This window comes from Vibrio aestuarianus, assembly GCF_012395185.1.
Lineage (GTDB): Bacteria > Pseudomonadota > Gammaproteobacteria > Enterobacterales > Vibrionaceae > Vibrio > Vibrio aestuarianus.
Genome location: NZ_JAAZTU010000003.1, coordinates 1 through 57,671 on the forward strand (window position 1 = coordinate 1; position 57,671 = coordinate 57,671).

At 43.9% G+C, this 57,671-nt stretch carries 53 protein-coding genes, 1 tRNA gene and 1 riboswitch (1 of these 55 running past the window's edge); of the genes, 32 read left to right on the plus strand and 22 right to left on the minus strand.

Translation table 11 applies throughout. The features are described from left to right. The 7 genes from HGG78_RS01650 to purF all read left to right on the plus strand — a co-directional run. On the plus strand, positions 1–1,762 hold a 1,762-nt coding region (locus tag HGG78_RS01650; RefSeq protein ID WP_277355106.1), incomplete at its 5' end, for a FimV/HubP family polar landmark protein. A 100-nt stretch (positions 1,763–1,862) separates the two neighbouring features. Next, positions 1,863–2,657: a tRNA pseudouridine(38-40) synthase TruA gene (gene truA, locus HGG78_RS01655; RefSeq protein ID WP_168522889.1), complete on the plus strand. Its 795-nt coding sequence runs from the start codon at positions 1,863–1,865 to the stop codon at positions 2,655–2,657. Positions 2,658–2,832: 175 nt separating this feature from the next. After that, the gene (accD, locus tag HGG78_RS01660; protein ID WP_053310228.1) at positions 2,833–3,759 is read left to right on the plus strand and encodes an acetyl-CoA carboxylase, carboxyltransferase subunit beta; all 927 of its coding nucleotides are present in this window, start codon (positions 2,833–2,835) and stop codon (positions 3,757–3,759) included. A gap of 44 nt (positions 3,760–3,803) precedes the next feature. Next, positions 3,804–5,069 carry a bifunctional tetrahydrofolate synthase/dihydrofolate synthase gene (folC, locus tag HGG78_RS01665; RefSeq protein WP_172531901.1) on the plus strand — a complete coding sequence of 422 codons (1,266 nt, stop codon included), beginning with the start codon at positions 3,804–3,806 and terminating at the stop codon, positions 5,067–5,069. Then, the gene (locus HGG78_RS01670; protein WP_053310226.1) at positions 5,070–5,603 is read left to right on the plus strand and encodes an SPOR domain-containing protein; all 534 of its coding nucleotides are present in this window, start codon (positions 5,070–5,072) and stop codon (positions 5,601–5,603) included. Between the two features lie 62 nt (positions 5,604–5,665). Next, on the plus strand, positions 5,666–6,157 hold the full coding sequence (locus HGG78_RS01675; RefSeq protein ID WP_053310225.1) for a CvpA family protein: 492 nt from the start codon (positions 5,666–5,668) through the stop codon (positions 6,155–6,157). A gap of 33 nt (positions 6,158–6,190) precedes the next feature. After that, positions 6,191–7,705, plus strand: coding sequence for an amidophosphoribosyltransferase (gene purF / locus HGG78_RS01680; protein ID WP_053310224.1), 1,515 nt, complete (start codon positions 6,191–6,193; stop codon positions 7,703–7,705). A gap of 73 nt (positions 7,706–7,778) precedes the next feature. Here the strand turns inward: purF and HGG78_RS01685 are convergent, their stop codons facing one another. Both HGG78_RS01685 and rnt read right to left on the minus strand, forming a co-directional pair. Then, positions 7,779–9,104: a Na+/H+ antiporter family protein gene (locus tag HGG78_RS01685; RefSeq protein ID WP_053310223.1), complete on the minus strand. Its 1,326-nt coding sequence runs from the start codon at positions 9,102–9,104 to the stop codon at positions 7,779–7,781. A gap of 21 nt (positions 9,105–9,125) precedes the next feature. Then, entirely contained in the window at positions 9,126–9,782 is a 657-nt protein-coding gene (rnt, locus tag HGG78_RS01690; RefSeq protein WP_053310222.1) for a ribonuclease T, read from the minus strand. A 245-nt stretch (positions 9,783–10,027) separates the two neighbouring features. Between rnt and motY the strand changes: the two genes are divergently transcribed. Then, positions 10,028–10,909, plus strand: a complete 882-nt coding sequence (gene motY, locus HGG78_RS01695) for a flagellar protein MotY (RefSeq protein WP_053310221.1) — start codon at positions 10,028–10,030, stop codon at positions 10,907–10,909. A 64-nt stretch (positions 10,910–10,973) separates the two neighbouring features. Here the strand turns inward: motY and gloA are convergent, their stop codons facing one another. The 9 genes from gloA to HGG78_RS01740 all read right to left on the minus strand — a co-directional run bounded on the left by gloA (position 10,974) and on the right by HGG78_RS01740 (position 18,842). Continuing rightward, positions 10,974–11,390, minus strand: coding sequence for a lactoylglutathione lyase (gene gloA / locus HGG78_RS01700; RefSeq protein WP_053310220.1), 417 nt, complete (start codon positions 11,388–11,390; stop codon positions 10,974–10,976). A gap of 28 nt (positions 11,391–11,418) precedes the next feature. Continuing rightward, a complete protein-coding gene (nth, locus tag HGG78_RS01705; RefSeq protein WP_171981097.1) occupies positions 11,419–12,054 on the minus strand; it encodes an endonuclease III in 636 nt (211 codons plus the stop codon). Positions 12,055–12,088: 34 nt separating this feature from the next. Continuing rightward, positions 12,089–12,781, minus strand: coding sequence for an electron transport complex subunit E (locus HGG78_RS01710; RefSeq protein ID WP_172531969.1), 693 nt, complete (start codon positions 12,779–12,781; stop codon positions 12,089–12,091). Beyond that, the gene (gene rsxG, locus HGG78_RS01715) at positions 12,774–13,412 is read right to left on the minus strand and encodes an electron transport complex subunit RsxG (RefSeq protein ID WP_172531902.1); all 639 of its coding nucleotides are present in this window, start codon (positions 13,410–13,412) and stop codon (positions 12,774–12,776) included. Before rsxG ends, HGG78_RS01710 begins: the two co-directional genes overlap by 8 nt. A gap of 8 nt (positions 13,413–13,420) precedes the next feature. After that, positions 13,421–14,467, minus strand: a complete 1,047-nt coding sequence (gene rsxD, locus HGG78_RS01720; protein ID WP_172531903.1) for an electron transport complex subunit RsxD — start codon at positions 14,465–14,467, stop codon at positions 13,421–13,423. Further along, positions 14,467–16,881, minus strand: coding sequence for an electron transport complex subunit RsxC (gene rsxC / locus HGG78_RS01725; protein WP_172531904.1), 2,415 nt, complete (start codon positions 16,879–16,881; stop codon positions 14,467–14,469). The genes rsxD and rsxC overlap by 1 nt, the downstream gene beginning before the upstream one ends. A gap of 8 nt (positions 16,882–16,889) precedes the next feature. Then, the gene (gene rsxB / locus HGG78_RS01730; RefSeq protein ID WP_053310214.1) at positions 16,890–17,477 is read right to left on the minus strand and encodes an electron transport complex subunit RsxB; all 588 of its coding nucleotides are present in this window, start codon (positions 17,475–17,477) and stop codon (positions 16,890–16,892) included. Position 17,478: 1 nt separating this feature from the next. After that, positions 17,479–18,060: an electron transport complex subunit RsxA gene (gene rsxA, locus HGG78_RS01735; RefSeq protein WP_053310213.1), complete on the minus strand. Its 582-nt coding sequence runs from the start codon at positions 18,058–18,060 to the stop codon at positions 17,479–17,481. Positions 18,061–18,766: 706 nt separating this feature from the next. Then, a tRNA-Asn gene (locus tag HGG78_RS01740) sits at positions 18,767–18,842 on the minus strand. 550 nt (positions 18,843–19,392) lie between these two features. Here HGG78_RS01740 and uvrB point away from each other — a divergent pair. The 3 genes from uvrB (at position 19,393) to luxU (ending at position 23,421) form a co-directional block, all read left to right on the plus strand. Further along, positions 19,393–21,423 (plus strand): excinuclease ABC subunit UvrB, encoded by a 2,031-nt coding sequence (uvrB, locus tag HGG78_RS01745; protein ID WP_168522836.1) that lies wholly within the window; start codon positions 19,393–19,395, stop codon positions 21,421–21,423. A gap of 244 nt (positions 21,424–21,667) precedes the next feature. Next, positions 21,668–23,071, plus strand: coding sequence for a quorum-sensing sigma-54 dependent transcriptional regulator LuxO (luxO, locus tag HGG78_RS01750; protein ID WP_172531905.1), 1,404 nt, complete (start codon positions 21,668–21,670; stop codon positions 23,069–23,071). Between the two features lie 5 nt (positions 23,072–23,076). Continuing rightward, a complete protein-coding gene (luxU, locus tag HGG78_RS01755) occupies positions 23,077–23,421 on the plus strand; it encodes a quorum-sensing phosphorelay protein LuxU (RefSeq protein ID WP_172531906.1) in 345 nt (114 codons plus the stop codon). A gap of 23 nt (positions 23,422–23,444) precedes the next feature. On the opposite strand, the gene HGG78_RS01760 is transcribed toward luxU, so the two are convergent. Continuing rightward, complete coding sequence (locus HGG78_RS01760) at positions 23,445–24,335, minus strand: YvcK family protein (protein ID WP_172531907.1); 891 nt, start codon at positions 24,333–24,335, stop codon at positions 23,445–23,447. Positions 24,336–24,516: 181 nt separating this feature from the next. After that, positions 24,517–24,659: riboswitch (molybdenum cofactor riboswitch) on the plus strand. Between HGG78_RS01760 and moaA the strand changes: the two genes are divergently transcribed. The 5 genes from moaA (at position 24,647) to moaE (ending at position 27,477) form a co-directional block, all read left to right on the plus strand. Next, on the plus strand, positions 24,647–25,636 hold the full coding sequence (gene moaA, locus HGG78_RS01765; protein WP_172531908.1) for a GTP 3',8-cyclase MoaA: 990 nt from the start codon (positions 24,647–24,649) through the stop codon (positions 25,634–25,636). Its footprint overlaps the riboswitch before it by 13 nt. 85 nt (positions 25,637–25,721) lie before the next feature. Further along, positions 25,722–26,234, plus strand: a complete 513-nt coding sequence (gene moaB / locus HGG78_RS01770; RefSeq protein ID WP_172531909.1) for a molybdenum cofactor biosynthesis protein B — start codon at positions 25,722–25,724, stop codon at positions 26,232–26,234. A 9-nt stretch (positions 26,235–26,243) separates the two neighbouring features. After that, a complete protein-coding gene (moaC, locus tag HGG78_RS01775; RefSeq protein WP_168522826.1) occupies positions 26,244–26,723 on the plus strand; it encodes a cyclic pyranopterin monophosphate synthase MoaC in 480 nt (159 codons plus the stop codon). 51 nt (positions 26,724–26,774) lie between these two features. Further along, positions 26,775–27,020, plus strand: coding sequence for a molybdopterin synthase sulfur carrier subunit (gene moaD / locus HGG78_RS01780; RefSeq protein ID WP_168522824.1), 246 nt, complete (start codon positions 26,775–26,777; stop codon positions 27,018–27,020). A gap of 1 nt (position 27,021) precedes the next feature. Then, positions 27,022–27,477, plus strand: coding sequence for a molybdopterin synthase catalytic subunit MoaE (gene moaE / locus HGG78_RS01785; protein WP_168522822.1), 456 nt, complete (start codon positions 27,022–27,024; stop codon positions 27,475–27,477). Positions 27,478–27,488: 11 nt separating this feature from the next. Here the strand turns inward: moaE and HGG78_RS01790 are convergent, their stop codons facing one another. Then, positions 27,489–28,454: a sensor domain-containing diguanylate cyclase gene (locus tag HGG78_RS01790; RefSeq protein WP_172531910.1), complete on the minus strand. Its 966-nt coding sequence runs from the start codon at positions 28,452–28,454 to the stop codon at positions 27,489–27,491. A gap of 277 nt (positions 28,455–28,731) precedes the next feature. On the opposite strand from HGG78_RS01790, the gene HGG78_RS01795 reads away from it, so the two are divergent. The 3 genes from HGG78_RS01795 to udp all read left to right on the plus strand — a co-directional run bounded on the left by HGG78_RS01795 (position 28,732) and on the right by udp (position 32,835). After that, entirely contained in the window at positions 28,732–29,148 is a 417-nt protein-coding gene (locus HGG78_RS01795; protein ID WP_172531911.1) for a CBS domain-containing protein, read from the plus strand. Between the two features lie 184 nt (positions 29,149–29,332). Beyond that, a complete protein-coding gene (locus tag HGG78_RS01800; protein ID WP_172531912.1) occupies positions 29,333–31,633 on the plus strand; it encodes a zinc/cadmium/mercury/lead-transporting ATPase in 2,301 nt (766 codons plus the stop codon). 443 nt (positions 31,634–32,076) lie between these two features. After that, positions 32,077–32,835, plus strand: coding sequence for a uridine phosphorylase (gene udp, locus HGG78_RS01805; RefSeq protein WP_172531913.1), 759 nt, complete (start codon positions 32,077–32,079; stop codon positions 32,833–32,835). A gap of 81 nt (positions 32,836–32,916) precedes the next feature. Here the strand turns inward: udp and HGG78_RS01810 are convergent, their stop codons facing one another. The 3 genes from HGG78_RS01810 to metG all read right to left on the minus strand — a co-directional run bounded on the left by HGG78_RS01810 (position 32,917) and on the right by metG (position 36,901). Beyond that, positions 32,917–33,666 (minus strand): substrate-binding periplasmic protein, encoded by a 750-nt coding sequence (locus HGG78_RS01810; protein WP_172531914.1) that lies wholly within the window; start codon positions 33,664–33,666, stop codon positions 32,917–32,919. Between the two features lie 130 nt (positions 33,667–33,796). Continuing rightward, positions 33,797–34,603 (minus strand): hypothetical protein, encoded by an 807-nt coding sequence (locus HGG78_RS01815; RefSeq protein WP_053310196.1) that lies wholly within the window; start codon positions 34,601–34,603, stop codon positions 33,797–33,799. A gap of 222 nt (positions 34,604–34,825) precedes the next feature. Next, positions 34,826–36,901 carry a methionine--tRNA ligase gene (gene metG, locus HGG78_RS01820; protein ID WP_172531915.1) on the minus strand — a complete coding sequence of 692 codons (2,076 nt, stop codon included), beginning with the start codon at positions 36,899–36,901 and terminating at the stop codon, positions 34,826–34,828. Between the two features lie 157 nt (positions 36,902–37,058). Here metG and apbC point away from each other — a divergent pair, with 157 nt between their 5' ends. The 3 genes from apbC (at position 37,059) to HGG78_RS01835 (ending at position 41,159) form a co-directional block, all read left to right on the plus strand. Next, on the plus strand, positions 37,059–38,135 hold the full coding sequence (gene apbC, locus HGG78_RS01825; RefSeq protein ID WP_053310454.1) for an iron-sulfur cluster carrier protein ApbC: 1,077 nt from the start codon (positions 37,059–37,061) through the stop codon (positions 38,133–38,135). A gap of 169 nt (positions 38,136–38,304) precedes the next feature. Further along, entirely contained in the window at positions 38,305–38,946 is a 642-nt protein-coding gene (gene udk, locus HGG78_RS01830; protein WP_053310194.1) for a uridine kinase, read from the plus strand. Positions 38,947–39,029: 83 nt separating this feature from the next. Continuing rightward, entirely contained in the window at positions 39,030–41,159 is a 2,130-nt protein-coding gene (locus HGG78_RS01835; RefSeq protein WP_172531916.1) for an AsmA family protein, read from the plus strand. A 52-nt stretch (positions 41,160–41,211) separates the two neighbouring features. Here the strand turns inward: HGG78_RS01835 and cobO are convergent, their stop codons facing one another. From cobO to HGG78_RS01860, 5 genes are all read right to left on the minus strand, one after another. Next, entirely contained in the window at positions 41,212–41,817 is a 606-nt protein-coding gene (cobO, locus tag HGG78_RS01840; protein ID WP_172531917.1) for a cob(I)yrinic acid a,c-diamide adenosyltransferase, read from the minus strand. 126 nt (positions 41,818–41,943) lie between these two features. Next, positions 41,944–43,263: an outer membrane protein transport protein gene (locus tag HGG78_RS01845; RefSeq protein ID WP_172531918.1), complete on the minus strand. Its 1,320-nt coding sequence runs from the start codon at positions 43,261–43,263 to the stop codon at positions 41,944–41,946. Positions 43,264–43,563: 300 nt separating this feature from the next. Continuing rightward, complete coding sequence (locus HGG78_RS01850; RefSeq protein ID WP_172531919.1) at positions 43,564–44,835, minus strand: outer membrane protein transport protein; 1,272 nt, start codon at positions 44,833–44,835, stop codon at positions 43,564–43,566. A 244-nt stretch (positions 44,836–45,079) separates the two neighbouring features. Next, complete coding sequence (locus HGG78_RS01855) at positions 45,080–45,805, minus strand: DUF3379 domain-containing protein (RefSeq protein ID WP_172531920.1); 726 nt, start codon at positions 45,803–45,805, stop codon at positions 45,080–45,082. Beyond that, complete coding sequence (locus HGG78_RS01860; RefSeq protein ID WP_080996332.1) at positions 45,798–46,373, minus strand: sigma-70 family RNA polymerase sigma factor; 576 nt, start codon at positions 46,371–46,373, stop codon at positions 45,798–45,800. The genes HGG78_RS01855 and HGG78_RS01860 overlap by 8 nt, the downstream gene beginning before the upstream one ends. 522 nt (positions 46,374–46,895) lie before the next feature. Here HGG78_RS01860 and fadI point away from each other — a divergent pair. From fadI to HGG78_RS01875, 3 genes are all read left to right on the plus strand, one after another. Further along, positions 46,896–48,203, plus strand: coding sequence for an acetyl-CoA C-acyltransferase FadI (gene fadI, locus HGG78_RS01865; protein WP_172531921.1), 1,308 nt, complete (start codon positions 46,896–46,898; stop codon positions 48,201–48,203). Continuing rightward, positions 48,203–50,326, plus strand: coding sequence for a fatty acid oxidation complex subunit alpha FadJ (fadJ, locus tag HGG78_RS01870; protein WP_172531922.1), 2,124 nt, complete (start codon positions 48,203–48,205; stop codon positions 50,324–50,326). Before fadI ends, fadJ begins: the two co-directional genes overlap by 1 nt. Positions 50,327–50,446: 120 nt before the next feature. Beyond that, entirely contained in the window at positions 50,447–50,995 is a 549-nt protein-coding gene (locus HGG78_RS01875; RefSeq protein ID WP_053310185.1) for an NAD(P)H nitroreductase, read from the plus strand. 58 nt (positions 50,996–51,053) lie between these two features. Here HGG78_RS01875 and HGG78_RS01880 read toward each other — a convergent pair whose 3' ends face one another. Next, complete coding sequence (locus HGG78_RS01880) at positions 51,054–51,929, minus strand: LysR family transcriptional regulator (RefSeq protein WP_172531923.1); 876 nt, start codon at positions 51,927–51,929, stop codon at positions 51,054–51,056. A 237-nt stretch (positions 51,930–52,166) separates the two neighbouring features. Between HGG78_RS01880 and HGG78_RS01885 the strand changes: the two genes are divergently transcribed. From HGG78_RS01885 to recR, 7 genes are all read left to right on the plus strand, one after another. Beyond that, positions 52,167–53,285 carry a response regulator gene (locus tag HGG78_RS01885; protein ID WP_172531924.1) on the plus strand — a complete coding sequence of 373 codons (1,119 nt, stop codon included), beginning with the start codon at positions 52,167–52,169 and terminating at the stop codon, positions 53,283–53,285. Positions 53,286–53,479: 194 nt separating this feature from the next. After that, positions 53,480–53,611 (plus strand): hypothetical protein, encoded by a 132-nt coding sequence (locus tag HGG78_RS19115; protein WP_255091196.1) that lies wholly within the window; start codon positions 53,480–53,482, stop codon positions 53,609–53,611. A gap of 45 nt (positions 53,612–53,656) precedes the next feature. Beyond that, positions 53,657–54,022, plus strand: coding sequence for a DUF454 family protein (locus tag HGG78_RS01890; RefSeq protein ID WP_172531970.1), 366 nt, complete (start codon positions 53,657–53,659; stop codon positions 54,020–54,022). A 153-nt stretch (positions 54,023–54,175) separates the two neighbouring features. Beyond that, a complete protein-coding gene (apt, locus tag HGG78_RS01895; protein WP_053310181.1) occupies positions 54,176–54,721 on the plus strand; it encodes an adenine phosphoribosyltransferase in 546 nt (181 codons plus the stop codon). Positions 54,722–54,742: 21 nt separating this feature from the next. After that, complete coding sequence (gene dnaX / locus HGG78_RS01900; RefSeq protein WP_172531925.1) at positions 54,743–56,884, plus strand: DNA polymerase III subunit gamma/tau; 2,142 nt, start codon at positions 54,743–54,745, stop codon at positions 56,882–56,884. An 84-nt stretch (positions 56,885–56,968) separates the two neighbouring features. Next, complete coding sequence (locus HGG78_RS01905) at positions 56,969–57,298, plus strand: YbaB/EbfC family nucleoid-associated protein (RefSeq protein WP_053310179.1); 330 nt, start codon at positions 56,969–56,971, stop codon at positions 57,296–57,298. Between the two features lie 18 nt (positions 57,299–57,316). Next, positions 57,317–57,671 carry the 5' portion of a recombination mediator RecR gene (gene recR, locus HGG78_RS01910; RefSeq protein ID WP_053310178.1) on the plus strand. 245 nt of this gene lie beyond the right edge of the window, so 355 of the gene's 600 nt are visible here — the first part of the coding sequence; the start codon lies at positions 57,317–57,319; its stop codon lies beyond the right edge, outside the window.

A 57,671-nucleotide genomic window follows, 5' to 3' on the forward strand; every position in this document is an offset into this window, starting at 1 on the left:
AGAGCAAGACGAAGCGCTTGATGAGCTGGAACTGCCGGAATACACCGAGCAAGACGCATTGGCTGACGCGAATGCCGAGCTGGCCGAAGAAAGCTCAGAGCCAGTGGCGCAAGAAACGTTTGAAGCGCTTGATGACGAGTCGCTGCCCGAGTTCAGCGAAGAAGAGGCGTTAGCCTCATTCGAACCAGAAAAGGTTAGTGAGCAAGAGTCGGTTGAAGAAGACGTGCTCGTTTCACTAGAAGCCGAATCGGTTGATGCCCCAATTCAAGAGCAAGACGAAGCGCTTGATGAGCTGGAACTGCCGGAATACACCGAGCAAGACGCATTGGCTGACGCGAATGCCGAGCTGGCCGAAGAAAGCTCAGAGCCAGTGGCGCAAGAAACGTTTGAAGCGATTGATGACGAGTCACTGCCCGAGTTCAGCGAAGAAGAGGCGTTAGCCTCATTCGAACCAGAAAAGGTTAGTGAGCAAGAGTCGGTTGAAGAAGACGTGCTCGCTTCACTAGAAGCTGAATCGGTTGATGCCCCAGTTCAAGATCAGGACGAAGCGCTTGATGAGCTGGAACTGCCGGAATACACCGAGCAAGACGCATTGGCTGACGCGAATGCCGAGCCGGCCGAAGAAAGCTCAGAGCCAGTGGCGCAAGAAACGTTTGAAGCGATTGATGATGAGTCACTGCCCGAGTCCAGCGAAGAAGAGGCGTTAGCCTCATTCGAACCAGAAAAGGTTAGTGAGCAAGAGTCGGTTGAAGAAGACGCGCTCGCTTCACTAGAAGCCGAATCGGTTGATGCCCCAGTTCAAGAGCAGGACGAAGCGCTTGATGAGCTGGAATTGCCGGAATACACCGAGCAAGACGCATTGGCTGACGCGAATGCCGAGCTGGCCGAAGAAAGCTCAGAGCCAGTGGCGCAAGAAACGTTTGAAGCGATTGATGACGAGTCGCTACCCGAGTTCAGCGAAGAAGAGGCGTTAGCCTCATTCGAACCAGAAAAGGTTAGTGAGCAAGAGTCGGTTGAAGAAGGCGCGCTCGCTTCACTAGAAGCCGAATCGGTTGATGCCCCAGTTCAAGCACCAGAAAATAATAACCGTCATCAAGAGGCGAGCAGTGAACAATCGCAGCTGATTGCCAAAGATGAGTTTGATGAACAGGCTTTAAACGATTGGTTAAATGAAGACGATTCCTCTCAAGCACCATTTTCATTTGAGAAACCACTAGACGCACTGACCATAGACAGTGCTGGTATGAATATCGATGCCATGCTTGAAATGGGTGGCGAAGATTGGAATGGTTTTAACTTAACGCCTGATCAGCAAGCCTCAATTCCTGATGACGTTCCAGAAGAAGAGCGTGAAGTTTGGAACCAGGATATTCAGACGGAAGAGCCCGAAATTCTTGAAGAGAATTGGGCAATGCAGGATGTGTTAGATGACTTTGATGCCAAGAAAAGTCAGTACATGACTATTGATGAGCTAATGGCACAAGTCGATGATGCCGAGCAAGGAGCGATTAGTCCAGAAGATGAAGCTCTCAAGCTTGATGTTGGCTTGAATGAATTCCCTGATGTGATTGGAGATATCGGTGATGTCGATGTCGATAGCGATTCCGAGGCGTCTGGAAAACTTGATTTAGCTAAAATATACATCGAAATGAATGATGAAAAAGGTGCAATAAAATTATTGGAAGAAGCGATTGTTGATGGTAATGACGTTATTCGCCGAGAAGCAAAGACCTTGATTGATATTATCAATGGTCGAGTATAGGTGAGTTTGGAGGCAGCTTGATGCTGCCTTTTGGCATCGATTAGAATTTTGTTGTCATTACTATTATACTGCCAACCCCATTTTTAAAGAGAATTGCATCATGAGAATCGCTTTAGGTGTCGAGTATAATGGTACTCAATACTTTGGTTGGCAGCGACAACGCGACGTTAAGAGTGTCCAAGAAGAGTTAGAAAAAGCACTTGCAGTTGTCGCAAATCACCCTATTGAAGTATTGTGCGCAGGTCGTACGGACGCTGGTGTTCATGGTACGGGACAAGTTGTTCATTTTGACACTAGCGCGAATCGAAAAATGGTGGCTTGGGTAATGGGCGTCAATGCTAATTTGCCAAAAGATATTGCCGTTCGGTGGTCTAAAGAGGTTTCTGAAGATTTCCATGCGAGGTTTACGGCCACGGCTCGCCGTTACCGTTATATCATCTATAACCATGCGTATCGTCCAGCAATATTATCTTCTGGTGTTAGTCACTACCACGGTGATTTAGATGTTGAGAAGATGCAGCAAGCGGGTCAGTTCTTGCTGGGGGAAAATGATTTTACATCTTTTAGGGCTGTTCATTGCCAGTCACGAAGCCCTTGGCGAAATATCATGCACTTAAATGTGACTCGTCATGGCCATTATGTGGTGATCGATATTAAGGCGAATGCTTTTGTGCATCACATGGTACGTAATATCACAGGCAGTTTGATCACTGTTGGGCGTGGTGAACAGGAACCTCAATGGATGAAGTGGTTGTTGGAAGCAAAAGATAGAAGACTGGCCGGAGCAACCGCAAAAGCTGCAGGTCTATATTTGGTAGATGTTGATTATCCAGAAGAATTTGACCTACCAAGAGAAACGATCGGCCCTCTATTTTTAGCCGATAATTTGAACTAATTAAGAGCAACTTACTCAAAAAATTCAGTGGCGTGTGTGAGATTAAGAGTCAGAAAATAGGTACAACCAGTTTTTTGTCTACACTCAGCATTTTATATGTTCTAATCCTCACGCATAAATCCCAATTTTGTATTTCCCGCAATAACGCGGGAGAGTTAAGAATAAAAGGTCTTCCATGAGTTGGCTTGAAAAGATTTTAGAAAAAAGCAACATTGTAACTTCACGTAAAGCATCGATTCCTGAAGGTGTTTGGACTAAATGTACTTCTTGTGAACAAGTCCTTTACCACGCAGAGCTTGAACGTAATTTAGAAGTTTGTCCTAAATGTGATCATCACATGCGGATGAAAGCGCGTCGTCGTTTGGAAACGTTTCTCGACGAAGGTAATCGTGTTGAGATCGGTGAGGAACTTGAGCCTCAAGATAAACTGAAATTTAAAGATTCAAAGCGTTACAAAGAGCGTATCTCTTCAGCACAAAAGAACAGTGGTGAAAAAGATGCACTTGTTGTGATGAAAGGTGAATTACTAGGTATGCCTTTAGTCGCTTGTGCGTTTGAGTTTTCTTTCATGGGTGGTTCCATGGGCTCTGTTGTCGGAGCGCGCTTTGTTCGTGCTGTCGATGCGGCGATTGAAAACAACTGCGGCTTGGTCTGTTTTTCTGCTAGTGGTGGCGCGCGCATGCAAGAAGCGTTGATGTCATTGATGCAAATGGCAAAAACAAGCGCAGCACTTGAGCGTCTCTCTGATAAAGGTTTACCGTTTATTTCGGTAATGACCGACCCAACGATGGGTGGCGTTTCAGCGAGCCTAGCAATGCTTGGTGATATCAATATTGGTGAACCTAAAGCTTTGATCGGTTTTGCAGGTCGTCGAGTTATCGAGCAAACGGTTCGCGAAGACTTACCAGAAGGCTTCCAACGCAGTGAGTTCTTACTTGAGCACGGTGCTATCGATATGATCGTTGACCGTCGTGAAATGCGTCAGCGTGTTGGTGGATTAATAGCGAAACTAACGAATCACAGTTCTCCGTTAGTGGTTTCTGTTAACGATTCTCCTGTTGAAGCTGATTACTCTGTACCAGAAGCGAACGAAAAAGGGTAAAGTAGGCACTAACAAACTAACTGCTTAATGGTTAAAAACGTTAGATGACTCAGAACCTTATTCCTCAAGCCACATCCTCCCTAGCGGTGTGGCTTGATTATTTAGCTAATATTCACACATCAGCTATCGACCTTGGGTTGGATCGCGTTCAAGCGGTTGCCCAAAAAGCAAACCTCACTAAACCTGCCCCAACTGTTATTACGGTTGCCGGAACCAACGGCAAAGGCTCGACATGTGCGATCATGGAAGCGATCTTGCTTGATGCAGGCTATCGTGTTGGCGTTTACAGCTCCCCACACCTTATCCGTTATAATGAAAGAGTACGTATTAACGGTCTTGAACTCAGTGACGAAAAACATGCCCAGAGCTTTTCCTTTATTGAAGAGCAGCGTGGTGAAATCAGCCTAAGTTTATTTGAATTTGGTACGTTAGCTGCGTTGCGTCTTTTCCAGACGGAAAAGGTGGATGTGGTTTTGCTGGAAGTAGGGCTTGGTGGGCGATTAGATGCCACGAATGTGGTTGATCACGATGTTTCTGTTATCACCAGCTTAGCAATTGATCATGTCGATTGGCTGGGCGACGATATTAATGTCATCGGTTATGAAAAAGCGGGCATCTACCGCAGTGGTAAGCCTGCTATTTGTGGTCAGCCAAAGCCACCAGCTACGGTTGCGGCACATGCCGATGATATTGGTGCACTGCTTCACCAAGTCGGGATTCAATTTAGTTATGAATTGGTGTCTGACACGACTTGGAATTGGCGTAGTGGTCGATTTGAATTAACGCAATTGCCTGTACCAAGTTTGCCTCTACCCAATGCGGCAACAGCACTCATGGCGCTAGGTTGTGCTGAGTTGGATCTTAGTGATATCAATATTGTCAACGGTTTGAAGAATGTAACATTAGCTGGGCGTATGCAGAAAATAAGCGATGCGCCAACCATTATTTTAGATGTGGCGCACAATCCTCATTCTGCACAATATCTGGCCGATCAACTTCAACAACAATATGCGCAACGTACTATCCATATGGTTGTGGGTATGCTGCATGATAAAGATGTAGAATCGACATTAAAACAGTTACAGCCTATCAGTAGTGCTTGGTATCCTGCCTCATTAAGTGGTCCTAGAGCAGCAAAAGCTGAAGAGCTATGTAGGCACCTTGAACAATACGTAGGGCAATTTACCAATCCTGTGAGTGCATTTGAAGCGGCAATGGCACAAGCCAAAGAGAATGATGTGATAGTGGTTGTCGGTTCATTTCATACCGTTGGTGAAGTATTAGAACACTGGCAGAACAAAGGAGTATAAATGGCAAGCAAGTTCCAAAGTCGGTTAGTGGGCACGATTATTTTAGTCGCAATCGGCGTGATTGTTCTTCCGGATGTATTGGATGGAAAGAAGACCCATTATAAAGAAGAGATTGCCAGCATTCCGATCAAGCCTGACTTAGATAGTGATATGGAAGAATTCCAGATTCTTGACCCCGTGGAAGATCAAATCGCGTTGCCTGACTCACCAGTTGAGGTTACTGAGCAGAGTACCACTTCGGAAAGCAAGCCTTTACCGATTAAGGTAAAAGAGCCAACCGAGAGAAACGACTATCAAGATAGTGCTTGGATCATTCAATTGATGGCTTTAAAGAATGCTGAAAACGCCAAAAATATGGTGATCGATCTGCAAAAACGCGGTTATCAAGCTCACACCAAACAAGAAAATGGTTTTACTCGGATCATTATTGGTCCAGATGTATCCAAAAGTAAGCTTGAGCGTCAACTCCTAGAACTGGAAAAAATTACCAGTACGAAAGGTCAAATGCTCAAATTTAAACCACTAAACCCATAAGAAAACGTTTGCGTCGCGTTTTTTTCTGTTAAAATGCGCGCCAACTTAAGATGTAAGAACTCATGAATTGGTTAGATATTGTCATTTTAAGTGTGATCGGCCTATCGGCATTGATCAGTTTAGTTCGTGGCTTTGCTAAAGAAGCTTTGTCATTAGTGATATGGTTTGGTGCTTTTTTTATCGCCAGCCAGTACTACGCAAAACTTGCGGTGTATTTTACTAATATTAATGATGACATGTTTCGTAATGGCACAGCCATTGCAGCATTGTTTGTTGCAACACTCGTTGTTGGCGCGATCATCAATTATGTGATTGCTCAACTAGTACAAAAAACTGGGTTATCTGGAACTGATCGCATATTAGGTATTGTCTTTGGGGCATTGCGTGGTGTGTTAATTGTTTCTGCAGCCTTGTTTTTTATGGATGCGTTTACCGCATTCCCGAGTTCAGAGTGGTGGAAAGGGTCGCAATTGGTGCCGGAATTTAGCCGCATTATTGCTCCGTTCTTTGAGCACTTACAAGCAACATCAAGTTTTCTATCTGGCGCGATTTAGCGCCAGTTATTGTCGCAAATCGAGGATTAGGACATGTGTGGTATTGTTGGAATCGTGGGTACAACGCCTGTAAACCAGTCTATTTATGACGCGTTAACGGTATTACAGCATCGTGGCCAAGATGCCGCTGGTATTTGTACCATAGAAAGCAATCGTTTTCGTCTGCGTAAGGCGAACGGTTTAGTAAAGGATGTCTTTGAAGCGAAACACATGCAGCGTCTTCAAGGAACGGTTGGAATAGGGCATGTACGTTATCCTACTGCGGGCAGCTCTAGCGCCTCTGAAGCTCAACCTTTCTACGTAAACTCTCCTTTCGGTATCACTCTTGCTCATAACGGTAACCTTACAAACGCTAATGAAGTTCGTCAAAAGCTGTTTGAAAAAGACCGCCGTCATATCAATACCACCTCTGACTCTGAAGTACTACTTAACGTACTAGCGCATGAAATTGACACCGTAAAAGGTAATGTTACGTCAGATGATGTATTCCGTGCCGTATCAAATGTACATCGCACCATTCGTGGAGCGTACGCAGTTGTGGCGATGATTATTGGTCATGGTTTGATTGCGTTTCGTGATCCGCATGGCATTCGTCCATTGTGCTTAGGTAAGCGTGAGCTTAATGGACGCACCGAATACATGGCTGCTTCTGAATCGGTAGCGCTTGATGCTGTTGGTTTCGATTTTGTGCGTGATATTGCTCCTGGTGAAGCGGTGTATGCGACGTTTGACGGTCAACTGTTTACTAAACAATGTGCCGATAATCCAGCACTTAACCCATGCATTTTTGAATTCGTTTACTTTGCTCGTCCTGACTCGTTTATTGATAAAATTTCGGTTTACAGTGCGCGCGTTGAAATGGGTAAAAAATTGGGTGAGCGTATCAAAAATGAATATTCAGACCTTGATATTGATGTAGTCATTCCTATTCCAGAAACGTCATGTGATATCGCACTTCAAATTGCTCAGGCTATTGATATTCCATATCGTCAAGGCTTTGTAAAGAACCGTTATGTAGGTCGAACCTTTATCATGCCAGGTCAGCAACAGCGCAAAAAATCAGTGCGCCGTAAACTTAATGCGATACGTTCTGAATTTAAAGGCAAGAATGTACTGCTAGTTGATGACTCTATTGTTCGTGGTACTACATCAGAACAAATCATTGAGATGGCTCGAGACTCGGGTGCAAACAAAGTCTATATGGTTTCAGCCGCACCTGAAATTCGTTTTCCAAATGTGTACGGAATCGATATGCCAAGTGCGAATGAGTTAATTGCTCATGGCCGTGATACCGACGAAATCTGTAAACAAATTGGGGCTGATGCGCTGATATTCCAAACCATTGAAGATCTTGTCGAAGCAGTGGGTCTTGGCAATCAAGATATCGCCAAGTTTGAAGCTTCAGTTTTTAATGGCGAATATGTAACCGGTGATATCGACCAGCAATACCTTGATTACCTTGAATCGATGCGTAACGATGATTCGAAAACCGTTCGAGAAATGCAGCAAGATCTTGCCAACTTGGAACTGCATAACGAAGGTGCGTAGTTTGGCGTTGTTAAAGGCTCAATAAAAAGGCTTCCGTGATGGAAGCCTTTTTTACATTCGTAGCTTATGCAGCTTATAAAACCATGGCGGCAAGCCAACCAAAAGCGATCAATGGAATATTGTAGTGAATAAAGGTCGGTACGACCGTTTCCCAAATATGCTCATGTTGGCCATCAGCATTTAAGCCTGATGTTGGACCTAACGTGGAGTCAGAGGCAGGAGATCCTGCATCACCTAGCGCAGCCGCAGTGCCGACTAGCGCAATGGTTGCCATTGGTGAAAAACCAAATGCGATCGCAAGCGGTACATAAATAGTTGCAATAATTGGAATGGTTGAGAACGAAGAGCCAATCCCCATGGTAACTAATAGGCCAACTACGAGCATGAGCAGCGCCGCGAGTGCCTTGTTGTCACCAATAGTGGTGGATAGTGCTTCAACTAATGACTCAACACCGCCTGTTTGCTTCATTACTGCTGCAAACCCGGCTGCGGAAATCATAATAAAGCCGATCATCGCCATCATATGCACACCCTTGGTAAACACATCATGGGTTTCTTTCCATGCAATTACACCACCAAAAGTGAACACCATAAAGCCTGCCAGTGCGCCGATGATCATCGAACCCGTCGACAGTTGCGCGGCAAGGGCGGTCACAATTCCTAAGCCTGCAATAAAAATGTGCTTTTTGTTGATCGCAGTTGGTTCTGTATGAACAGTGGTGAGTTCCGTTTCTTTATACTCACGCGGTTTACGGTAAGTAAAGAAAATTGCGACCAATAAGCCAAAAATCATGCCCATTGCTGGGAATATCATCGCAACAGGCACTTGACTTGCTGTGACGCCTTCAAGCCCATTATCGCGCAGATTTTTAAGTAAGATGTTATTGAGAAAAATACCGCCAAAGCCAACAGGCAGTACCATATAAGGGGTGATTAAACCAAACGTTAACACACAAGCGACTAAACGACGGTCAAGTTTTAGTTTTGCAAAAACGCCTAGTAGAGGTGGAATTAAAATCGGGATAAAGGCGATATGAACAGGAATTACGTTTTGAGAGGACATGGTCACCAACACTAACGCAATTAATACGGCATATTTCAAACCAGTGCTGGCTGCGCTGTTTTCTTTGCCGTGGATACGCTTGATAACGCTTTGAGCTAATAAATCAGTAATACCTGATTTGGAAATTGCCACTGCAAAAGTCCCTAACATAGCGTAGCTTAATGCGATGGTTGCACCACCACCTAAGCCACTTTCAAATGCAGAAACAGCGTCGTTTAAACTCATCCCTGCAACTAAACCACCGACTATCGCACTGAATGTCAGAGCAACCACGACATTCACACGCATCAGTGCTAATAGCAGCATGATACATACAGAAATTACTACAGGATTCATATTTTTCTCGGTTAGTTGTGTTTACTTATTATCATCTGATGGTTCAATAAGTGGCCAGCCTCCTAAGGCTTTCCATTTATTGACGATGCCACAAAAAAGTTCGGCTGTTTTTTGGGTATCGTAGAGCGCTGAATGCGCTTCTTTGTTGTCAAAATCCATCCCCGCAGATTTACACGCTTTGGCTAGCACGGTTTGGCCATATGCCAAACCACTGAGAGCGGCAGTATCAAACGTTGCAAAGGGGTGGAAAGGAACTCGTTTTAGCTTACAGCGTTCGCTGGCGGCCATGACAAAGTTAAGATCAAAAGTCGCGTTATGTGCCACCATAATGGCACGGCTACAATCATTATCTTTCTGTTCTTTGCGCACTAACTTATAAATTTCTTTGAGCGCTTCAGACTCACTCACAGCACCGCGTAAAGGGCTAAAAGGGTCTCGAATACCATTAAATTCGAGCGCTTCTTTTTCAAGGTTGGCACCTTCAAAAGGCTCTACATGAAAATGAATCGTCGATGCTGGGTGGAGGTCGCCATGTTCATCCATACGTAATGTAATGGCGCAGATCTCTAATAGTGCATCGGTTTTTGCATTGAAACCGGCCGTTTCTACATCAATAACGACGGGGAAATAACCACGAAAACGTTTTTTCAATGTCAATGCTTCATTTATGTCAGTCATGCTAGCTCTTGTTTGTGTGACAGGGCTGGCATTATTGCAGATTCTCTCTACGATAAAAACCGAACATGTGAATAAAAAGCCATTTATCTGAGGAGGATTTGCATACGTTACTGCCACACTGAACACTTCTAGTTGCTAGGGTGTAACAATTAGTGTGGCTAGATTTTTGCATAACTTGATACAATGGAAAACCAAGTGGCAATTGACCGCCACCATTGCAGTACCGCTCGGAGAATACAGCCATTATGAATAAATGGGTTATCGCTACTATTTTTACTACATTCGCTTTAAATTCTGTTGCGACATTTGCGATGGAAAAGCGTTATGTGGCAACGCCGCAGCAGTCTACGTGGCAAATGGTGGCTAATACACCACTGGAATGTCGCTTAGTACATCCTATCCCTAATTATGGTGATGCCGAGTTCTCTTCACGAGCAAACAAAAAGATAAATCTCGATTTTGAACTAAAAATGCGTCGCCCAATGGGTGAAACCCGTAATGTGAGTTTAGTTTCATTACCACCAAGTTGGCGTCCGGGAGAAAGTGCTGATCGTATTACGACATTGCAATTTTTTAAGCAGTTTGATGGCTATATTGGTGGGCAAACCGCGTGGAGTTTACTCAGTGAATTAGAGAAAGGACGTTACCCGACGTTTAGTTATCAAGATTGGCAAAGCAGAGATCAGCGCATCGAAGTAGCACTATCATCAGTGCTGTTCCAAGAGAAATACAATATATTTAGCGATTGTGTGAGCAATTTGCTGCCGTACAGCTTTGAAGACATTTCCTTTACGATTTTGCATTACGACCGTGATAACGTACAACTCAATAAAGCATCGCAAAAACGACTCGCGCAAATTGCAGAATATATCCGTTATAACCAAGACATCGACTTAGTTTTGGTTTCAACCTATACCGATTCAGTGGATGGTAAGAGCGTAAGCCAAGATCTCTCAGAACGTCGAGCTGAAGTCTTAAGGGATTATTTTAAATCATTAGGTTTACCTGAAGACCGCATTCAAGTGCAAGGTTATGGTAAGCGCAGACCAATCGCTGATAACGCATCACCAATCGGCAAAGATAAAAACCGAAGAGTGGTTATCTCATTGGGACGAACACTGATCTAATCCAGCTCAATAGATATAGAAAAAGCAGCGATGGCTGCTTTTTCTATATCTAGCTTATGCTTAATTAGCCTTCTAATCCCGCTGAAGCTTGCTTGTTTTGAATAAGTTCAATCATGTAGCCGTCAGGGTCTTTTATAAAAGCGATGTGGGTCGTACCGCCTTTTACTGGCCCTGCTTCACGAGTGACATTACCGCCAGCCGCTTTAATCGCGTCACAGGTTGTGTAGACATCTTCGACACCAATGGCTATGTGGCCAAATGCATTGCCAGGGTCATAGCTGGTGGTGCCCCAGTTATAGGTCAGTTCTATCACTGCGCCTTGTGACTCATCACCATAACCCAGGAACGCTAATGTGTACTTATACTCAGTGTTTTCATTGGTACGCAGTAACTGCATACCCATAACTTTGGTGTAAAACTCGATAGATTTATCTAAATCACCGACGCGTAGCATAGTGTGCAAAATACGACTATTTGACATGATGGGCTCCTAGCTTCTTGGCAAGTTTTTATAGTTCAGTTTTTTCTTTGTATTCACAAAGGTCTTCAATAATACAGCTACCGCAACGGGGCTTTCTTGCCACACAGGTGTAGCGACCATGAAGAATCAACCAATGGTGAACGTCAATTTTGAATTCTTTAGGGACGACTTTTAGCAGTTTTTGCTCGACGTCATCAACGTTTTTACCAACTGCAAATTTTGTACGATTCGAAACACGGAAAATATGTGTATCTACCGCGATAGTCGGCCAGCCGAAAGCGGTGTTGAGGACGACATTTGCCGTTTTCCGCCCGACACCGGGGAGCGATTCTAATGCTTCTCGATTCTCAGGAACCTCACCATGATAGTGGTCGAGTAAAATTCGACAGGTTTTAATCACATTCTCAGCTTTGGAGTTAAATAACCCAATGGTTTTTATATACTCTTTCAGTCCCTCAACACCCAAATCGAAAATAGCCTGTGGGGTGTTGGCAATCGGGTAGAGCTTGTCCGTTGCTTTGTTGACGCTGACATCCGTCGCTTGAGCGGAAAGCAATACTGAAATAAGCAGCTCAAAAGGTGTTGTCCATTTGAGTTCAGTTTCCGGTTTAGGGTTGTTTTCCCTTAAGCGTTCGAGAATCTCGACTCGTTTGCTATTGTTCATCGTGCTGGCTGCTTCCTTTGTATTTTGACTTATATTAGGCGTTGGTCACACGTGCTCGTTCTATGGCTGGCTTTTGTTCTTTTGGCTGGCGAGCAGCAATATTACTATCGATAATGTTTTTAGCCGCAATCAAAAAACCGACCCCAATAAACGCACCAGGTGGAAGCAGGGCAAGCAAGAAGCTGTTATCAAAATGGAATATTTCGATACGCAGCATGGTCGCCCAATCTCCTAGCAATAAATCGGCGCCATCAAACAGTGTGCCATTGCCAATCACTTCGCGCATTGCACCTAGAACCACTAAAATAGTGGTCATACCCATTCCCATCCAAAATCCATCTTGAGCAGAAGGTAATACTGCATTTTTTGATGCAAATGCTTCAGCGCGGCCAATGATGATGCAGTTGGTGACAATGAGAGGAATGAAGATCCCAAGCGAGAGATACAAGCCGTAAGCGTAAGCGTTCATCAACAATTGCACGCAGGTAACCAGTGCGGCGATGATCATCACAAAGACGGGGATACGAACTTCTTTTGGTACGTAATCTCTCACCAAAGATACAGTGACATTAGAGCACACCAGAACTAATAAGGTTGCGATGCCCAAACCTAAGGCATTGGTCACGGTTGACGATACGGCAAGCAATGGACATAACCCAAGTTGCTGTACTAACGCTGGGTTGTTGCTCCACATACCATTTTTAATTAGCGTTTTGTGGTCAGTCATCATTGGCTCCTTGGCAGTCAAAAGGTTGAGCTAATAACTGTTCACGGTTGTTGTTAACAAAAGCAACCGTATTTTTCACTGCTTTCACTACCGCTCTTGGTGTGATAGTTGCGCCAGTGAACTGGTCAAATTGTCCACCATCTTTGCGCACCTTCCAAGTATCCAGATTCTGTGCGGTCACTTGTTTGCCTGTGAAATTCAATATCCAGTCTGTGACACGCAGGTCGATTTTGTCACCCAGCCCCGGAGTTTCTTGATGCGCTAAAACTCGCGTGCCAGTGATCGTTCCATCTTGTTGGATACCTATAATGATTTTTATTGCACCGTTATAGCCATCAGGCGCGATTGCTTCAATCGCTAACGCGCTCGGCTGACCGTTGAGTGTTGCAATATAAGCATGCATCTGCTGCTCAGTTCCTAGTGCTGGGTCTTTAACCAGTGTACAGGATTTATATAGCTCATTATCATGTGCATCATGAGCAATGACTTGGTTGAGGATCGACTGCAACTGCGCTTGCTCTTGTCTGCTTATTTGCTCTTCAGTGAGATACTGAGTTAAGGCTACAACGCCTGTCGAAGCACAAGCAAAGATAGCAAGGATCAAACCGTTTTTACGAATGGCGGTTAACATAGTGCTCCTTAATGACCATAAGTACGAGGTTTAGTGTAGTAGTCGATCAACGGTACACACATGTTTGCTAGCAATACGGCAAAGGCAACGCCATCGGGAAAACCACCCCAACTGCGAATAACAAAGACCATCATGCCAATGAATGCACCGTAAATAAGACGACCTTTTACTGTGGTCGAGGCGGTGACAGGATCGGTGGCGATAAAGAATGCCCCCAACATTGTTGCACCAGAAAGTAAATGAATCAGCGGTGATGCTGTTGTTCCTGGAGCAATGAGTTGAGTGATAAGGCTGGCACACAGCAAACCACCCAGCACAGCAACAGGAATATGCCAATTAATGACGCGCAGCTTTATTAGCAGTAGTCCACCGGCTAGATAGGCGAGGTTGACCCATTCCCAACCAATACCCGCTAAGCCACTAAATTGTGGATGCGTCATGGCTTCAGACACAGTTTGACCTGCGCGCAGTGATGTTTTTACCGAATCTAATGGTGTTGCCATAGTAACGCCATCAATGCCGGTTCGAATTTGTTGTAGTGAAAGCCCTTCAATATTAAAGCCGCTAAAAATGAGTAAAAATGCATCACTAAATGAAATGGGCTCTGGTGCCAATGCGTTCGGTGCTATCCAACTGGTCATCTGTACTGGAAATGAGATCAGCAAAACCACATAAGCAACCATTGCTGGGTTGAAGGGGTTTTGTCCGATTCCGCCATATAGATGCTTTGCGATCACAATGGCAAAAAGCAGACCAATAAACAGCACCCACCAAGGTGACATCGGAGGAATGGCAATAGCTAACAACCATGCGGTGACCAATGCGCTGTAATCACTCAGTGAGCGAGTTGGGTTGCGTTTGCGCAGCAGCATTACTCCGGCTTCAAGTGATAAAGCAATCACAATGGCCAATATGAGCTGAATAATAGTGCCCCAACCGAAGAAATAACTTTGTGCAATCAGTCCAGGGATAGCGCATAAAGCTACCCACTTCATCAAGTCTGAGGTGCTGCGCTTACTGTGCGCGTGGGGGGAGCTGGCAATAAAAAAGGCCACTACTCATTCTCCTCATTGTTTTCATTAACTTGTTTTTTTTGTTGGGCTTTACGTGCTTTAGCACGCGCAATGGCCGCCGCTACCGCGGCTTTTTTCGGGTCGTCTTGCTCAGTTGGTTCCACTGGTGTTTGAGTGTGTGACGGCTCTGTTTGTTGCTCTGCTTTACGTGCTTTAGCTCGGGCAATGGCCGCCGCTACCGCGGCTTTTTTCGGGTCGTCTTGCTCAGCCGGTTCCACTGGTGTTTGAGTGTGTGACAGCTCTGTTTGTTGCTCTGCTTTGCGCGCTTTAGCTCGTGCAATGGCCGCTGCTATCGCGGCTTTTTTCGGGTCGTCTTGCTCAGCCGGTTCCACTGGTGTTTGAGTGTGTGACAGCTCTGTTTGTTGCTCTGCTTTGCGTGCTTTAGCTCGTGCAATGGCCGCTGCTACCGCGGCTTTTTTCGGGTCGTCTTGCTCAGTTGGTTCCACTGGTGTTTGAGTGTGTGACGGCTCTGTTTGTTGCTCGGCTTTACGCGCTTTAGCACGCGCAATGGCCGCCGCTACCGCGACTTTTTTCGGGTCGTCTTGCTCAGTCGGTTCCACTGGTGTTTGAGTTTGTGACAGCTCTGTTTGTTGCTCGGTTTTGCGTGCTTTAGCCCGTGCAATGGCCGCAGCCACTGCCGATTTTTTATCCGTAGTGTCAGTAACCACAGGCTCTTCGGCACCGCTCGATTGCGCTTTTCGCTCTCTTGCTTGGCGTTTTCGCTCTTCTCGGAGCTTTATCATTTCAGAATTGTCAGGTTGCGTTTCGCCTGCTTGAAGTGCTTGCGCCTGTTTAGCTTTTGCTCTGGCTATAGCGGCTGCCACTGCAGGTTTAACGTCAGGTGAATCCTTAGTTTCAGCTTGGGCTTTTTGTGCTTTAACGCGTGCGATAGCGGCTGCAACAGCATCATCACCACCTGTTTTTTTCATCTCTTGACGGCGTTCATCAGCGGCTTTCTTAAAGCGATTTTCACGCTCAGCTTTATCTCTTTCTAAGCGTGCTTTTTTCTCTTCAAAGCGTAGCTTGGCCCGCTCTGCTGCTTCAGCTTCTTGCTTACGTGTTTTTATTTCCGCTTTTGCTTGACGATAATACTGCACCAAAGGAATTTCACTAGGGCACACATAAGCGCATGCACCACACTCAATACAGTCCTGTAGATGCAGTTCTTCACACTTGTCATATTCTTGTGCTTTTGCATGCCATTGCAGTTGTTGGGGGAGTAATGATGCGGGACAAACTTCAGCACATTGCCCACAGCGAATACATTCCATTTCGTGTTGTGACGATGCAATTTCTTTACGTGTAGGAGCAAGAATACAGTTGGTTGTTTTGGTGATGGGCACCTGAGAGTGAGGCAAGGTAAAGCCCATCATTGGGCCACCCATAATCAACCTCGGCAGTTTTTTATCAGCGGTATAACCAAACTGCTCCAGTAAATGTTGCACGGAAGTGCCTAGTAATACCCATACATTACGAGGTTGCTTGAACGTCTTGCCAGTTAGTGTCACCACTCGGTTGATTAACGGCTCACCGTTAATTACAGCACGCTTAATAGCATACATTGACCCAACATTTTGCACCATAAGTCCGATATCAGCTGGAATTTTCCCGACGGGAACTTCTTGGTTAGTCAGCAGCTTAATCATCTGCTTTTCGCCACCAGACGGGTATTTAGTTGGGATAACGCGGATCACGATGTTTTTATTAATAGCCGCTTTTTCTAATGCTCGAATTGCTTCGGGTTTGTTATCTTCAATACCAATGATGGTCAATTTTGGTTTGAGTATGTGTTCAACGATGCTAATGCCTAGGATGATTTCTTCTGCATGTTGCTGCATCAAAACGTCATCGGCGGTAATGTAAGGTTCACACTCGGCCGCATTAATGATCAGTATTTCTGTGCGAGCCAAGCCCGATTGTATTTTTTTAGCTGTTGGGAAGCCTGCGCCACCTAGCCCTGAAATACCCGCTTGGCGAATTACTTCAATCAGTTGCTCTGGTGTTTTCTGCTGGTAATCAGCTATAGGAGTGCGCGCGATCCATTCATCTTGTTGGTCTGCTGTTATGACGATACACATTTCGCTCAGCCCTGAAGGGTGTGCGGTAGTACGTGGTTCAATTGCAGAAATTGTTCCCGAGGTAGGGGCATGCACAGGCAGCATGAAGGTCGATGTATACTGGGTTAAAGGTTGTCCTTTCAGTACACGCTCACCAACCGTTACCAGTAAATCACCTGCGCGGCCAATATGTTGCTTTAAAGGCAACACGATTTCGTTGGGAATGGATGCGGCAATCAATGGTGTTTGGTTTGATTGACGTTTATTTTCTGGTGGGTGAATGCCGCCAGGAAAATTCCAAAGCGCACCCGTTCTAATTTGTTCAATTAATGGCAACATACCAGTCCTTAATTCACGCTTTTCTGCGATTGAGATGCAGAATCGGTAACATCAACAACAGGAATGGCGTTCATTTGCCACTTCCAAGTATCGGTGGTTTGTTCTACTGGAATCATTTCAATACAGTCAGTTGGACAAGGCGCAACACAGAGGTCACAGCCAGTACATTCCGATTTTATAACGGTATGCAGTGCTTTAGTGCCGCCGACAATCGCATCCACAGGGCAAGCTTGAATGCATTTTGTGCAGCCGATGCACATATCTTCATGAATAAATGCAACGGTTTTCACTTTATTATCAAGGTCGTGGGCTGACTCTTCTGCTTCGACGCCCATTAAATCGGCCAGTTTTTCGATGGTTGCCTGGCCACCTGGTGGGCATTTATTGATTTTGTCTCCGCCAGCGATGGCTTCAGCGTAAGGACGACAACCTGGGTATCCACATTGCCCGCATTGAGTTTGCGGTAAAATAGCGTCAATTTGATCGACGATAGGGTCGGCCTCCACTTTAAAGCGGATAGAAGCAAAGCCCAAAATGGCACCAAAAATGGCGGCTAGAGCAGCAAGCGCGAGAACAGCGATTAGTATCGTACTCATATTACAGTTTCACTAACCCCGTAAAGCCCATAAAAGCAAGAGACATAAGACCTGCGGTAATCATCGCGATAGAGGCCCCTTTAAAAGGCGTGGGTACATCGGCCACGCTGATGCGTTCACGCATTGAGGCAAACAGAATCAATACCAATGAAAACCCGACGGCAGCACCAAACCCATAAATAATAGACTGAATAAAATTGTGGTTCTCGTTGATATTAAGCAGAGCCACACCCAAAACAGCGCAGTTAGTGGTGATCAAAGGAAGAAAAATACCAAGTAGGCGATACAACGTTGGGCTAGTTTTGTGTACCACCATTTCGGTAAATTGCACCACTACCGCAATAACTAATATAAAGCTCATCGTGCGCAGGTATTCAATGCCTAATGGGTGGAGTATGTAGTTTTCAACTAGGTAGGCACACACAGAGGCTAAGGTTAGTACGAATGTCGTCGCCAACCCCATGCCTATTGCCGTTTCTAGTTTTTTTGAGACACCCATAAAAGGGCAAAGCCCCAAAAACTTTACCAGTACAAAGTTGTTGACCAGTACTGTGCCAACTAACAACAAAAAATATTCGGTCATAGTTATATCAATCTTAAATTCCGATCCGGTCATTATCGTGCTTTGCAAGGGTAATAACAACCAAGGAAAGATAAGGTTTTATACCTTTGGCGGAAATCTATACGCTTTCGCGCCAAACTTACCGCATGAGGTTGATTGCCATAGCTAATATAAGCGTTGGGCTTGATGGCTATTATACCACTCTACTATTTGGCATCATGGCTTTGGAGCAAAGTTGTAGTTGTTCTCAAAGTTATGCTTTGAAATACATTTCTTGCTCGATATCCCTCATTCCATTGTTGCGAATTTCTAGATGTAATATCGAAATAATCACAGATGCATCTGATTGATTATGCTACGTTATACTCATTATTTTCTATGGGTATTATTGGTTTGACTATTCACACTCTTCAAGAACGGCATCGGTTTTTAGAAATGCTTGCCTTGTGGCAAGGCTATGTTCGCAACAAAGGACTCAGATCTTGCCGTTCACTGCCGCACAGGCAGCTTAGAAAGCGTTAGAGATTTGTTTATCTGTTAAAGATTGAGTTGTTCTTGCCATGATTTGTACACCGTAAATTGGAACATACGGACAATGTACCTATTTGTGTACCTAAACTTCTAAGCTAGTACGAGTCAGGAAAAGACGTTAAGAGAATGCAATTCCTTGAAATAGCTAGGTTTAGATACAAAAAAAGACGTCCTAGGACGTCTTTTTTCTGGAATTTGGCTCCCCCTGCAAGACTTGAACTTGCGACATACGGATTAACAGTCCGCCGTTCTACCGACTGAACTAAGGGGGAATTGCTTTAAGCGGTGCGAATGTTAGCTAGCGAGATGTTTAGTGTCAACCTTTTTACATCAATAAAAAATAAATTTTCCCATTAAAAATGCTTTACTTTTTTGTATCCCTTATCAGTATTAGGCTAGGTTTACTTATCCACCAAAATTGTGGATAAGTGTGTTAATGAACCTTGCGCAACTTGTTTTTAGGACAGATATTGAGTAATTACTCAAATGTGACTTACTGTTAATCTTGTATTTAACTGTTTGTTTTTACGTTTTTTTTATGACTTATCAACCGAGACGATTGTGGTGGTGGTTACATCGCGTAAAAATAAAAATATCGATTTTCAATAGTATTTTGGGGAAAACAAGTGGATTATTTTTTTGTACAAGGCTGATTTTTGTACGAATTGGGTGGAGGATGATAGCAAACTCCAAAGTGGTAATCTAGTGTTTTTTTCGATGCTTGCTCGATCTTCTGCACAACTATTTTGATGAATTGCTTGCAACAAAACCTCGCTAACAGCGAGAATGCTTGAGAGGTCACAGGCATTGGTTAGAGGAACTATGAACAAAGCGTTTGAATTGGTATCAGACTATCAACCGTCGGGGGATCAACCAACGGCGATTAAACAGTTATTTGCTGGGTTAGACGCAGGGCTTGCTCATCAAACCTTATTGGGTGTGACGGGGTCGGGCAAAACGTTTACTTTAGCCAATGTCATTGCGCAAGCTCAGCGTCCAGCAATTTTATTGGCACCTAACAAGACCTTAGCCGCTCAATTGTATGGGGAAATGAAATCATTCTTCCCCAATAATGCGGTTGAGTATTTTGTCTCGTACTACGATTACTACCAACCAGAAGCTTATGTGCCAACCACGGACACGTTTATAGAAAAAGACTCCTCGGTTAACTCCCATATAGAACAAATGCGGCTTTCCGCGACCAAAGCACTTTTAGAGCGTAAAGATGCAATTATTGTTGCTTCGGTTTCCGCTATTTATGGGTTGGGTGATCCAGATTCATATTTAAAGATGATGCTGCACGTCCGCCGTGGTGATGTGATGGATCAGCGCGATATTATCCGCCGTTTAGCGGAGCTTCAATACACACGTAACGACATGGCGTTTGAACGTGGTCAATTCAGAGTCCGCGGTGAAGTGATTGATATATTTCCAGCCGAGTCAGACTATGCCGCTGTACGAGTCGAAATGTTTGATGATGAGATTGATTGCATCAGCCTGTTTGATCCGCTCACAGGGGCGATGATTCAGCGTGACTTGCCAAGGTATACTGTTTATCCCAAAACTCACTACGTGACTCCTAGAGAGCGAATATTAGATGCAATAGAACTGATTAAAGAAGAGCTGCGAACTCGCCAAGCTTATCTGCTTGAAAATAACAAATTGCTCGAAGAACAACGGATATCGCAGCGCACTCAATTTGATATTGAAATGATGAATGAACTTGGATTCTGTTCTGGTATTGAAAACTACTCGCGCTATCTCAGCGGTCGTAATGAAGGTGAGCCACCGCCAACACTTTTTGACTATCTGCCTCATGATGGCTTGTTGATTATTGATGAATCTCACGTCACTGTGCCGCAAATTGGCGCAATGTTTAAAGGGGATCGATCGCGCAAAGAAACGTTGGTCGAATTTGGTTTCCGTTTGCCTTCTGCCCTAGATAACCGCCCATTGAAGTTCGAAGAGTTTGAATCACTCGCGCCACAAACTATTTTTGTTTCTGCGACACCGGGTAACTACGAATTGGAAAAATCGCAAGGTCAGATTGTCGATCAAGTTGTTCGTCCAACGGGTTTGCTTGATCCTGTGCTGGAGGTTCGCCCGGTGGCGACACAAGTTGATGATCTGTTGTCTGAAATTCGAATCCGTTCGGCCAAGGAAGAGCGAGTATTGGTTACCACTCTGACTAAACGAATGGCAGAGGATTTAACCGAATATCTGCATGAGCATGGAGTAAAAGTTCGATACCTTCACTCGGATATTGACACAGTTGAACGAGTTGAAATTATTCGTGATCTTCGTTTGGGTGAGTTTGATGTATTAGTGGGCATCAACTTACTTCGCGAAGGTTTGGATATGCCAGAAGTGTCGTTGGTTGCTATTTTGGATGCAGATAAAGAAGGCTTCTTACGTTCAGAACGATCGCTGATTCAAACCATTGGTCGTGCCGCACGTAATATCGAAGGCAAAGCGATTTTATATGCAGACCGTATCACTAACTCGATGAAGAAAGCGATGGATGAGACCGAGCGTCGTCGTCAAAAGCAGCAAGCGCACAACGAGGAGCTGGGCATTCAACCGCAGGCCCTTAAACGTAATATCAAAGATATTATGGAATTGGGTGACATCACCAAATCGAAAAAACAGCGTGCTAGCGCTCAAGTTCCGTTATCGAAAGTGGCCGAAAGCTCTCAAACCTATGGCGCGTTAACACCACTGCAATTAGAGAAAGAGATCAGTAAATTAGAAGCTAAAATGTATAAACATGCGCAAGATTTGGAATTTGAATTAGCAGCACAGAAACGAGATGAGATTGAGAAGTTACGTCAGCAGTTCATAACCAATAGTTAAAAAAATAGCCAATAGAAAAGAGACTCTATTGGCTGTTATTTGTGAATACTTTATTCACTAACAACGTCAGTTGGCTAGGTGACCCCTAAGGGTCATATAAGCTAAAGCATATACCATGCCAAGCTTAACTAAGCCCTAAAGTGTGATGTGGGCTTTAAACTATCGGCTTTCTCTAACTTTTTTTTGCAAAATGCAAACCTTAATGCAACAATTAAGGCATACTGCAAATGTTAATGGCTAGGTTATGCAATCGAGTTTATCAATACGGAAGACTAAGTATCTTCTGATGGTCGAAGATACTGCGTCTGTTGCGGCGTTGTATCGTTCTTATTTAACGCCTCTTGAAATCGATATTAATATCGTCGGGACCGGCCGCTACGCAATAGAAAGCTTGGCCCATCGAGAGCCAGATTTAATTTTGCTCGATCTTCGATTACCGGATATGACTGGTATGGACGTCTTGCACGCGGTCAAAGATCAATATCCTGACGTCCCTGTGATTTTCATGACAGCACACGGTTCGATTGATACTGCCGTTGAAGCAATGCGTCATGGGGCACAAGACTTTCTGATTAAACCCTGTGAAGCGGACCGTTTGCGTGTCACGGTCAATAACGCCATTCGCAAAGCAAGCAAATTACGAGATGACGTCGGTAATCCGGGTAATCAGAATTACCAAGGTTTTATTGGAAGTAGTCAAACTATGCAGTCGGTTTATCGCACTATTGACTCTGCCGCAACCAGTAAAGCCAGTATTTTTATCACAGGTGAGAGTGGTACAGGTAAAGAGGTGTGCGCCGAAGCGATTCATGCTGCGAGTAAGCGCGGTGATAAACCGTTTATTGCCATCAATTGTGCGGCGATTCCTAAAGATTTGATAGAAAGTGAGTTGTTTGGTCACGTCAAAGGTGCATTTACTGGTGCAGCCACCGACCGACAAGGTGCTGCCGAGCTAGCCGATGGTGGTACTCTATTTTTGGATGAATTGTGTGAAATGGACTTGGATTTACAAACCAAGCTATTGCGTTTTATACAAACGGGTACATTCCAAAAAGTCGGTTCGTCTAAAATGAAAAGTGTGGATGTGCGTTTTGTTTGTGCAACCAACCGTGACCCTTGGAAAGAAGTTCAAGAAGGGCGTTTTCGAGAAGATTTGTACTATCGACTGTATGTAATCCCTTTGCATTTACCCCCTTTGCGAGAACGAGGTGATGATGTTATTGAAATCGCTTATTCGTTGTTAGGTTTCATGTCGAAAGAAGAAGGAAAAGGCTTTGTCCGTCTAGCGCCTGAGGTGGTTGAGCGTTTTACACAGTATGAATGGCCCGGTAATGTTCGCCAACTACAAAATGTTTTACGTAACGTTGTTGTTTTGAACCAAGGTAGTGAGATCCAACTAACTATGCTACCACCACCTTTGAACCAAGTTCTGGATAATCAAATCCGTATCCCCAATTCGAATTCAGAGACTGATAAAAAAAGTGTCACCGTACATGATATTTTTCCACTATGGTTAACAGAGAAGCAAGCCATTGAGCAAGCGATTGATGCTTGTGATGGCAATATTCCTAAAGCCGCGGGTTATTTAGATGTTAGCCCTTCAACCATCTATCGTAAAATTCAAGCATGGAACGCCAAAGAGAATTAATCGAAATGGAATTAATAAATCAAAATAAAATTGCACATTTAGCTCAGGAAATTGGTGAAGAGAACGTTCCTGTATTGTTGCAGATCTTTCTAGGGGAGCTTAGTGACTACTCTCATAAGCTTACTGATGACACGCTAAGTAACAAGTTTGAGTATCTCAAAGAGATTAGCCACGCTCTAAAAAGTAGCGCATCGAGCTTTGGTGCTGATAGATTATGTGCTAAAGCCGTTGAGATTGACGCGAAAGCGAAAGAGCAGTTGTTATTTGATGAGGCTCAAGAATTGGCAGCGATGCTGAGTTTGATTGAAGAAACGCATCGCTGTTATTCCAACTTGATGGAGCCAAGTTAATTATTAGGTAATTCCATAGGGAATTAACCGATTAACTGAGCTTCAATCGCTTGCTGAAGTTTTACGCGATCATGCCGCCAGTCGCGGTTGGGAGAGGCTAAGTCGTTGGTGACACAATTCCATCGTTCAGCGAGCTCTGGATGAGGCGTGTCGCCAATCACAACATCAATACCACGAGCATGACATGCTCTCTCACACCATTCCAATTTTTGTTGAAGTGACATTCTTCCCGCCGGACCTTGCTCTGGCGATAAGTTTTCGACAAAAATCAATTTTGCTTTTATGTTTTGTTTAATGGCATTGCCGATCTCTGGCAGTAACAGTGGCGGCATTACACTGGTTAAGAAACTGCCGGGGCCAAGGATAATACAATCTGCAGCACTGATTGCCGCTACCGCCTCTTTCGTAGCTGGTACTTCAGGCGACAAGTCTAAACGGCGCAAGTTTTCCTGCATTTCATCGACATTGGTTTCACCTGTAACCCAGCGACCATCCAAAGACAAAGCAGTCAGATCAGAAGGATGCTCCGACATTGGCACGATATTGACGTCCACTTTCAGCATATTGCGAATCAGGTTGATTGCATCGAGGGGGCGTACCGATAGGTTGTCTAAAGCAGTTAGCATTAAATTACCAAGGTTGTGTCCATTCAGCTCACCTGCGCCTTTGAAGCGATATTCAAACATCATCGAACTGATCGAGGGTTCGGTAATCAATTGATTAATACAGTTGCGAGTATCACCCCAAGCAATACCACCTTGGCAGTGGCGAATGCGACCAGTTGAGCCGCCGTTATCGGTAGTGGTAACAATACCGGTTGCGTTAGAACCGAAATCTTTTAAAGCCGCTAGCATACGTCCTAGCCCGTGTCCGCCGCCTATAGCGACGACTTTTTTGGATGCGTAAATACTCATCTGTTTCTTCTTATTTTTAAATATTTCACTACAATTTAGAGTAGGTGGTTCATAACTCATACTCATTAGGTGGTAAATTGAGTGGTGGATATATTTTTTTTGCTACAAGGGTAGAATCACTTAAAAATATTAAGTATTTTACCTTCAGCTGCTGTTGATTTGGTTGATTATAATACCTCAACAGCTGCCATAGCTCCGAGCTTAATCAGCTAAGTCTCATTTTTGTGAGATAAGGTGGTTAAGCCAGTGGTCTACTGCCACAAGGGCATAATTGGAAATGATTATGCCTCCCGTATTTGGAAAGGTGTTTCGTGGCGCAACAATTCGAAGATAGATTTCAGCGTAAATTTTATTATTTACGCTTATCCGTTACAGATGTCTGTAACTTTAAATGCACATATTGTCTGCCTGATGGTTATAAACCTTCGGGGCAGAAAAATTCGTCATTTTTAACCCTCCCAGAGATACAACGCGTCGTAAAAGCATTTGCTGATTGTGGTACGTCTAAAGTACGCATCACTGGTGGTGAGCCCAGTCTCCGCAAAGATTTCACCGAAATTATTGCGACAGTGGCCAATACAGCTGGCATCAATAAAGTAGCGACGACAACCAATGGCTACCGTATGGCGAAGCAAGTTGAACATTGGAAAGCCGCGGGGTTAACTCACGTCAATGTGAGTGTTGATAGTTTAGATCCGCGAATGTTTCATCAGATCACGGGCGAGAATAAGTTCAATGATGTAATGTCGGGGATTGAGCGTGCTTTTGAAGTCGGATTTGAGCAGGTTAAAGTTAATGTCGTACTGATGAAAGACATGAATCATCACGAGCTTCCTGCTTTTCTCAACTGGATCAAACACCGTCCTATTCAACTGCGTTTTATTGAATTGATGCAAACTGGAGATATGGATAGCTTGTTCGACCGTCATCATGTTTCTGGCGTAGCGATTCGTAATCAACTTATTGCGGACGGCTGGGTGCTCAAAGCACGAGCTAATAATGATGGTCCGGCACAAGTGTTCGTTCATGCCGATTACCAAGGTGAGATTGGCCTTATCATGCCTTATGAGAAAAACTTTTGTGAGAGTTGCAATCGCTTAAGAGTATCAGCAAAAGGCAAACTGCATTTGTGTCTGTTTGGCGACCATGGAGTTGAACTGCGTGATCTGCTTGAAAAAGATGAACAAGAAACAGCGTTAATTGAACGTATCCAAGCGCAATTACAAACTAAATCTGTGAGTCATTTTCTACATGATGGTCATACAGGAATGACACCACATCTCGCCTCAATCGGCGGCTAAAATTCGAATTTTCTGATACTTGCCCACGATATAACGAAGGGGCAAGTTCAATACAACATCATATTTTAAAAAGAAAGGTGAACTAATGGGTCACGCAGAAAGCAAATTCCAACCTGCAAATATCGCGGTATTAACAGTGTCAGATACTCGTACTGAAGAAAATGATACCTCAGGCGGTTACTTAGCCGAGCAGCTTCAAGAAGCTGGTCACAAATTAGCAGATAAGAAAATTGTCATTGATGATATGTACAAAATTCGAGCGATTGTTTCACAGTGGATTGCTGATGAAAACGTCCAAGCGGTGTTGATCACTGGAGGAACAGGCTTCACTTCTCGTGACAGTACACCTGAAGCACTTAAGCCTTTATTTAATAAAGAAGTGGAAGGTTTTGGCGAGTTATTCCGAATGGTTTCTTATGAAGAGATAGGTACATCCACCATTCAATCTCGCGCTATTGCGGGTTTTGCTAATCACACCGTAATTTTTGCGATGCCGGGGTCTACCGGGGCATGTCGTACTGGTTGGACGAAAATTATTAAGCAGCAAATGGATGCAAGTCATCGCCCTTGTAATTTCATGCCTCACCTTGCGGTATAAGGAAGCCCGATGAGCTCATTTACTCATATTAATGCTTCTGGTGAAGCTAACATGGTTGATGTTTCGGCAAAGGCCGAAACCGTTAGAGAGGCACGCGCAGAAGCGTTTGTTCATATGGCACCAGAAACGTTGCAGTTAATCGTTTCTGGGCAACATCACAAAGGTGATGTCTTTGCTACGGCTCGTATCGCGGGTATTCAGGCGGCAAAGAAAACATGGGATTTAATTCCACTCTGTCATCCATTGTTGCTTTCCAAAGTTGAAGTGCAGCTTGAGGCTATTGAGGCTGAAAATAAAGTACGTATTGAATCTGTTTGTAAGCTTGCAGGAAAAACAGGCGTAGAAATGGAAGCTCTGACGGCTGCTTCGGTTGCGGCGTTGACCATCTACGATATGTGTAAAGCCGTTCAAAAAGATATGGTGATTAGCCAAGTTCGTTTGTTGGAAAAAACAGGCGGGAAATCGGGTCACTTTAAGGCCGAAGAATAAAAATTGAATTTTGAAAACTATAATTCAAACAAGACAGTAAGTGGTGAAGGCATGATTACGGTTCTCTTCTTTGCTCAAACACGAGAATTAGTTGGGCAAGACAGTTTGGTTGTTGATAGTGAGTTTGATACGGTTGAAGCATTGCGTGCTCACTTAGCCGCTCAAGAAGGTAAGTGGGGGCTCGCGCTAGAGGCTGGTAAATTATTAGCCGCCGTTAATCAGTCGATTGTCCCATTCGATACAGTGTTGCAAACTGGTGACGAGGTTGCTTTTTTTCCACCAGTGACTGGGGGCTAAAATGGATAGCAGAGTAAGCGTACAGCAAGATGATTTTTCGGTTGATGCCGAATATCAATATCTGTCGGAGGGAACGGCAGCCGGTGCGGTGGTTACTTTTATTGGTAAAGTTCGAGATATGAACTTGGGCGACAACGTCATTGGCTTGTCGCTGGAGCACTATCCAGGTATGACAGAGAAATCGCTCAGTGAAATTTGTGATCAAGCTGAGCTACGTTGGCCTTTGCAGAAAATTCGTGTGATTCATCGAGTCGGCGACATGGATATTGGTGATCAAATTGTGTTTGTTGGTGTTACCAGTGCGCATCGTGGTTCTGCATTTGAAGCGTGCGAATTCATCATGGATTACTTAAAGACTAAAGCGCCTTTTTGGAAAAAAGAACGTACCACGCATGAAACACGTTGGGTGGATTCAAGAGATTCTGATGCTAAAGCTGCGGCTCGTTGGCAGAGATAGGTACCATTTGCTTAGTCCTTTTTGAGCATATGAATGGTGCCTCGTTGCTGATGTTTAGCATGAAATAGAGCTTTATCTGCAATTGCAACAAATTGTTGTGGTGTCATGTTGGTTGGTATATCGACGCAATGTTGTATGCCGATTGTTATCGAAACATAGGGAGAAACGTGTGAACCTTTGTGGGGGATCGCTAGTTCTCTCACTTTATCGAGTAGTTGATAGGCTCTATCTTTACATTGTTTGTCATCTATATCGGTAAGAAATAGCAAAAATTCATCTCCTCCGTACCGAAAACAGAGATCATGTTTTCGTTTCCAATGCTGAAGTAGTTTCCCTACCTCACGCAACACATCATCACCATTAACGTGCCCATAGTGGTCGTTGTATTGTTTAAAACAATCGATATCGATCATAAAAATAGCGGCACTGGATTTTTCTAGCCTAGCCATATCTAAAGCTTGAGGGAGTAAGGAATCCATCGCGTAGCGGTTATAGACTTGGGTGAGGTGATCTATATAGGTCAGTTTTTCAAGCTCGAGCTGGTGGGTCGCGAGTTTTTCTACAGTACGTTTGTATTCGGTAATGTTACGTACCGTCCAGAGTACATACTCTGTTCCGGCTAACGGGATTACGAGTGCATTGAAATATTGAACATCTTGAGGGCCTTCTATGCCTTCAAAACAGGGTAAAGTTTTCGGATCAAGCTCATATTCGAATTCTTGGTGCTGACCGCTATCAATCACGTCAGCAACGATTTGATTAAACCAACGAGCTTTATCGTGTGGAAGCACTTGGTATTGGTTTAGGCCGATGATGGTGGCAGGGTTATGGTGACGACTTCTGTCGGTTCCTCCCCATGTTTCGACATAGACTCCTTCACGATTAATGAGAAAAGTTGGCTCAGGAAGCGATTCAAAGAAGGCATACATCAACACTGGATTTTCTAAGATAGCGGATATTAACGGTGAATTCGCCATACCTCAGCCTTAATAATATAAAAGTTAATACATTAATATATAGATGATCTTGACGATAAAATCTTGCGCGCAATGGCGTGTTCAATGCTATTAAGTGGTTTATAAATGAGACGAAGGGCTTTTTGTTTTTCAATGATTTTCTTTTAGTAAAGTAACACTCTGGAATGGTGATAGTTTTTGCCTATTAAAAAAATTGGTCATTTCCATTTAGTAAAATCAAGAAATTAGACAACACTTACTCTAAAGGCAGCATAACGTTGCAAGTAAGGAGACTATTATGCAATCGCTCAAAGTTAAAGATTATATGACATTACAAGCGGTTACTTTTAAACCCGAAATGCCACTCACTGCCGCGCTAGATAAAGTGATTCGTTCTGATCATCTAGGCGGCCCTGTCATTAACGATCAAGAGCAGGTTATCGGTTTTCTTTCCGAGCAGGACCTACTCGATAAATTAGTGAAAGTCAGCTATTTTTGCCAAGACACACATCTAGTCAGTGACTGTATGCACCCTGATGTGTTATCTGTCGGGCCTGATACCTCCATTATAGAACTTGCTGATATGATGAAAGTCGGTAAACCTAAGGTTTATCCCGTGATAGACCAGGGCAAATTGGTGGGTATTATCACCCGAAGAGATGTGCTACGTGCACTGGGTAAAAATCTCGACAACTGTTTCAAGCGACAAGTATAAGTAGATTCAATCGTTTTCTAATCGATCGAAATAAGGATGTCGTTGTCTTTGCTATCCTGAGTCTAACTTAAATTGTGTGTGAGTAGTCCAGAGACGCCAAAGAGCGTCTCTTTTTTTTACTGGAGTATTGACCTTGGAGTTAGCTCTAAGGTGTAAGCTTATTGAAAAGTAAAAGGAGAACCTTATGTGTACAAAACACGACGCCTGTCGCTCAACAAAAAAAACGATAGTTCATCAGCATTCTGCTTCATGTGCTAGTCCCAAAATCACCTCCATTAAAGCGGCTACGGTAGAGCCTAGTGATGGCGGCTGTTGTAGCTCTCAAGGTTGTCCAAGTGGTGCAGACCCTACTGATGACGAGGAATCTGCTCGGAGAGCATCATCCAATGCGCTTTATTCTTTAAGTTGGCAAATAGAGGGAATGGATTGTCCTTCTTGTGCGCGAAAAATAGAAACCGCGATTAAAAAAGTAAACGCTATTGTTGATGCAAAAGTACTGTTTGCTACTGAAAAACTGGTGGTTCAATTTAATGCGCCAGAGGCAGAACAAGCGATAGAGCAAGCCGTTGCCAGTGCGGGCTTTTCGATTCGCCGCACTGGTGCATCTCAAGTAAAAACTAGCGATAACACTGGTTGGAAATTGATCCTCATCCACAATGCACAAATCTTCTCAATAGCCTCAGCCATGGTTTTTGCTGCCATTATCCAATCTTACTTGCCACAGATTAGCCACTGGATTTTCGTCGTAACCTGCTTGGCTGGTTTATATCCGATTGCCAAAAAAGCGATACAGTTGGCAAAGTCAGGAACCCCTTTCGCTATAGAAACGTTAATGAGCGTTGCCGCATTAGGTGCACTCTATCTTGGGGAAACAGTAGAAGCGGCGATGGTTCTTTTACTATTTCTTATCGGTGAGCGTTTGGAAGCTTTTGCCGCCTCTCGTGCGAGAAGTGGTGTGCAAGCATTAATGGCTCTGGTACCTGAAACAGCAACAAAAATAGTGGCAGGAGCTCGCGTGAATGTCGCGGTAAGTGAGCTACAGCCAGGGGATGTTGTTGAAGTATCACCGGGAGCACGACTTCCAGCCGATGGCCAGTTACATGAAGTATCAGCCAGTTTTGATGAAAGTGCTTTAACTGGCGAATCATTGCCAGTTGAACGTTTTAAAGGTGAGAATGTGATGGCGGGCGCGGTGGTCGTCGATCAAGTGGTACGTTTTATCATAGTATCCAAACAGGGTGAAAATGCGATTGACCGCATTTTGCATTTAATTGAAGAGGCTGAAGCTCGTAAAGCGCCGTTAGAACGTTTTCTTGACCAATTCAGCCGTTGGTACACGCCATTAATGATGGTGCTCTCCCTTGCGGTGGTTGTTATCCCACCACTGTTTTTTGCTCAGCCTTGGGAAACGTGGGTGTATCGAGGTTTGGCGCTGTTATTGATTGCTTGTCCTTGTGCTTTAGTGATTTCAACGCCAGCGGCCATTACGTCGGGTTTAGCCGCCGGTGCGCGTCGTGGAGCCTTGATAAAAGGTGGAGCAGCGTTAGAGCAGTTAGGCAAAATTGAAACTATCGCGTTTGATAAAACCGGTACACTAACTAAGGGTAAACCCGATGTAACTGATGTGATTGCGCTTAATGGTTATCCGGAAAACCAATTATTGAGCATGGTGGCAGCTATTGAAATGGGGTCAAGCCATCCGCTGGCTACCGCCTTGGTTGCTAAAGTTGAATCTATGGGGCTACCTATTGCTCAGGCCTCTGACAAGAAGGCACTGATTGGTCGAGGTGTTTGTGGGGTTGTGGATGGAAAAACATACCAAGCACTAGCGCCAAGTAAAGTGACGGTTAGTGTTTCTCATGAGACAAAACAGCGCATCGAAGTGTTAGAAAGTGAAGGTAAGACCGTTGTTGTTGCTTTGGAAGATGCGCGACTGATTGGCCTATTGGCTTGGCAAGATACCTTGCGTGAAGATGCGAAAGAGGCCATTGATGCTCTGCATCGGCTCGGGATCAGTACGATCATGCTCACGGGTGATAATCAAAGAAGTGCTGCAGCCATTAGTACTCAATTAGGTATCGACTTCAAAGCTAGTTTGTTGCCACAAGATAAAGTCAGTTATATCCAGCAGTTGGCACAGCAAAAAAATGTGGCCATGGTGGGGGATGGCATCAATGATGCGCCGGCAATGAAAGAAGCGAGCATTGGTATTGCAATGGGGGGAGGAACCGACGTTGCGCTTGAAACAGCAGATGCCGCTATTACCCATAATCGGCTCATTGAATTAGCGACCATGGTGGAGTTATCGCAAGCGACGTTAAGAAACATTCGGCAAAATGTCACGCTGGCTCTTGGCTTAAAAGCCGTATTTCTAGTGACAAGCTTATTGGGGATAACAGGGTTGTGGGTCGCTGTTTTGGCTGACAGTGGTGCGACAGCTCTCGTTACATTGAATGCTTTGCGCTTATTGAAATTCAAGCAATAACCTCATGTTGATACGGGTGGCGGGTTGTCACCTGTATCATTTATGCTTTCACCGCCATTCTTTCTGAAAATGTGAAGTATGCGAACTATAATTGCATTGTTTTGTTCTATATAACCTTTTTACTTGAAGCCGCAGCGGTGTTGGCTACGTTCACTCAACTCAATCGCATAGTATGTCTATGCTCATGGGGATTCACTCACTTGCCGCCTAGTTGCAACTCCAATTAGTTTGGGTATAGGCAAACCAATGGCATTATTTAAACGTACACTATTGCATCGATATGGACCGTTTTTGTGATGCAAACCGTTTTTCCGTGAAATGTTCGGTTACATTACGGTATTCATTGTGAAATTGATCACTCTTTGTTGAGGCTAGGTCATATAAAGTAAGTCCATACCCGATGAATATCTATGAGCTGAACAAGCCGCAATAAGGAGTCACTTATGTCTCAAGCAGTTTTCCATCTTGGCGTTACCGAAGCCGATCTTAATGGTGCAACCCTAGCCATCATTCCTGGTGATCCGGCGCGTGTACAAAAAATCGCGGAAGAAATGGAAAATCCAGTTTTTCTAGCAAGCCATCGCGAATATACGGTTTACCGTGCAGAATTAGATGGTAAGCCAGTGGTGGTTTGTTCAACTGGTATTGGTGGTCCTTCAACTTCTATTGCGGTTGAAGAACTTGCGCAACTTGGCGTTCGTACGTTCTTACGCGTAGGTACCACTGGTGCCATCCAACCACATGTCAATGTTGGTGATATGATCGTGAGCACAGGCTCTGTTCGTCTTGATGGTGCGAGTTTGCATTTTGCCCCAATGGAATTCCCTGCCGTTGCTGATTTTGATGTGGCAACCGCGATGAAAGCAGCAGTTGTTGAAAGTGGTGCTACAGTGCATATGGGCGTTACGGCATCTAGTGATACTTTCTACCCTGGCCAAGAACGTTATGACACTTTCACTGGTCGTGTTGTACGCCGTTTCCAAGGTTCAATGCAAGAATGGCAAGACATGGGCGTGCTAAACTTTGAAATGGAATCTGCAACGCTACTGACTATGTGTGCAAGTTCTGGTTTGAAAGCGGGTTGTGTGGCCGGTGTTATCATTAACCGTACTCAAAAAGAGATCCCAGACCACGCTATACTGAAAGAGACGGAAGCGCGTTCAATTAAAGTAGTTGTTGAAGCTGCACGTAAAATGCTTTAACGCTTAAACTTTACACTTCTCTTTAAAACTAAGCCCCAATGTTTGGGGCTTTTGTGTTCATAGAATCATCAGCCAAAATTTTCATTCATCAATCCGGTTGCTGTCAAAAACGATAAGTTGATATTCACCACTGTCAATAAGCTGCTGTAAACCTCGAGCGAACACTCGGTTAAGATGTTGGCTGCGTTCAAGGTTGTGTTTAGAAAATAGAATATGCATTTTGTCTTCCATCAGAGATTGGCTACTGACTTGGAACTGAGATGCTTCTTTGCTATCAAACAGTTTACCGAGTAAATAGTTTCCTCTGATCAAACCTGTCGGATAAGCATCAATACGTTTTTTGGCTAACTTTATAAAATTAATCTCTTCAGCGTTGGCGATATTGGGCTCAACGCCTAAGTTGATAAGATAATTGGTTGCTTGGTAGTCTTGGGTTGCACCGATAATATATTTTTTGAGATCTTCAGTATTGTTCCAAGTAAAGCCCACATCTTTGTGTGAGAAAAAAACAATTTTTTGAGTAAAGAATGGCACTGAGATAAGAAACTTTTCCTGTCTTGAGTCGCTGACCATCCAAGGGAAGCTGCCATCATACTTATCTTGAGCTGCAAGGCGTAGAGAGCGTGACCAAGGGAAGTAATCCAATTCAACCTGATAACCCTGGCTTTCAAAGGCTTTGACCACTATCTGCTCTGCAATTTTCTCGTTGGGGTTAGCAGATGAACTGGTATAAGGAGCCCATTCTCCAATCGCAAACTTTACTCGCATTTCTTGTGCGGCTAACGGGTAAGAGAATAACAGACAACTTAACATCCACGATATTGCTTTCATTTATCCCAACCTAAAGACGACCTATCGCTCAGTCTAGTGGTATCGTTTGCTTTTAGCGCTCTGTTTAAAAAATATTTGTGATAGAAATCGAGTAAGTCGGTTAGCGTTAATGCTAACCGACTTATTTTACTCAACTGAATGCAATTTTAGGTAGTGGTTGGTAGAGGCTTTCAGTTAAATCACTCAGCATTTGATCGTACACATGCGAAATGCTCAATGATATTTCGGTGGTGATTTGATACATCCTATCGGGGCTAATATCAAAAGCAGGGTGGTCGTGTAATTCACCTAAGCTGTGCAGGGCCGATGAACAGCTAGGCGAAGCAATCGTCAGTGGGCTAATTAACGCTAACTGATTCATCTTACGTCTCACAACATCGCTGTAGTGCTGTAGACGCATTCTTCCATCCTGGCTTTGCATATCATCAATACAAATACGCAGTTGCGTGAGTGAGTCCATTGCATCAATGACTTGTTGCCAGTTGATGTGGTATTCATCACTTAAGTCTTCGCGGCTTGACTCAACTAACCACGCCAAAATGACTTCATCCATTAAGAACATACAGTGGCGAATCGTTTTACCATGCATCATCTGATTACGAGCTACACTGCGTTCTGGCCATTCATTCATCAATGCTTTTAGCTTGAGTTGCAGTACACGGTACATTGGCTTGTTGTCAAAATGCGCTGTGGCAATCAGTTGGTTACTTTTCTGAAATAGTTGGTCCTGTATTTCAGTTAATTCGGTGTCTCGTCGACTGTTTGATAGCAATGCATGGTGCGTAATGCTGCGGTGCTGACGGCTAAGAAGCAGCAACTGGCGCAGATTGATCAGTAATTCATATTTCCGCTGTAAGGTTGATTCACGCTGTTTAGATAAATAAAACATGAACCATAATATACCGATAGAGACGAGCATAGAGATAAAAACAAACATAACCAACTCCTTGTTAATGTTATACCAATAAGGAGGTAGCAGACTTAATGCCAATTATTAATTTCTTATTATTCAGATGGTTATGATTTATTAAGGCCAGTTAATGCATCAAAATAGTGCATTTTGAACTAAAAGTGTGAGGCAGATCGCTATTGATGGTCAGGTGATATAAAAAATCCCCAATACATCTCTGCATTGGGGACTGTGTTATTTGGCGAGCGATTACATTACGCGCATACCTGGTTGAGCGCCTTCATGTGGCTCTAAAATCCACAAGTCACTACCACCAGGGCCAGCGGCTAAGATCATGCCTTCCGACATGCCAAACTTCATTTTACGAGGTTTGAGGTTAGCGACCATCACGGTCAGTTTACCTTCTAACTCTTCGGGTTTGTAAGCCGACTTAATTCCAGAGAATACCTGACGCGTTTCACCACCGATATCTAGTTGGAATTTTAGTAGTTTGTCAGCTTTTGGTACTGCTTCACAAGAGATGATACGAGCAATACGCATATCAACCGCTGCAAATGCATCAAACTCAATCTCAGCCGCAATTGGATCTTTGTCCAGTTCCGTTTGGCTCGCTTTCTCGTTTTCCGCTTCTGCTTTTTCTTTTGCTGCGGCTTCCGCTGCTGCATCTTCTTTAGAGGCTTCAATCATGGCTTCAATGTGCTTAGGATCAATGCGATTAAATAGCGCTTTGAATGGTGTTAGGCTATGACTTGTGAGTGGATCTTGTACGCCATCCCACGTAAGTTCTTGATTCAAGAAAGCTTCGGTACGTGCAGCCAGTGCAGGCATAACTGGTTTCAAGTAAGTCATCAATACACGGAATAGATTAATACCTACCGAGCAGATATCTTGCAATTCTTGATCTTTACCTTTTTGTTTTGCCACAACCCAAGGTGCTTTTTCATCAACGTATTGGTTCGCTTTGTCAGCGAGTGCGGTAATTTCACGAATCGCACGGCTGAATTCACGAGTTTCATAAAGTTCTGCAATGCGTTCAGCGGCGGCAGCAAATTCGGCATACAGTTCTGGTTCAACAAATGTATCAGAAAGTTTGCCATCAAAGCGCTTAGTGATGAAACCTGCGTTACGAGAAGCTAGGTTGACGATCTTGTTAACTACGTCAGCATTAACGCGCTGCGTGAAATCTTCAAGGTTCAAGTCAAGGTCATCAATACGGCTGTTAAGTTTTGCCGCGTAGTAGTAGCGTAAGCATTCAGGATCTAAGTGGTTAAGGTAAGTACTTGCTTTGACAAATGTACCTTTAGACTTAGACATTTTCGCACCATTGACAGTCACATAGCCGTGTACGAAGACATTGTTTGGTTTGCGGAAACCGCTGCCGTCAAGCATGGCAGGCCAGAATAGGCTGTGGAAGTAAACAATGTCTTTACCAATGAAGTGGTATAGCTCTGTTTTACTGTCTTTATTCCAGTACTCGTCAAAGTCTAAGTCATCGCGTTTGTTACATAGGTTTTTGAATGAGCCCATGTAGCCAATCGGTGCGTCTAGCCACACATAAAAGAATTTGTTCTTTTCGCCTGGAATTTCAAAGCCAAAGTATGGCGCATCGCGTGAAATATCCCACTGTTGGAGGCCTCCCTCAAACCATTCCTGCATTTTGTTTGCAGTTTCAGTTTGTAGTGAACCAGAACGAGTCCACTCTTTAAGCATGCTTTCAAACTGAGGCAAGTCAAAGAAAAAGTGTTCAGAGTCCTTCATTACCGGAGTAGCACCAGAAACGGCAGATTTCGGGTTAATCAATTCAGTCGGGCTGTATGTTTCGCCACAATTATCACAGTTGTCACCGTATTGGTCTTCAGACTTACATTTAGGGCAAGTGCCTTTAACGAAGCGATCCGGTAGGAACATCTCTTTTTCTGGGTCAAATAACTGAGAAATAGTGCGGCTAGAAATAAAGCCATTTTTCTTCAGTTCAAGATAGATATGTGAAGCCAACTCGCGGTTTTCTTCGCTGTGCGTACTGTGGTAGTTATCAAAGCTGATATCAAAGCCCGCAAAGTCTTTTTGGTGCTCTTCGCTTACCGCGGCAATCATTTCTTCTGGCGTGATACCCATCTGTTGCGCTTTAAGCATTATTGGCGTGCCGTGAGCATCGTCAGCACAGATGAAGTTTACAGTGTTGCCGCGTAAGCGTTGGTAACGAACCCAAATGTCGGCTTGGATATGCTCAAGCATATGACCAAGGTGGATCGAACCGTTAGCGTACGGAAGGGCACAAGTTACCAGCAGTTTCCTTGAAGAAACGTTTCTTGGATCAGTCGCCATACTTAATATTCGCTTTTATTGATAGGTATTAGAAATTGTGACTAATACTACCTTATGAAGCGAATGACTCCAAGGCGTGCGCTTAAGGAATCCCGCAACTTTTTTAGGGTTCTGTCAGACAAAGGAGAGTGATAGCATGAGCAAAAAAGGAGAGCGTATGCATCAGTTCACGTCTAAACAAGATTTTTGCGATTGGTTGAACCAATTTGAACATCCTTATCTGATTTCTGGTTGGGCAAATCAGCCTAATTTGGTTTCCATTTCTGCTGCGGGTATTTTTAACATTCAACTACCTTTTGCGGCGAGTGAATTGGTTCAATCGTTGTCTCAGTGGATCACAGCAAAACAGCAAGCCAAAGAAGTAGTGGAATTTAGTTTTGATGTGCTTATCGCACCGAAAGCCTTGCAAACGAAAGTTGCCCACAGTGTAAACGGGGTAAAGAATATTATCGCTGTAACATCAGCAAAAGGTGGGGTTGGGAAATCAACGACCGCAGTTAATTTGGCGTTAGCAATTGCTCACTCTGGCGCTAAAGTCGGTTTGTTAGATGCCGATATTTATGGCCCATCAGTGCCGATGATGCTTGGTAAGCAAGATGCGAAACCAGAAGTGCGAGACAATAAGTGGATGCAGCCGATCCTTGCGCATGGCATTTATACTCACTCAATTGGCTATCTGGTTGATAAAGCCGATGCGGCAATTTGGCGAGGGCCAATGGCTTCAAAAGCGCTAGCACAATTACTCAATGAAACTGAGTGGCCGGAATTGGATTACCTCGTGATTGATATGCCGCCGGGCACGGGGGATATTCAATTAACGCTTTCTCAGCAAATTCCTGTAACAGGGGCGGTGATTGTGACGACACCACAAGACCTTGCGCTTGCGGATGCACGTAAGGGAGCGGCGATGTTTGAAAAAGTGGATGTACCGGTGGTTGGATTAGTTGAAAACATGAGCTACCACATTTGCAGTCACTGTGGCGAGAAAGAGCATATCTTTGGAATGGGAGGTGCGCAGCAACTCGCCAGTGAGTATGGTTTAGCTTTGCTCGCTCAAATCCCGTTACACATCACTGTGCGTGAAGATATTGATCAAGGTAAGCCTACGGTAGTCGCAAGACCAGAAAGCGAGCACGCTGAGCATTACTTGGCGTTAGCTGATCATGTCTGCTCTCGTCTGTATTGGCAAGGTATAGCCAAACCAGATGCAATCAGTTTTACATTGGTCGAATAGCCCGTTAAGCACCATGTAACGCACGAAAACGTTTGCTTGGTGCTTTGTTACTCCATTCGAATAAAACCCGCTTTAAAGTCTAAGCATTGACTGGCATCACATCGGTTAAGTCCCTATAATCGGGCAGTTTATCTATTTTCATCACCAAACCACATCGGGTGCAAAAATAATGTCTGATAATAATCAATGCGTCATCGTAGGTATTGCTGGCGCTTCAGCTTCTGGAAAAAGCCTCATAGCAAGCACGATATATAATGAACTTCGTGCCAAAGTGGGCGACCACCAAATTGGTGTGATTACGGAAGATTGCTATTACAACGACCAAAGCCATCTCAGCATGGAAGAGCGTGTAAAGACAAACTACGACCACCCGAGTGCACTTGATCACGACCTTCTTTGCCAACATTTAGAAAAATTGACTCGCGGCGAAGCGGTTGAAGTGCCAGAGTACAGCTATACTGAGCATACTCGTACTGATAAAACGACAACGCTCACCCCGAAAAAAGTGATCATCTTAGAAGGTATCTTGCTTCTTACTGATCCTCGCTTGCGTGATTTAATGCATGCCACGGTATTTATGGATACACCACTGGATATCTGTTTATTGCGCCGTGTTAAGCGTGATGTTGAAGAACGAGGTCGTACTATGGAGTCTGTTTTAAAGCAGTACCAAAAAACGGTTCGTCCGATGTTTATGCAATTTATTGAACCGTCAAAACAGTACGCTGACATTATTGTTCCACGCGGTGGTAAAAACCGTATTGCCATTGATGTATTGAAAGCCCACATTGCTAAATTGTTGAAATCTTAACGTTAGTGGTCTTTATTTTTAAGCAGACAAGTGGCACTTTATGTGCCACTTTTTGTATCTAAACATAAGCAAGGAAAAAGCTGATGAAAAAACTGTTTCTTTTCATTGCCATCATTATCGGTGTGTTAATCTCGGCCGTGCTCGCACTTGTTCTTTTGGTTAACCCTAACCAATTTAAACCATTGATCGTGGAGCAAGCCAAAAAACAAACTGGCTTAGACTTAGTGATCGAAGGAAATATTGGCTGGAGTTTCTTCCCTTCCATCGGCTTCGAACTAGGCAGAACCGAGCTTAGAAACCCTCAAGGTTTTACCACTGCAAATTTGTTTAAAGTGGAGCAAGTTGGTATTGATATCTCTGTTATGCCTCTGCTTGATAAGCAGTTGGAAATTGGCAATATCAGCTTAAATGGGGCGGAGTTTCACCTCGAAACCCTCAAAGATGGTCGCTCAAATCTAGATAGTTTGACTCAGCCAGCAGCCTCTCAAACGACTCAAGCTTCATCAGATGAAAAGCCTTCGCAGAATGCACAGAATAGCGATAATTCTGCAAGTCCGGCCCAAGAGTGGAGCATTAACCTTGCAGGTATTAGCGTAGAAAATGCGTTACTTGAAATACAAGATCGCAAAGCGGGTACGCATACAAAACTCTATGATGTGGCTCTCAATCTTTCTGAGTTTGCGGTTGATCAATGGACATCAATGACTTTTGCTGCCAAAGGCAAAAATAACCAACAAAATTTTGCCGCAACAGGCCGAGCAGAGTTTAAATTGGCTGCTGGTTTCAAAGAATATGCATTAAAGAATATCGTTCTTGATACGAATTTTAGTGACCCGTCAAACCAAATTGATGCTGCGAAAGTCGAATTAGCGACTTTTGAGTTTGATAAGGCAAATGACCTTTCATTTAGCGTGAAAGGCAAAGCTGCTGATCTAGCGTTAGATGCACAAGGGAGCGCCCAGCTTACCGTTGATAAAGCCATCAGCTTGGTGAAAGTTGATAAGTTAACGTTGGATGCCAATCTAGAAGGGGCGAGTTTACCGCAAAACCCGATGAAGGTCGGGCTGAGCTCGGATATCAGTTTTGATATCACAAAAGGCTACCTCAATGTGCTGTTAAATAAACTTACAGCCAATGCCTTGAACTTTGATGGTGATGCTAATGTTACGTTAGCCGACATTCCTAAAGTTCGTTTTAATCTTCACAGCCCAAATATCGATCTTGATGAGTTTTTGGGTTTAACAACAGCCGAGCCTGCGGGTAAGCCAGTAGGTGGAAGCACTCAGCCGGCTGCATCGACTACCGATAAGGCGGCAACGGCTACTGCTGCCCCTGAGATTGAACCAGATCTAAGCGCATTAAAAACATTGGATGTAAAAGGTGTGGTGGTGATTGATAAGTTCAAAGCAAGCAATGCTCACCTGCAAAATGTCAAAACCAATTTTAGTGTTAACCGCGGTATTGCCGATTTGGTGTCATTTACATCTGATTTGTACCAAGGCTCTATCCAAGCGACGGCTCGTTTAGATGCAACTAAAACTCCGGCTACCTACAGTGTGAAGAAAAACATAAAGGGTGTGAAAGTCCTGCCACTATTGAAAGATGTCGCTAATAGCGAAATGTTAGAAGGGACGGGAAATTTTGATGTGGATGTCAAAGGTCAAAGCTTGACACCGACGGGCATCAAAAAGAACCTTGTTGGTACGGTAAAGATTAATTTTGCAGATGGAGCAGTCAATGGCATCAATATCGCGCACTTGATTCGTAGCAATTACGCCAAAATCAAAGGTAAAAAAGTAGAAAGTGATGCTGTGCAAAAAACAGACTTTAGCGCTATGACCGCGACATTGACACTGAATAAAGGTGAGGTTTCTACCAATAACCTAGCGATGCAATCACCGTTGCTAAGAATTCGCGGTGAAGGTAAAGCGAATTATCTTGATGAAACCGTAGATTTCTTAGTCAGTACTTCAATTGTTGGTTCACTCGAAGGTCAAGGTGGTCAAGATATCGATGAACTTCGCGATGTGACCATTCCTATCAATGTGTCAGGAAAATGGGCTGATCCTAAATTTAAGCTAGTGTTTGATGACGTGCTTAAGCAAAAAGCGCAAAAAGAGATCGATCGTGGTTTAGAAAAATTAGGCGTCGAGATCAAAGATGAGAAAACCAAAAAAGCCGTGGATAGCTTATTGAAAGGATTATTTAACTAATTCTTGAATAGGTATCTTTATAGCCTCCTCAGATGAGGAGGCTATCTTCGTTCTACCAATCCACACCTTTTAAGGCTTTTACCCCAGACTCAAAAGCATGTTTTACGTTTTTAACTTCTGAGACCGTATCAGCCATTTCAATTAAGGTGCGATGTGCTCCACGACCAGTAATGACAACGGACTGCATTTTCGGACGTTGCTCTAATGCGCTGACCACTTCATCTAAATCAATGTACCCATAACTCACCATGTAAGTCAGCTCGTCAAATAGCACCACATCAATCGATTCATCTTTGAGCATGCGTTTGCATTCTTGCCATACCGACTGCGCAGCTTGTGTATCAGCCTCTTTATTCTGTGTTTCCCAAGTAAAACCGGTGGCCATAACTTGAAATTCGACCCCCAGTTTTTCTAATAAATTACGCTCACCATTGGCCCATGTTCCTTTAATAAATTGCGCTACCGAGCATTTCATTCCATGTCCAACCGCACGAGCAATGGTGCCAAAGCCGGAAGTTGATTTACCTTTACCATTACCCGTAATAATTAACAGCAAGCCTTTTTCTTGCTGGGCGGCGGCAATTTTTGCATCGACTTGTTCTTTTACTTTCTGTTGCCGAGCCTTGTGGCGTTCATTTTTAATCTCTTCGGTAGACATGCCCAATCCTGTTCATTAATAGTATTGTCGCTATCATATCTCAACTACTCGGCAGCAAAAACCATCGAAATAACAAGGAATAAAAAAGCCAGAGCAGTGCTCTGGCCTTGAATGTTTCGCTAGATATTAGAATCGATAATTGGCTTGCACACCAATTATCCATACATTACCTGTCGTTGTACCCACAAACTGACCACCGATCTTTTCCGCTGCATCATCTGAGGCATAGCCACGAGATTCAGTAATCGGTGCATCTTTCGCTAGGATGTAAGTGAAACCTGCATCTAGGGTGAATTGGTCAGTAAATGCGTAACCAGCACCAATACTTAGCCAAGTACGGTCTGTTTCTGGGATAGTAATGGTTCGGTTTTTATCGCTCACTGCCGCCATGTCGTATGCAACACCAGCGCGCAATGCCAATTTTGCATCTAACTGATAAGTTGCACCTAGCGCGAAGCGATAGTTGTCTTCCCAATTTTCAATTTTCACTTCAGATGGCTGGGCTCTGCCTACCAGTTCGGCTTCGAGCTTGTCAAAGCTGCTCCAGTCTGTCCAGTTAATGCTAGCATGCAGAGCAAGTTTGTCATTGAGTTGATGGAAACTGGCTAATTCTGCGGTTGCAGGTAGGTTTAGGTTCATAAAGCCATCAAGCTTTTGACCTGATGACAAACCAAAGCCAAGTCCTTCAGCGTGCCCTTCAAGTTTCAGTTTTACCTCTGATTTATAGGTGAAACCAATGCGGTTGTTATCGTTGATTTGCCAAGCGGTACCCACTTGCCAACCCCAAGATGTGTCATCACCTTCCATGTATTTTAGTGTTGTGCCTTTAGCTACAGAGATTGGTGCACCTGTAATAGGATGAGTTCCTACAACATTATTTGAGGCTGCTGTCGCACCAAAATGCCCTTCACCTATGACATAGCGAACACCACCACCAATGCTAACCGTTGGGGTCACTTGATAACCAACATTAACATTCGCTTCCATAGTTTTAACCATGGCTTCATTGCCAAAATGGCTTGCTGCAAAGTTATTATCTAACTCTGTTTCCATGCCGTAGTTAGTACCCAGAGCCAAGCCAAGCACCAGTTTTTCATTGACCTGATGTGATAGGTAGAAGTTAGGAATCACCGCGTCGTGTGCAAAGTCGTCCGATTGCGCGGCAATGTTGTTTCCGTAGAAATTGACATTACCGTCAACATCTACATTCGGGTTAACGTAAATAGCACCCACAGAAATTTGCGTACCTTTCAAATAAGTCAGCATGGCAGGGTTACGCCATTGTGCACTGGCATTATCAGCCATGGCTGCTTCACCAGCGTAAGCACGACCAAGACCGGTTGCAGAATATTCAGCAAGTTGGAAACCTGCTGCTTGGGATGCGCTTGATACGCTGAATAGTCCACATGCCACTGCGAGTGAAAGAAGAGTTTTATTTGATTTCATTATAATGTTCGCTGAAATATTTGAATTTGGTGGGAGGATTCTAAGGTTAGAGCTAATACTTTAAAAACATAAAGCAGTGTATTTCCCATTTTTGAAAGTAAAATCTTTAAAATCTAGAATTTTAAGTCGAATACTCTGCTTGTTATGAAAGTGTTTCTATTTTTCAGCGAACATTTGTAGCGTGGTTTAAGGTTATAAAGGTACAGCTGTTAGCTGAATTAGGCGAGGGTATGCTGTTACAGTATTGAAAAGGGCTGGAAAACCAGCCCTTTATTGATGCTTTGCTAATGAACGTTTTGTTTAGAAGCTGCGGCTATATTGTAAGCCGACTAGGATTGCATCTGCATGAGTTGTTGCGGTTAGTACAGTACCGGCAGAATCTTCTTTAACGCTTACATCGTCACCTAATAAGTAAGTGAAGCCAAAGTCTATATTTGAAGCGGTATCAATATTGTAAGTGAAACCAGCCGAGAACCATTGACGGTCAGAATCTGGTACAGAAACTGAAGTTAGTGAGTCTTGTGCACTAGTGTCGTACATATAGCCAGCACGCACTGTCCAATCGTTATTTAGATAGTAAGTACCACCGATTGCGTAGTGCCAGCCGTCTTGCCATTGGTATTCTTTACCATAAGTACCGCCACCAGCTAGAATTGCTGCGATAGGTGATTGTGAAGCATCTAGGTTTTTAAAGTCGATTTGATCAAAGGCACCCCAACCAATCCATTGCACGCTATAGTGGACAGCAAACTTGGTGTCTTGAATTTTGTGAAAACCAGAGAATTCTGCGATATCTGGAAGTGGTAGGACGATTTTTTGACCGTAATCATCTTTTGCTTCAAATTCCGGACTGTAATGGTAAGCAAGGCCAAAGCGGTTATTCTCGTCTAATTCGTATACTGTACCTAAGTTAAAACCAACAGCCCAACCATCGGCTTTATCAACATCTAGAAGAGCCGTTCCTGCAGGAATTGTCGTCTGTAGCTTTTGCGATAGTCCAGCAGCTAATGTTGCACTAGCGTAACGCTTCATTGTGCCTTGACCATAGATCAGATCTAGGCCAGCACCAATGCTCCACTGCTCATTGATACGGTATGAACCAGCCAAACCGAAGTTAAAGCTTTTAACATCAGTTAAACCGCCATATTCTGAAGCCAAATATGAGTCAGAAAATTCAGTTTTGGTACCAAAGTTAGTGTAAGCATTAACACCCCACGCAAATTTGTCATTCACTGGAACAATTAAGTGGATATTTGGAGCTACAGATGTACCGCCTACATCATCCACATCAGGAATTGATTGCCCCATATACTTTGCATCTTTCACATCAATCATTGTGGTAATGCTTTCGAAACCTAGGGATAACTCCATTTTGTCAAACAGAGCCATAGCCGCTGGGTTGCGAGCCATTACCGATGCGTTATCGGCGATAACGGCATCACCTGCGAATGCACGACCTAGGCCGGTGGCTGATTGTGCATTGAGTTGGAAACCTGCTGCAAGTGCTTGTTGTGAAGCGAGAGCTACAGTTACAGCGAGTAGAGATTTTTTAAACAGACGCGTCTTGTTCATTGTGCTTTTCCTTTTAACATCGTCGCCTCTAATGGGCGTTGTCTGAGCAATAGCTCAGTTTGGTGGCTGATACTAGACTCTAGTGTAGAAGATAGAAATCCGACCATTGTCTAGTTGGATGATAAAATTGCAGAAATGATGTCTATCTGGCAGGAAAAGCTTATAAAATGCTTTATTTTAGAGTTTTGACTCTATTTTTATCGGAAAAATCCGACCCACAACTCGATGTGAGTCGGAACGTGATTTAGCTGGCAGGTTTTAGCATTGGCATCAGTTTTTTGGCGATGTTGGCGACATCTTCACCTTTTTCTCCGACAAGGATAAGGCTTGTGTTACCCATTGGTTCGATAATGCCATTCATGCCTTGCTGGGTGAAATTGGCAGGTTGATCACTAGCAACGCCAGCTAAAAATAGCGTTACCTTGCCTTTTTCGCCTTGAAATACCATGTGTAGGGCATTTGCTTGACCAAATCCACAATGGTTTAAATAGTAAACATGGTACGGAAAATTATGATTGAGCTGATAAGCAAAAGGCAGCATTTTGGCGTTGATCTGGCTTGAATTCACCTGTTCATCAAGAGTGCTGACAAACCCATCTTCATCAATAACGTGTTTGATTGCCGTATCGACAAGGCTAGCTTGCGCAGGTGGTACGATTAAGTTGCCCCAATTGACTTGACCTACGAGTAACCCGAAAACAAAAGCAATAGAAGCGGCCATTGCCATGGCTTGCTTTGCAAAAGTTGCTCGAACTACATTATCGGCTACGGATGTTTGGTTAAATAAGATGCGATCGGCTAAGTCATCAGGCACATCAACATTCATGGCAGCGGCAATTTTCGTGTCTAGATTGAGCACATCATCTAAAAATTTACTGTTCGCTTCATTCGCAGAGACGGCATCGATCAGATCTTTATCGCGCTGTTTTGGATCTGACATCACGCGGCGGCGAAATTCTAAATCATCCATTTTGCTGCCCTCTATAAGTTTCAGAAGAATCCAACATTTCTTTCAATTGATTGCGAGCTCGAAACAAGCGAGTCATCACTGTGTTTTTATTGAGCTCTAAGATCTCGCCAATTTCTTCACCACTAAACCCGCCAATCACTTGCAGAAAAAGTGGTTCTCGGTATTCAATATCCAATTTCATGATCTGCGCTTGTAACCATTCTTGTTGGTGATGAGGATCGTCGTTGACTTTAACATCGCCGCTATAGTCATCAATATCGACCAAATCAAATTGTTTTCGCTCAAATCGGCGAGCATTCTCTCGACGCAGAATCGTGATTAGCCACGATTTCGCTGCTTTTTCATCGAGTAAACTATCAAGAGATTTCCAAGCTCGCAGGCAGGTCTCTTGCACCAAATCTTCTGCAATACTCTTGTCTTTACACAGCCAGTAGGCATATCGGTAAAGGTCCCGATGATAGGCGCGCACGAGCGCTTCATATTTTCTTTGTCTGTCCATATCATTATTGACCGGGGGGCTGGCCTTTTTCTTTCCAAACATTTTTATTATCGACACATGAGCCTCCATCTGCTCTGTGGTTTTATACCAACGTTATGCGTTTAGCATAGGAATACGGTGTGTTATGGAAATTCAAGTTTTGCGGCTTTTTCATTCCGCTACATTCAATAAATCACAATAAAATTGATCTACTTCAAAAAGTCATCACCTGAAGCCGCTATAGTACACCTTGTCATCTCGTTAGTCATTGCGACTAACATGTTGAGCAAGATGACACTTCCTTTTGAAGGCTGACTTTACTTTCTCCTAATCAGGAAACTGATTATTTCAATTGGCGTAAGTTAATTGCTTTATATATTCCGACCACACATTCTTGTGTGGTTTTTTTTTGCCTAAAATTCTCCAATACCAGAGCGCGTCCGCGACCATGAGAGGGCTATCTTCTCGAGTTGTCTTATGTTTTTCTTCCGTTGTTTTATCGGGATTTGCCTAGATTCGATGCGAATATCACGTTTATTTAAACACTTGTTTGATTGTTTTAACAATCTCGTTACAATGCGCAGGTCAGACCTCTTATTGTAAGGAGAAACAATGGGCAAGCAGGAAGTCAAAACACGCTCGGGTGAACGTGTTGCAATTGTAGCGGGGCTGCGCACTCCTTTTGCGCGTCAAAGCACCGAATTTAGCCAAGTTCCCGCCGTCGACCTAGGAAAAATGGTCGTTGGTGAGATGTTAGCGCGTACGGATATTGATCCTAAATTGATTGAACAATTGGTCTTTGGGCAAGTGGTCCAAATGCCGGAAGCGCCGAATATTGCGCGTGAAATCGTGTTAGGCACTGGTATGAATATCCACACCGACGCTTACAGCGTGACACGTGCTTGTGCCACTAGTTTTCAAGCCGCGGTTAATGTGGCTGAAAGTATCATGGCTGGAACCATTGATATCGGTATTGCGGGTGGTGCTGACTCTTCTTCTGTTTTGCCAATTGGTGTCTCTAAAAAGCTTGCCGCAGGCCTTCTCGCACTGAGTAAAACTAAAACGGTTGCTCAAAAACTCAATATATTAAAATCGCTTTCCTTCAAAGACTTAATGCCAGTTCCTCCTGCTGTTGCAGAATACTCGACTGGGTTATCGATGGGGCAAACGGCGGAACAGATGGCGAAGTCACATAATATCAGTCGCTTGGAGCAAGATGCACTGGCTCATCGTTCCCATACCTTAGCTGCGCAAGCGTGGAAAGAGGGTAAAATTCAGGGCGAAGTGATGACCGCTTTTCCTGAACCTTATAAAAAGTGGATTGCGGAAGACAACAATATTCGTCATGACTCCACTTTAGAGGGCTATGCCAAGCTACGTCCTGCGTTTGATCGCCAATATGGCAGCGTAACCGCAGCCAACAGTACACCACTAACTGATGGTGCTGCCGCGCTTATATTGATGCGCGAAGGGCGAGCTAAAGAACTCGGTCTAGAGATCATGGGGTATATCCGCTCATACGCCTTTTCTGCGATTGGGGTAGAAAAAGACATGCTTATGGGGCCTTCCTACGCGACTCCTCTTGCTTTGGCGCGCGCGGGTATCGAACTTTCCGACCTTACACTAATTGATATGCATGAAGCTTTTGCGGCGCAAACCCTTTCCAATATGAAAATGTTCGCGAGTGACCAATTTGCCCAACAGCATTTAGGTCGAGCGAAAGCTATCGGTGAAATTGATATGGATAAATTCAACGTGTTAGGTGGTTCTATCGCTTATGGTCACCCCTTTGCAGCAACTGGTGCACGTATGATTACACAGACATTAAGAGAGCTGAAACGCCGGGGGGGCGGGTTAGGCTTGAATACGGCATGTGCGGCTGGTGGCCTAGGCGCAGCGATGATTTTGGAGGTTGAATAATGAACACAGCAAAAGCCTTTAATTTGACCATTGATGAGCAAAATATCGCGTGGCTCGCTATTGATGTCCCAGGCGAGAAAATGAACACGTTGCAAGCGGCGTTTGCTGAAGAGATGCAAGCCATTTTCTCAGAACTGGACGCGCAAAAAAACAGCTTAAAAGGGATGATTGTCTACTCACTTAAACCAGACAACTTTATTGCAGGCGCTGATGTTCGCATGTTGGACGCTTGCCAATCGTCAGCGGAAGCAGCAGCGTTAGCGAAACAAGGTCAGGACATGTTTCAAACCTTGTCTGATCTTCCTTTCCCAGTTGTTGCTGCGATTCATGGTCCCTGCTTAGGTGGTGGTTTAGAGCTAGCATTAGCGTGTCACTACCGTGTGTGTACGGATTCCGATAAAACGCGTTTAGGTTTGCCTGAAGTTCAACTCGGCTTATTGCCAGGGTCGGGTGGCACTCAGCGTTTACCTCGCTTAATTGGTTTGCTCCCTTCACTTGATTTGATTTTGACTGGCAAGCAGTTAAGAGCAAAAAAAGCCAAGAAACTGGGTGTGGTGGATGCCTGCGTGCCTGAAACTATTTTGCTTGATGTAGCGCAGAAGTTTGTTATCGATAATGCAGGAAAAAATAAGAACAAACAGAAGGTTGCAACCAAAGAAAAGCTGATGTCTCATACTCAATTTGGGCGTAAGTTGATTTTTGATCAAGCGGCGAAAAAAACTAAACAAAAGACGCGCGGAAACTACCCTGCGGCTGATGCAATTTTAGATGTAATTCGACACGGTTTAGAGCATGGGTTTAAAGCCGGATTGGAGTTAGAAGCAAAGCGTTTTGGTGATTTAGTAATGAGCTCTGAATCAAAAGCCTTGCGCTCTATCTTTTTCGCGACGACCGAGATGAAAAAAGAAACGGGCAGCAGCGCCAAACCTAAACACGTTCAGCGTGTTGGTGTATTAGGGGGCGGTTTGATGGGGGCTGGCATTAGTCATGTAACGGCTTCAAAAGCGAAAGTGCCAGTACGCATTAAAGACGTTTCTAATGATGGTGTTTTGAACGCGCTGAATTACAACTACAAGTTGTTTGATAAACAGCGTCAGCGCCGCATTTTGTCTAAGGCACAACTACAATCGAAAATGTCGCAGTTGTCTGGTGGAACGGACTTTACTAGCTATTCGCAGATTGACGTAGTAATTGAAGCGGTATTTGAAGATTTAAATCTAAAACAGCAGATGGTTGCAGATATTGAGCAAAACGCAAAAGATAGCACCATTTTCGCTACCAATACTTCATCACTGCCAATTTATCAAATTGCGGAGAAAGCGGCTCGTCCTGAAAATATCATCGGCTTGCATTATTTTAGCCCAGTAGAAAAAATGCCGTTGGTAGAAGTGATTCCTCATCAAGGAACTTCGGAAGAAACGGTGGCTACCGTGGTTGCACTTGCTCGCCAACAAGGTAAAACACCGATTGTTGTTAAAGACTGTGCTGGCTTTTATGTGAACCGTATTCTTGCCCCTTACATGAATGAAGCCGCGCAAGTATTAATGGCGGGTGAGCCGATTGAAAAGCTCGATACGGCATTGCTTGATTTTGGATTTCCTGTTGGGCCGATCACTTTGTTAGATGAGGTTGGTGTCGATATCGGAGCGAAAATTATGCCGATTCTGGTCAAGGAGTTGGGGCCAAGATTCCAAGGTCCTGATGTATTTGACGTACTGTTGAACGATAACCGTAAAGGCCGTAAGAGCGGCAGAGGCTTCTACACTTACGAAGGCAAGAAAAAAGAAGTGGATAAGTCGGTCTACAAATTGCTGAAGCTGACTCCGGAATCGAAATTGAGCGACAATGAAATGGCACTGCGTTGTGTATTACCAATGCTCAATGAAGCGGTTCGTTGTTTAGATGAAGGCATTATTCGTAGCCCTAGAGATGGCGATATTGGTGCTATTTTCGGTATTGGTTTCCCTCCTTTCCTTGGTGGGCCATTCCGTTATATGGATCAAATAGGTATCGATAAGTTAGTTGAAATGATGAACAAACATGCTGAAAAGTATGGCGATAAATTTGCACCGTGCGATGGTTTATTGACTCGTGCTGGATTAAATGAGCGTTTTTATCCTTAATCGCAATGACTCTAACTTAAAGTACTAACAGCGAGGGATTGCCCCTCGCTTTTTTTTGTGCGAATTATTCTCATTTGTTATAAGATGAAAAAACAATAATGAAGTAAAGAAGGATTTCAAATGGATGCATTAGAACTGCTGTTGAACCGACGCTCCATTGCTAAGCTCAGCTCACCCGCACCTGAAGGCAAGGTATTGGAAAATATTATTAAAGCGGGTCTACGAGCACCTGATCACGGCGGTTTAACACCTTGGCGCTTTGTCATCGCTCAGGGAAGTGGCTTGAATAAACTCGCCAATATTTTAGCGGCAGCAGCACAAGCTGATGACAGTGAAGCGGTGGTGATCGAAAAAGTGAAAAATGCGCCCTTTAGAGCACCGATGGTCATTACCATCATTGCCAAAGTGACCGCACATGACAAAGTGCCTGCATTCGAGCAGCATTTGTCGGCTGGGTGCGCGGTGCAAGCTATGCAAATGGCCGCAGTAGCACAAGGTTTTCAAGGCATTTGGCGTTCAGGTAATTGGATGTTTCATCCTGAGGTGCGTAAAGCTTTTTCTGTGCAAGGGGAAGATCAAATCGTTGGCTTCTTATATCTAGGAACACCAGGATGTACAGCGTTGAAAGTGCCAGAGCGTGACTTGAGCAAATTTGTAGAATTCTTATAGAAAAGAGACCCAGTCAGGCTGGGTCTCTTACAAGACAACAAAACGTTTAATCTAGAATTTAGTCAGTGTGATAGGCAATCACAAAATCGATAAATAAACGGACTTTTTCAGGTAAATGATCTTTGTGGTTGTAAAGCATATAAATATCACGTGGGTTTGCTACCCAATCGTGTAGCACTCGCACCAGACTTCCATCTTCAATAAACTCCTTTATCATCACATCTGGCATCAAAGTAATACCCAGACCTTCAGAGCAGGCACTGCGAACAACATTGAGGGTGTTTGCTTGAAAGCGGCCTTTGTCGTTATTAACTATACTTTCCCCTTTGTTATTCGTCAGTTGCCACTTCATTAGAGGGTGACCTTTAAGCAATGAATGGTTACTGAGCTCTTCTGCATGAATGGGGGCCGGATGTTTAGCCAGATAAGCAGGGCTTGCCACTAAGATATCTTTTACTTCATTAATTTTTCGGGCAATCAGGCTAGAGTCTCTTTGTGGCCCGACTCTGAAAATGACATCCCATTCAGTTGGGTCAAGCTGGTCTGCATGATTGCTCGTGGTGAGTTCAATGCTGATATCAGGGTACTGATTCATAAACGCATTGAAGATGGGCATCATCATGCGCTTGGTCACGTTGGATGGTGAGGATATTTTGAGTTTACCTGAGGCCCCTCGGCATTCGTCAGTGAGCTCTTCAGTTGTTGCCGCGAGTCTGTGCAGTAAAGGTGAGCACTCTTGAAAGAAGCGTTCGCCGGCTTCAGTTAGCGACAGTTTCCGAGCATGGCGATTCAACAGCCTAAGATTCAACGAATCTTCAAGTGCTTGAATGCGTCGGGTAATGGTCGCTACTGGGATCATCGTTTTGCGTGAAGTGGCGGTGTAGCTTCCATTTTCGACAACCAGTCGAAATAGGTTTAGGTCATCTAATTTCATTATTCCTGACACATTATTTTGCGAATTTGAGTAATTTATACGTATATCATTTGTCAAAGTTTGAGTCATATCAACTTGTTTGACGAAAAGTGATATTCAATACATATAGTAGGTAGCCTTAAAAGAAAGTGGAACATTTGTATAAATCTTATTTAGAGACTACCTTATAAAGTATCGTATCAATCCATCTTATAACAATAATATAACCGCTTTTAAAAGCATTGTGAGGCGATAGCTATGTACAAATCTCACAGTCAAGTCGGTGAGCGCTCGGCACAAAAACTTATAGAGAATACCCACATCGACCAGAAGCTTATCATGCTCGTTGATGATGATCCTATTTTCAGGCATATCACCAGTGGCTACTTGGCTTCTCAGGGCTATCAAGTGCTTGAAGCTGAAAATGGCCTTGATGGCTTACGCAAATTAAAAGATGCAGAACCCGATCTGATTGTCTGTGATCTTGCAATGCCAGTGTTAAATGGTATTGAATTTGTTGAAGAAGTGAGTTTGGAATACCCCTCAATGCCATTGATTGTGGTCTCTGCAACCGATGAAATGTCTGATGTCGCCAAAGCCTTGCGCTTTGGCATCAAAGATTTTCTACCCAAACCAATTGGTAACCACCAACATCTTGGTTGTGCGATTGAAAGTACGCTAGAAGATTCATTCAGTCGTTTGGCGGATCAACGTGACTTCTCAACTCAGTGGTTTCGTATTGATGATGATGGCGATGTTCCTGAAGAGCAGGAATTACATTGGCATCTCGAGTATTTACAAGATAATCCAAATGCTGCGAGAGATTTGCTTCACGCCTTGTTACCGGATAAAGACACCTCGCAAGGAAGTTGGAAATGCAGTTATCGACTTTTACAGTCTGCTGATGTGATGCCTTTGGTCTTTGATTATGCGTGGCTAATGAATGGGCAATTTGCTTTTTACTTAGTTGATTCAAATAATTACTATGACGATGGTGTTGCGTCGACCTTATTGGTCAGAGCTTTATTTCATGACTATCTGCGTAACTTAAAGAGCTTCAGTGCTGATCTAAAAAATATGGCTGAGATATTGGAAAAGGGGATTGAGTGCGCTAAATCGGCCAACTCCGTCAAAGCGCTATTTGGTATTGCGGATCTCTCTGAAGGAACGGTTTCGCTGTTGCCGGCTGGTTTGGACTGCCAGTGGTCTAACGGCTACATCAACCAACACATAGCACCTGGCGTTAACTTAGGTGAAAACTGTTTGAAAAATTTTATTACCAAGGATTTACCGATTAATTCAGCCTGCCAACTATCAAGTAATCGATTAGGTTCCAGCAGCTTTAAACTGGATATTTATCAAGGCAAAGATGCCTGACTGATCGGTGAAGCTGATTAATTCGCTAGTCGTTATTAGACTTTAATAACCCTAATTTTACTCTGTGTTTGTGGTGATGTGTTTGAGGTATAGTTTGCGCCTAAAACAATAATTACCAAATCCGTTTACTTTTCATTAACCCTAATTGATAAAAAGAGCGGAGAAAACAGTCACCCAACACTAGAGAAGTAGCAATGGCAGACAAAGATTTTAAAGAACCTTATAATGTTTTTTACTTTTTAGGCTTAATCGCCGTCATTTTGATCCCGACTTTACCTGCAACATTGACTTGGATTCGTGTATTTAACGGTTATTCAGGTTTTTAATTTTGAACGGAGCTCGTCATTAATATTCGTCATATCTTTCTTAATATTTTTGGCGGGCTTAGCTTAGTTTTAGGTATTATCGGTATTTTCTTACCTCTACTCCCAACGACTCCATTTATCTTACTCGCCAGTGCTTGTTTTTTGAGAAGCAGCCCTCGCTTTCATTATTGGTTACACCATCACCGTATATTTGGTCCAATACTTGATAACTGGCAACAGCATCGTGCTGTCTCTCAACAAGTTAAGCAACGTGGTTGCGTATGGATTATCGCGAGTTTTGCTTTTTCTATCTGGTTTGTTCCTCATTCTTGGTTAAAAATCATGTTGTTTATCATGCTTGTGGGATTGATCACTTGGTTTATTCGCCTTCCAGTTCATGAGCAGGTTGCTAACCAACAAGAAAATCACTAGCATTATAGAGAAGTGTGCCCACTCTTCGAGTGGGCGTTTGTTTTTTCAGCGACTAGATATATTGGCATATCGATAGTGCTGAGAGCTCACGCTCTACCACTCTAAGCCTGTATAAGCCTTGGGGTCTATGAGCCAATCGAAGTAAATTAAGTTATGACAACTGAAACTATCTCTCTGATCAAATCAAGCATCAAAAGTATTCCTAATTATCCAAAACCGGGCATCCTATTTCGTGATGTCACCAGTTTGCTAGAAGATGCTCAGGCATACCAAGCGACCATTGCATTGTTGGTTGAAAAATATAAGGACATGGGCTTTACCAAGGTCGTGGGCACTGAGGCGCGTGGTTTCCTATTTGGTGCACCACTTGCGTTGGAGTTAGGCGTTGGTTTTGTACCTGTACGTAAGCCAGGTAAATTGCCACGAGAAACGGTTGCCCAGTCTTACGAGTTAGAGTACGGCACCGATACCTTGGAAATTCATGTCGATGCCATTAAGAAAGGCGATAAAGTTCTGATGGTTGATGACCTGCTTGCGACGGGTGGCACGATTGAAGCGACCACCAAATTGATCCGTCAATTAGGGGGTGAAGTTGACCATGCTGCATTTGTGATTAATCTACCTGAAATTGGTGGAGACAAACGTTTACAAGCAATGGGACTAACCGTCTATAGTATCTGTGAATTTGAAGGTCACTAAGTCAACCAACTGGAAGTATTCATGAGTTATCTTGCCTTAGCGCGAAAATGGCGACCAACGAAATTTAATGAAGTAGTCGGACAAGCTCATGTCTTGACGGCGCTTGAAAATGCATTAGCACAAAATAGATTGCATCATGCTTATCTGTTTAGCGGCACTCGTGGTGTTGGAAAAACGACCATCGGTCGATTGTTTGCCAAAGGGTTAAACTGTGAAACGGGTATCACCGCCACTCCTTGTGGTGAATGTGATACATGCCGTGAAATTGACCAAGGACGCTTTGTTGATCTCTTAGAGATTGATGCTGCATCACGCACTAAAGTTGAAGATACTCGTGATTTACTGGATAACGTGCAGTACAAACCTGCACGTGGTCGCTTCAAAGTTTATTTGATCGATGAAGTTCATATGCTCTCTCGCCACAGTTTTAACGCTTTGCTTAAAACGTTGGAAGAGCCACCTGAATATGTGAAGTTTTTACTTGCGACGACTGACCCGCAAAAATTACCTGTTACTATTTTATCGCGTTGCTTACAGTTCAATCTTAAACCAATTAGCGTTGAAAAAATCCATGAACAGCTAGAGCATATTCTATCAGTCGAACAAGTGGCTTGTGAATCCAGAGCGCTAGGTATGATAGCGCATGCCGCTGACGGCAGTATGCGTGATGCACTGAGCTTAACCGACCAAGCGATTGCTTTAGGCAATAATCAGGTTATGGTCGATGTTGTTGCGCCAATGCTTGGCACGTTAGATACCGACCAAGCACTGAATTTACTGCAAGCTATCAGCAGTAAGCAGCCACAAACCGCGATGGAATGTGTAGAGTCTTTAGCTCAACATGGCGTTGATTGGGATGGTTTGTTACAGCAAATCGCGACGCAATTACACCGTATTGCGATGTATCAAACATTGCCTGCCACACTAGATAAAATGCAGCCAGATGCTGAAAAAATTCAGTTATTGAGCAAAGCATTAAGCCCACAAGATGTTCAGCTTTATTACCAAATTGCGTTGAAAGGTCGCGAAGATTTAGCTTTGTCACCGACGGCGCGTGTTGGTTTAGAAATGATTGTCTTACGTATGATGGCGTTTCGCCCTGCGTCAGTGTCGCTGGTCAATACTATTAGCACAGATGTGTCTAAACCTAGCGAACCTCAAGCTCAACAGTCAGCACCAGTTTCTAGTGTTGCAGCTCCATCTCAAACCGCACCCAGACCAAATGTTACTCCTGCGCAGCCGGTAGTATCGACAGAACCGCAACCTGGCTACCCTAGCTACGAGGCGGATCGAGAGTACGATAGTCGCTATTCTGACATGAATTATGATGACTCTAATGCAATGGACTATGTACCAGAAGCATATTCGCACGCGTCATCAGCACCCCCAGTCTCTCAACAACCGGCCACACCGCCACCAGCACAGTCGGTTTCACCGATAGCAGGGTTACGCCATCAATTGCGCTCTCAGCGTAAAGGGTTAGCTCAACCAGTAAAAGGTTCTAATCCAACAAGGAACGGTGGAAAAAAGTCTAATGCGGCATCTGCTCAACCTGAATCTGTGCTTGAACGCGTTGCGTCGCACGGTAAATCAGCACGGATGTCGCCTGCATCAAAAACCAAGACGGAGAGCGACCAACCTCTTGGTAATGAACCTTATCAATGGCGTCCAACACAGACTGAGGTCATTGAGCCACAACAGAAAACTGAGCTGACACCCACTCAAATTAAACAAGCTTTGGAGCATGTTAAAACCCCTGAAATGGCGGCGAAGTTGTTGGAAGAGTCGGTAGCCAAAGACCCGTGGGCAGCATTGATTCAAAAACTGAATACAGCAAAATTGGTTGAACAACTGGCGTTAAACTCTGTCTATCATAAATCAGGCTCATCAATCGAGCTGACATTAAGAGCGAGCCAAGCTCATCTCAATACCGAACGAGCGCAAAGTGAATTATTGCAAGCGCTCAATGAAGTGCTTAATGAAGAGTGTCATCTTAGTGTGACGATCGGCGAGCAAGGTGAAACACCATTAGAGCTTAGAGAACGGCTGTACCAAGCAAGGTTAGAGCAGGCTTTTGCCAGTTTGGAGAGCGACCCTAGTGTGGTGTTTCTTCAAAAGCGCTTTGAAGCTGAGCTTGACCGCGATAGTGTGAGACCAATTTAATCAAATTAACCGTGTGTGGGGTTGAATCTATAGTTTAGTAACCCCACTTTATGTGAAACACCCAATGAAACCAGAGAGATAAACATGTTTGGTAAAGGCGGTATGGGCAACTTAATGAAGCAAGCCCAGCAAATGCAAGATCGCATGCAAAAGCTTCAAGAAGAAATCGCAAATATGGAAGTGATTGGTGAATCTGGCGCAGGTCTTGTAAAAGTCACTATTACTGGCAGCCACAGCGTACGTCGTGTTGAGATCGACGAAAGCTTGATGGAAGATGACAAAGAGATGCTTGAAGATCTTATCGCAGCGGCATTTAACGATGCAGCACGTCGCGTTGAAGAAACTCAAAAAGAAAAAATGGCTTCAGTAACTGGTGGTATGCAACTACCGCCAGGTATGAAAATGCCGTTTTAACCAACAAGCAGGTTTTTAATGCGTACCAGTCATATGCTGGAGCATTTGATGGAGGCCTTACGTTGTCTACCTGGGGTTGGCCCCAAGTCTGCTCAACGTATGGCCTTTCATTTGTTACAGCGCGATAGAAAAGGCGGCTTACAGCTGGCCGATGCTTTAAGCCAAGCGATGACAGAAATTGGTCATTGCAGTGAGTGCCGAACTTTCACTGAAGAAGAAACGTGTAATATTTGCACCAACCCTAAGCGCCAAGAAAACGGCCAGCTGTGTGTGGTAGAAAGTCCAGCGGATATTGCCGCTGTTGAGGCTACGGGCCAATATTCTGGGCGTTATTTCGTGCTTATGGGCCATCTGTCGCCATTAGATGGCATTG

Coding starts and splice junctions, on each gene's coding strand:
- apbC (WP_053310454.1), top strand. CDS start 37,059: ATGCATCAGTTCACGTCTAAACAAGATTTTTGCGATTGGTTGAACCAA.
- gloA (WP_053310220.1), bottom strand. CDS start 11,390: ATGTCAAATAGTCGTATTTTGCACACTATGCTACGCGTCGGTGATTTA.
- HGG78_RS01860 (WP_080996332.1), bottom strand. CDS start 46,373: ATGGAGGCTCATGTGTCGATAATAAAAATGTTTGGAAAGAAAAAGGCC.
- luxO (WP_172531905.1), top strand. CDS start 21,668: ATGCAATCGAGTTTATCAATACGGAAGACTAAGTATCTTCTGATGGTC.
- HGG78_RS01675 (WP_053310225.1), top strand. CDS start 5,666: ATGAATTGGTTAGATATTGTCATTTTAAGTGTGATCGGCCTATCGGCA.
- HGG78_RS01905 (WP_053310179.1), top strand. CDS start 56,969: ATGTTTGGTAAAGGCGGTATGGGCAACTTAATGAAGCAAGCCCAGCAA.
- metG (WP_172531915.1), bottom strand. CDS start 36,901: ATGGCGACTGATCCAAGAAACGTTTCTTCAAGGAAACTGCTGGTAACT.
- uvrB (WP_168522836.1), top strand. CDS start 19,393: ATGAACAAAGCGTTTGAATTGGTATCAGACTATCAACCGTCGGGGGAT.
- rnt (WP_053310222.1), bottom strand. CDS start 9,782: ATGACTGACATAAATGAAGCATTGACATTGAAAAAACGTTTTCGTGGT.
- nth (WP_171981097.1), bottom strand. CDS start 12,054: ATGAACAATAGCAAACGAGTCGAGATTCTCGAACGCTTAAGGGAAAAC.
- cobO (WP_172531917.1), bottom strand. CDS start 41,817: ATGTCTACCGAAGAGATTAAAAATGAACGCCACAAGGCTCGGCAACAG.
- motY (WP_053310221.1), top strand. CDS start 10,028: ATGAATAAATGGGTTATCGCTACTATTTTTACTACATTCGCTTTAAAT.
- truA (WP_168522889.1), top strand. CDS start 1,863: ATGAGAATCGCTTTAGGTGTCGAGTATAATGGTACTCAATACTTTGGT.
- HGG78_RS01710 (WP_172531969.1), bottom strand. CDS start 12,781: ATGACTGACCACAAAACGCTAATTAAAAATGGTATGTGGAGCAACAAC.
- rsxC (WP_172531904.1), bottom strand. CDS start 16,881: ATGTTGCCATTAATTGAACAAATTAGAACGGGTGCGCTTTGGAATTTT.
- fadI (WP_172531921.1), top strand. CDS start 46,896: ATGGGCAAGCAGGAAGTCAAAACACGCTCGGGTGAACGTGTTGCAATT.
- HGG78_RS01845 (WP_172531918.1), bottom strand. CDS start 43,263: ATGAAATCAAATAAAACTCTTCTTTCACTCGCAGTGGCATGTGGACTA.
- HGG78_RS01815 (WP_053310196.1), bottom strand. CDS start 34,603: ATGTTTGTTTTTATCTCTATGCTCGTCTCTATCGGTATATTATGGTTC.
- rsxA (WP_053310213.1), bottom strand. CDS start 18,060: ATGACCGAATATTTTTTGTTGTTAGTTGGCACAGTACTGGTCAACAAC.
- accD (WP_053310228.1), top strand. CDS start 2,833: ATGAGTTGGCTTGAAAAGATTTTAGAAAAAAGCAACATTGTAACTTCA.
- HGG78_RS01855 (WP_172531920.1), bottom strand. CDS start 45,805: ATGGATGATTTAGAATTTCGCCGCCGCGTGATGTCAGATCCAAAACAG.
- HGG78_RS01685 (WP_053310223.1), bottom strand. CDS start 9,104: ATGAATCCTGTAGTAATTTCTGTATGTATCATGCTGCTATTAGCACTG.
- moaD (WP_168522824.1), top strand. CDS start 26,775: ATGATTACGGTTCTCTTCTTTGCTCAAACACGAGAATTAGTTGGGCAA.
- HGG78_RS01795 (WP_172531911.1), top strand. CDS start 28,732: ATGCAATCGCTCAAAGTTAAAGATTATATGACATTACAAGCGGTTACT.
- moaC (WP_168522826.1), top strand. CDS start 26,244: ATGAGCTCATTTACTCATATTAATGCTTCTGGTGAAGCTAACATGGTT.
- rsxG (WP_172531902.1), bottom strand. CDS start 13,412: ATGTTAACCGCCATTCGTAAAAACGGTTTGATCCTTGCTATCTTTGCT.
- purF (WP_053310224.1), top strand. CDS start 6,191: ATGTGTGGTATTGTTGGAATCGTGGGTACAACGCCTGTAAACCAGTCT.
- folC (WP_172531901.1), top strand. CDS start 3,804: ATGACTCAGAACCTTATTCCTCAAGCCACATCCTCCCTAGCGGTGTGG.
- HGG78_RS01875 (WP_053310185.1), top strand. CDS start 50,447: ATGGATGCATTAGAACTGCTGTTGAACCGACGCTCCATTGCTAAGCTC.
- fadJ (WP_172531922.1), top strand. CDS start 48,203: ATGAACACAGCAAAAGCCTTTAATTTGACCATTGATGAGCAAAATATC.
- udp (WP_172531913.1), top strand. CDS start 32,077: ATGTCTCAAGCAGTTTTCCATCTTGGCGTTACCGAAGCCGATCTTAAT.
- HGG78_RS01885 (WP_172531924.1), top strand. CDS start 52,167: ATGTACAAATCTCACAGTCAAGTCGGTGAGCGCTCGGCACAAAAACTT.
- HGG78_RS01850 (WP_172531919.1), bottom strand. CDS start 44,835: ATGAACAAGACGCGTCTGTTTAAAAAATCTCTACTCGCTGTAACTGTA.
- moaE (WP_168522822.1), top strand. CDS start 27,022: ATGGATAGCAGAGTAAGCGTACAGCAAGATGATTTTTCGGTTGATGCC.
- dnaX (WP_172531925.1), top strand. CDS start 54,743: ATGAGTTATCTTGCCTTAGCGCGAAAATGGCGACCAACGAAATTTAAT.
- rsxB (WP_053310214.1), bottom strand. CDS start 17,477: ATGAGTACGATACTAATCGCTGTTCTCGCGCTTGCTGCTCTAGCCGCC.
- HGG78_RS01810 (WP_172531914.1), bottom strand. CDS start 33,666: ATGAAAGCAATATCGTGGATGTTAAGTTGTCTGTTATTCTCTTACCCG.
- HGG78_RS01800 (WP_172531912.1), top strand. CDS start 29,333: ATGTGTACAAAACACGACGCCTGTCGCTCAACAAAAAAAACGATAGTT.
- HGG78_RS01790 (WP_172531910.1), bottom strand. CDS start 28,454: ATGGCGAATTCACCGTTAATATCCGCTATCTTAGAAAATCCAGTGTTG.
- udk (WP_053310194.1), top strand. CDS start 38,305: ATGTCTGATAATAATCAATGCGTCATCGTAGGTATTGCTGGCGCTTCA.
- HGG78_RS01760 (WP_172531907.1), bottom strand. CDS start 24,335: ATGAGTATTTACGCATCCAAAAAAGTCGTCGCTATAGGCGGCGGACAC.
- moaB (WP_172531909.1), top strand. CDS start 25,722: ATGGGTCACGCAGAAAGCAAATTCCAACCTGCAAATATCGCGGTATTA.
- HGG78_RS01835 (WP_172531916.1), top strand. CDS start 39,030: ATGAAAAAACTGTTTCTTTTCATTGCCATCATTATCGGTGTGTTAATC.
- apt (WP_053310181.1), top strand. CDS start 54,176: ATGACAACTGAAACTATCTCTCTGATCAAATCAAGCATCAAAAGTATT.
- HGG78_RS19115 (WP_255091196.1), top strand. CDS start 53,480: ATGGCAGACAAAGATTTTAAAGAACCTTATAATGTTTTTTACTTTTTA.
- HGG78_RS01880 (WP_172531923.1), bottom strand. CDS start 51,929: ATGAAATTAGATGACCTAAACCTATTTCGACTGGTTGTCGAAAATGGA.
- HGG78_RS01670 (WP_053310226.1), top strand. CDS start 5,070: ATGGCAAGCAAGTTCCAAAGTCGGTTAGTGGGCACGATTATTTTAGTC.
- luxU (WP_172531906.1), top strand. CDS start 23,077: ATGGAATTAATAAATCAAAATAAAATTGCACATTTAGCTCAGGAAATT.